Here is a 45,603-nt window from a genome sequence, read left to right on the forward strand (position 1 = left end):
AGTCGATACTCGCCCGCCGTCCCGAAGGCATCGGCCTCGCCCGCGCGGTGGGCCTCGGTGACGCGCTGCAGCCGCCCGCGATCGCAGCCGCATCCCTCTGGAACAGGGGCAGGCTCGTCCCCATGCCCAAGGGGCATGTGATGGGTGTGCCCGGCGACGCGCAGGCGCTCACCGGTGTCCTCTCCGACGAGGGCATGCGGCGGATCGCCCTCGACCTCGAACTGCCCCGTACCGAGATCGGCGAGGACACCGCACTCGGTGAGTACGTCGCCGCCCGGATGGGCCGCGAGGTCGTCGACCGGCTCGTCGAGCCGCTGCTCGGCGGGGTGTACGCGGGCGACGTCTACCGCACCTCGATGCGCTCCTCCGTTCCCGCGCTCTACGAGGCGGCCCGCAGCCACGACACCCTCACCGGCGCCGTGCGGTCGATCCAGCAGCGCACCCCGGCCAATCCCGCCCCCGTCTTCGCCGGCCTCGAAGGCGGCATCGGCACCCTCCCGGCCGCCGTCGCCGACGCGATCCGGGCGGCCGGCGGAGACATCCAGGTGCACCGGCCCGTCCATGAACTGCGGCGCACCCAGGCGGGCTGGCGGCTGCGTACCGACGACGGATTCCTCGAGGCCGACGCCGTCGTCCTCGCCGCCCCCGCCTGGGCCGCCTCCGCGCTGCTCGCCTCGGAGTCACCGGCCGCCTCCGCCGAACTGGCCGCCGTCGAGTACGCGTCGATGTCCCTGGTCACCCTCGCCTTCCGGCGCACCGAGGTGAACCTGCCGCAGGGCTCGGGCTTCCTGGTGCCGCCGGTCGACGGCCACACCATCAAGGCCTCCACCTTCTCCAGCCAGAAGTGGGCCTGGGCCGACCGCGACCCCGAACTCGTCCTGCTGCGCACCTCGATGGGCCGGTACGGCGACGAGGAGCATCTGCACCGCGAGGACACCGACCTGGTGGACGTGTCGCTGAGCGACCTGGGCGAGGCGACCGGGCTGAGCGCCAAGCCGGTGGCGTCCGCCGTCACCCGGTGGATAGGAGGCCTTCCGCAGTACCCGGTGGGTCACCGGGAGAGGGTCGCCCGGGTGCGTACGGCGGTCGCCGCACTGCCCGGACTGAGCGTCTGCGGAGCCGCGTACGACGGTGTCGGTATCCCCGCGTGCATCGCCGGTGCACAGCGCGCGGCCGACGAGATCTTGGCCACGCCCACCCTGGTGCGGGGCATCCCGAACGACTTGGGAGAATAGCCGCATGACTGCACCGGAAAAGGCTCCCAACGCGGGGAAGAAGGCGAAGGACCTCAACGAGGTCATCCGCTACACCCTGTGGTCCGTCTTCAAGCTGCGCGATGTTCTGCCCGAGGACCGCGCCGGTTACGCGGACGAGGTCCAGGAGCTCTTCGACAAGCTCGCCGCCAGGGACATCACCGTCCGTGGCACCTACGACGTCTCGGGGCTGCGCGCCGACGCCGACGTCATGATCTGGTGGCACGCCGAGACCGCCGACGAGCTGCAGGAGGCGTACAACCTCTTCCGCCGTACCAAGCTGGGCCGCGCGCTGGAGCCGGTCTGGTCGAACATGGCGCTGCACCGCCCCGCCGAGTTCAACAAGTCGCACGTGCCGGCCTTCCTGGCCGACGAGACGCCCCGCGACTATGTGAGCGTCTACCCCTTCGTGCGCTCCTACGACTGGTACCTGCTGCCCGACGAGGACCGCCGCCGCATGCTCAAGGACCACGGCATGATGGCCCGCGGCTACCCGGACGTGCGCGCCAACACCGTCGCCTCGTTCTCGCTCGGCGACTACGAGTGGCTGCTGGCCTTCGAGGCCGACGAGCTCTACCGCATCGTCGACCTCATGCGTCATCTGCGGGCGTCCGAGGCGCGTATGCACGTACGCGAGGAAGTCCCCTTCTACACCGGGCGCAGGAAGTCCGTCGCAGACCTGGTGGCGGGCCTGGCCTAGGCCGGACCCACCACCCACAACCCGGAAGATCAGACGGCGGAATCCAGCGGGGGCACTAGCCCTGCAGCGCCCGCCCGTCCAATGCCACCGGGTTCGGCTCCGGGTGCGGCGCGCACGCAGCGCGCCGCACCGGCGTCCGTCCGCTCAGCAGATAGTCCTCCATGTAGGTGTTCACGCAGCTGTTGGCGCCGCCGCCGATACCGTGCGTTCCCGCGCCCCGCTCCGTGATCAGTACGGAGCCCCGCAGCCTGCGCTGCAGTTCCAGCGCCCCCGGATAGGGAGTCGCCGCATCGCGCTCGGCGGCCAGGATCAGCGTCGGGGGCAGAGCGCCGCGTGCGGTGCGTACGTCCACCGGCTCCTCGTGCGGCGCCGGCCAGTAGGCGCACGGCAGGTTCATCCAGGCGTTGTCCCAGGTCTCGAACGGTGCCCGGCGCGCGAGCGCGCTGTTGTCGCGGTCCCAGGTCCGCCAGTTCCTCGGCCAGGCGGTGTCGTTGCACTCCACCGCCGTGTAGACGGCGTTGCCGTTCTCGCTGTCCCGGGCGGCCTGCGGGTCGGGGGCGGCCTGTTCGATCAGCGGCTTCGGGTTGCCCTTCAGATATGCGGTGAGGGCCGAGGCACGCTCGGGCCAGTAGCCGTCGTAGTAACCGGCCTGCAGGAACGCCGCCTGGAGCTGGCCGGGACCGACGGTCCCGCCGGCCGGCTCGTGGGCGAGACGGGCCCGGACCTTGTCGTAACTGACCAGCACCTTCTCGGGAGTTGAGCCCAGGTGGTACGTCTTGTCGTGCTTGGCGACCCAGCGGCGGAAGTCCTCCCAGCGGCGCTCGAAGGCGAGCGACTGGTCGAGGTTGTTGTCGTACCAGATCTGCTTCGGGTCGGGGTTGACCGCCGAGTCGAAGACCATGCGGCGCACATGCGAGGGGAAGAGCGTCGCGTACACCGCGCCGAAGTAGGTGCCGTACGAGGCACCCATGAAGGTCAGCTTCTTCTCGCCGAGCGCGGCCCGGAGCACGTCCAGGTCGCGGGCGTTGTTGAGCGAGGTGTAGTGGCGCAGGGCCGCGCCCGCGTTGCGCGCGCAGCCCTGCGCGTACGCCTTCGCCTGGGCGATGCGCTGCCGCTTGTAGGCCTCGGAGGGGAACGCGGGGGCCGTGGTCGGGGCCTTGGCGAACTCGGCGGGGGAGACGCAGGAGAGCGGGGCCGAGCGGCCGACGCCGCGCGGGGCGTAGCCCACCATGTCGTAGGCCTCCGCGATGCGCTTCCACTCCGGGAGGTCGGCGACCATCGGGAAGTACATGGAGGAGGCGCCGGGGCCGCCCGGGTTGAAGACCAACGCGCCCTGGCGGTCGGCCTTTTTGCCGGTGGCCGTACCCCGGCTGACCGTCAGCCGGATCTGCTTTCCGTCGGGCTTCGCGTAGTCGAGCGGGACCTTCACGGTGCCGCACTGTGCGGGGCCCGACACCGACTCGACGGCGGCGCACTTCCCGAAGGCGATACCGGTGGCCGTGGCGCGGCGGGCTGCGACCGCGGTGCCCCTGGCCTCGGCCGAGGCGGTGTCGGCGCTGCCGGCGGGAGCTGCGGTCAGGCCGGACAAGGCCGACAGGATCAAGCCCCCGGCGGTTCCGTACAGCGCTACTGCTCTCATCGCGATCCCTTCGTGACTGCGTACATGCAGAACAAAAGGGATGATTCGTGCGGTAGTTGAGGAAGTAAAGCACCGCCTGCCGGTGTCGGTGTCAATGACTCCTATGCGCGGTGCGGCCGCTGCCGAGGGCCGCTCGCAGCGCCGGATCGTCGACGGCGCGCAGGCCCCGTACGGCCACCGAGGTGAGGTAGTCGGGCTCCTGCTCGCCGAGGGTGACCAGCAGGCGCTGCCCTTCGGCGGAGGCCCAGCGGGTGTACGGGTGGATCTCGATGCGGGCGATGGCCAGGCAGCCCAGGGTCAGCACCAGCGGCAGCGAGAACCAGGCGGCGATCGGGCCGCGGCCCGTCTGGCTCTGGTCGTTCAGCAGCAGGGCGGCGGCGGCCATCGCGAGGACCAGCAGGGACGCGGAGCGCACCGCGCGGATGCCCGATGCCACACCCGTACGGGCTGATTCGGGGACGGCGAGACCGGCCAGGACCAGCTGGTCGGCGAGCGCGCACACGGCATCGGCGGCGGCTGCGGCCGTGCGTATCGCGGCGGTACGGGCCTGCCCCGCGGGGCCTATCGCCCGCAGCACGCTGCACTCCAGGTCGTCCTGGCCCTCCGGGTCGACGACGGTGGCCCAGCCCGTGTGCGCCAGCAGCAGCCGGCGCCGGCGGTGCATGGAGATCAGCGTCAGATCGGTGACCCGGAACGGGCCGCCGGCGAGGAACGCGGCCTCGTAGAGCGTGAGGGAGTGGCCGTCGCCGTCCGCCGACTCGGGCGCGGGGCGGGCGGCTTCGACCGCGGCGAGGCAGAGCCGACCGCACGAGATTCCTGCGGCAGCCCATGCGACCAGCAGAAAGATGACCCAGAACATGTCGGCTTTCTACGCGAGTCGTATGCCGGAGCGCCATGGGTTGTTCACGATGTGGACCCTGCGTCATGGGTTCGTCGCGTTCGGCGATGCGCCGTTCGTCGCGGAGGGGTTCGGGCGGGAGGCGGGCGGCGGCAGCGGGAAGTCGGGCGAGGAGGTGACGGGCGGCACGGGCGACGGGGTGGCGCCCGGGGTGGGCGGCGGCGGACCGGTGGGGCTTGCGGTCGCTGTGGCCGCGGCGGAGGTGGCGAGAGCCTGGAAGTCGACGAAGCCGGTGGCCTCCAGGACCTTCATATGGTCCAGGACCGTCGTGTTCGCGTCGTCCGCGAGCGCACGGACCAGGGAGTTACGGGTGTTGGCCCTGATCTGGGCGACCAGCGCGAAGACCTTGCCGTGCGCCTGGCGCACGATGGTGGCGAAGTCCTTCTCGTACGTCGTCGTGTCGCGGTCCCCGGTCAGCGTCGTGAGGAACCCCTGCTGCTGGGCGTTGGGCTGGGTCGGCAGCTCCATGCCCAGCTGGGCCGCGACCTCGCGCACCCGGGCGTCGAGGAAGGCGTGGCCGTCGACCAGGTGCTGGCCCGCGGTCCTGATCGCGGGCGTGGGAGCACGCTCGATCGCCTGCTGCCCGGCCGGGCCCTCCCACAGGCCGGCGAGTCTGACGCGTACGACGAAGTCCCGGTCGGCAGCCGAAAGCGGACCCCAACGGGTGTTCACGGTACCGGCGTTGAGATTGGCGACGCCGGTGCCCGAACGGTCCGCGTACGACCAGATCGGAAACAGCAGGGCGCTGATCGTCGCCGTGAGGGCGACGACGACCAGCGTGGTGCCGGTGATGGAACGCATGGTGCCTCCTGGTGCGGCACCGCACGGTAATGCGCGATTCGATGATCCCGTGGGCAGTTCGGTGAAGTCCCAGGCAGGAAGCGGCTACGAACTGCTGCTCCCACAGCTGGAACTGGAACTCGATCCGCAGCTGGAGCCCGAACCGCCCCCGCAGCTCGACCCGGAACTTCCGCAACTGGAACCGCTGCTGCAGCTCGATCCGGAACCGCCGCCGCAACTGGAACCCCCGCCCCCGCTGCTGCTCCCGCAGCCCGAACCGCCCGAGCCCGGAGCGCCGCACCACACCGCTGCGGTGACGGCCGGGTCGTAGAACGAACTGGAGGAGGAAGAGGAGCTGGAAGCCGACGTGGTGCGGCCCCTCCTGCCCGGCCCGCTCCCCATCCGCGCGGCCGCGATCAGCTGGGCCTGCAGCAGCGGATCGGGTAGTGCCCGGAGCCCGTGCAGAGCGACCCGTACGGCGGCGGAGGGATCCAGCGCATGCGTCCTGCCGTACGCCGCCAGCGCATCCTTGCCGCCGCCCGTGACGCGGCGCCTGGCGCGGGAGGCGAACACCATGCCGACGACGATTCCGCCGAACACGGCGGGCACGACCTTGATGATGAAGGGCACCCCGATCTCGCCGTCCGACGTGAAGAAGGTCGCGAAGGTCAGCAGCATCGCCAGCGGGAAACCCAGGAAGCAGACGACGGCCTGCACTCCGCCCCAGACCGCCCACCCCCGGCCCGCACCCGGCTCCGCCATCAGCCCGCGGGCCGCGAGCCCGTCGCCGATCTCCTGCACGGCCGGGCTGCGCATCACCGCGAACCGCAGCAGATGCAGCGCCCCGCTGGGCGCCTCGGCGAGCGCCGCCAGCACGGCGCGCTCCACCGGCTCCCGCGCGGACGGACGTGCCACGGCGACGATCCCGGGACCGCCCACCGTGATCCGGCCGTCCTCGGCCAGGGCCGCGAGCGCGGAGTCGGTGACCCGGGCGGGACCGCCCGAGAGGAAGGCCGCTTCCATCGCGTCATGGACGGTGGCCGCGGATCCGGCGACGCGGCCGCGCGAGCGGGTGACGCCGGTGATGAGTGCGGCGGACGAGGCGCCGATCACCAGGTAGTAGAGGAGAACGAAACCGTTCATCGGGTCACCTTCCCACCAGTGCGGTACGGGCTGCCCGCACCAGGCGGGTCCGGCGGGTCGGCGGGCGCGGAGCGGCCCGGTCCTGCCACCACCGGGTGAGCGCCTGCCGTGCGGCCGGGTCGGCGGGCCGTCCCGCGATCAGCAGATGCTCGGCGAAGTCCAGCGCGTCGCGCCGGTAACCACCGGACATCGGGCGGCACTTGGCGTACGAGAGGAACGCGGAACGGTATCCGCTGCCCAGGATCTCAGGCAGCTCGGGCGCCACCTTGGCGATCACGTCGGCGCGCTTGGCGGCGAGAGCGTGGCTCTGGACGCGCAGCCTGCGGGTGTCGAACCCCTCGGGGGCCGGTGTGCCCGCGACGAGCGAGGAGAGCAGCGAGGCCTGCGCCAGGCCGACCCGCATCCGGACGGAGTCACCCGCGCCGCTGCCCGCCGTACTGGACCCGCCGCCGGTCTGCGCCGCCTCGTGTCCGGGCTCCTCGGCGCGGGGCGCCGGGGACCGCACCGCCAACACCTCGCGTATCGCGGCCAGTTCGGCCCCGAGCTCGGCGGCGGCCGGGAAGTCGTCGTCCCGCTCCAGGAGCGCGCCCGGCGGGTCCACCCGGGAGCGGAGTTCCGCCAGGACGTTCAGGACGGGCTCGGTGACCGGGTGGGCGTGGGTGTCGTGCCAGACGCCGTCCTTCTCCACACCGCCCGCCACATGGACGTAGGCGATGGCCTCCAGAGGGAGCTCGGCCAGGGCCTTCGCCGGGTCCTCGCCCCTGTTGACGTGGTTGGTGTGGAGGTTGGCCACGTCGATCAGCAGCCGGACCCCCGTGCGCGCCACGAGCTCCGCCAGGAACTGGCCCTCGGTGAGCTCCTCGCCCGGCCAGGCGATCAGCGCGGCGATGTTCTCCAGAGCGAGGGGGACGGGCAGCGAGTCCTGGGCGATACGGACGTTCTCGCACAGCACGTCGAGGGCGTCCCAGGTGCGCGGGACGGGGAGCAGGTGGCCGGCCTCCAGAGCGGGGGACGCCGTCAGCGCCCCTCCCGCCCGTACGAACGCGATGTGCTCCGTGACCAGCGGCGTCCCCAGGAACTCCGCCCGCGCCGCCAGATCCGCGAGGCGCCCCGCGTCCGGCCGCTCCGCCCCGCCGATGCCCAGCGAGACGCCGTGCGGGACGACCGTCACGCCCCGGTCGCGCAGCCGCTGCAGGGAGGCGGGGAGATGGCCGGGGCAGATGTTCTCCGCCACGACCTCGACCCAGTCGATGCCGGGCAGCTCCTCCACCGCCTCCGCGATCTCAGGACGCCAGCCGATGCCGATACCCAGGTGATGCCGCATGCTCTCCCCCTCCTTCACACCTTCACCGCGTGCTGTGGTGCAGGGGTCATGACCCTCACGCGCGGTGGTGAACCCCGCAGGAGAGACGTTCAGAGCTTCATTTGAGGTTCCGCGGCGTCCGCAGTGCCGGATGTTCGGAGACGACCGTGCAGGATCCCGGCGCGATCTCGGTGAATCCGGCATCGCGGACCACCGGCAGGCCGCTCTCCGTGAGCTCCTTCCACCGCTCCGCCGTGGCCGTACGCACCGACAGCGGGAAGCCCGCCGCACGCCACTGCTCGCGCTCCTCCGGCGACAGCTCCCACCACGCCAGCTGCGCCCCGTGCCCGGCCTGCGCCATCGCCTTGCCCGCCGACATCTCCACATCGGGGCTCATCCACAGAACGGGCCCGGAGAGGTCGGGTGCGGCAGGCTCCTCAGGATCGTCCAGGTCCGTGCCGCTGACCTGGAGCTTCGCCAGCTCCTTCGGCCAGCCGTCCAGCGGCACCGGCGGGAAGACCCGTACCTCGGCCGCCTTGCCCGTCACCGTGATCCCGGGGAGCGCCGACGCCTTGCGCCACTCCGCCCCGCGCGCCCGCCGTACGACCTTGCGGATCCGGGCGTCCTGCCAGTCCCGCATGACCTCGGCCCACTCGCCCTCGCCGAGGGACCGCTCGTCGGAGAGGATCACCAGCACGGCCCGCGCCGCCGTCTCCAAGGCGTCCGTGCGGGCGGGCGGTTCGGCCTTCTCGATGTGCACCACGAGAGGGAGGACGAACTGCGGGGCCTCGTCACGGGACGTCGGCTCAGGCACAAAAGGACTGTCGTTGCTGCTCACACACACCAGTTTGCCAGTCCGTCATGCGCAGCTCCTTGGCGGAGCCACTGGCTCCGGGTGAGGATGCTCCGCATGAAGAGCGATCTTTTCTCCACGGACAACATGGCGCAGCAGGCCGTCGCCCCCGGCATGACCCTGCAGAACGCCAAGTCGATCAAGTACGCGATCAACGGCGAGATGCTCGCCCGCCAGGGCTCGATGATCGCCTACCGCGGCAATCTCCAGTTCGAGCGGAAGGGCCAGGGGATAGGCGGCATGCTCAAGCGCGCCGTCACCGGCGAGGGCCTGGCGCTCATGGCGGTCACCGGACAGGGCGAGGCCTGGTTCGCGCAGGAGGCGGCGAACTGCTTCATCGTCGATGTCGAGCCGGGCGACGCGCTCACCATCAACGGCCGCAACGTCCTGTGCTTCGACTCCACGCTCTCCTACGAGATCAAGACGGTGAAGGGCTCCGGCATAGCCGGCGGCGGCCTCTTCAACAGCGTCTTCACGGGCCACGGCAAGCTCGGCCTGATCTGCGAGGGCAACCCCATCGTCATCCCCGTCTCGCCCCAGGCCCCGGTGTACGTCGACACCGACGCGGTCGTCGGCTGGACCGCGCACCTCTCCACCTCCCTGCACCGCTCGCAGTCCATCGGCTCGATGATCCGCGGCGGCTCGGGCGAGGCCGTGCAGCTGATGCTGCAGGGCGAGGGATTCGTGATCGTACGGCCGAGCGAGGCCACCCCGCAGAAGGCCCAACAGCACTGAAACTGCGAGGAGTCGGCCGTCGCTACGGCCTCGCCGGACCCTGGGTGCTGCGCGGGGTCGATCTCGATCTGCCCGCGCACACCGTGGTACGCGTCGAAGGGGTCAACGGCAGCGGCAAGTCCACGCTGCTGCGGCTGCTCGCCGGGATCGACACCCCGACCGAGGGCAGCGTCACAGGGCGCCCGCGCACCGCGTACGTCCCCGAACGCTTCCCGGCCGCGCTGCCGTTCACCGCGGCCGGATACCTGGTCCACCTCGGCCGGATCCACGGCCTGGGCAGGAACGCCGCACGGTCGGGGGCAGCCGAGTGGCTGGAGCGGTTCGGGATCACGGAGTACGCCCGTACGCCGCTCAGCCGCCTCTCCAAAGGCACCAGCCAGAAGATCGCCGTCGCTCAAGCCCTCCTCGCAGCACCGGAGTTGCTCATCCTGGACGAGGCATGGACCGGCCTGGACACGGCCGCCCGCGCCACCCTGGACGGCGCGGTCGCCGAGGGCGTCGCGCAGGGTGCCACCGCGGTCTTCGTCGACCACGACCCGCGCCGGCTCGCGGACGCGGTCGACGTGGCCCACCGGGTGGAGGGCAGCGCGCTGGTCCCGGTTCTGTTCGTACGGGAAGACGGCGGACCCCGGGTGCGCATCGAAGCCGCGGGCCCGCCCGGAGCCGTACTCCCGGCGCACCTGCCCGGATCGCCCGAGTGCGAGCCAGGCCCCGACGCCACCACCCTGACCGTCGCGGCCGTCCACTCCGACGCCCTGCTGAAGGCGCTGCTCACGGCGCGCCCGCCCTGGCACATCCGCGGCCTGGCCCCCTGCGTGCGGGAGGACCGGTGACCGCACTCCTCCGCTACCAGTCCGCTCTCCTGCTGCGCTCCCAGCGCTGGCTCCCGCCGGTCCTGCTGTACGGGATCTTCCTCGCGGTCGGCGCCCAGGGCGGCGACCCGGTGCTCGACTCGCTCGGCGTCGCGGCCGCGGCCCTGCTCCCCGTCACCGCCTGGCTGGTCCGTATCTGTGCCACCCAGGAACCCCCGGCCGCCCGGCACTGCGCCGCTGCCGCGACGAGCCCCGCGCGGGTCCATCTCGCCTGCCTCGGCGCCGCGTCGGGGTGGGCGGCGGTGCTCGCGGTCGCGGGGACCGTGGTGGTCGCCGCGATGAGCGACGCGACGAGCACCGACCACCAGCGGGCCGTCCCGATGCTGCCCGCCGCCTCCGCGGGTCTCCTCGCGGCCCTGGTGTGCGCCCTCGTCGGAGCGGCGGTGGGCGCCCTGTGCACCTGGCCGGTGCTGCGCTCCACCGGCTGGTCGGTCACGGCCACGGCGCTGGCCGCGCTCCTGGTCCTGGTGACGACCGGGTCGCCCGCCCACAGCGCGGTGTACGGCCTGGTCAGCGGCTCGCGCACCGGCACCGTGCAGCTGCCTCTGCTGTCCCTGGCCGCGTCGGCCGCGATCGCGGCCGCAGTGGCGGCGCTGGTCTGCCGGCTCACCTCGCGGCGCGGCTGACTACTCTCGTGCGTATGAAGGAGACCGAGGAGCAGGCCGTGGCGATGGCCGAGTGCGTGCTGTGCCGCAAGCCGACCGAATACCCGGAGTCGACCCGCGGCATCACGCTCTGCCCCGTCTGTGAATGGCGGGAGGCCGAGCGCACGGCCTGTTCCGGCTAGGTCCTCTCAGCCTCTCAGCCGCGCATCAGATCCGAGACCTTCACGAACCGGTAGCCGCGCTTGCGCAGTTCGGGCACGATCCGCCGCAGTGCCGCGTCCGTGGCGGGAGCAGCGCTCTCGGTGCAGTGCATCACCACCAGCGATCCCGGCCGTACGCCCGAGAGCACCTGATCGGCCACCGCGTCCGCGTTCTGGGCGAAGGGGTCGCCGCTGACGACGTCCCACTGCACCGCCGTCAGGTGCAGGGGCGCCAGGGCGCGCAAGGCGGCCTTGTCGTAACAGCCGCCGGGGAAGCGGAAGTACGGGACCGTGTGCCCGACCCCCGCCCTGCGGAAAGCGGCGGTCGCCCGTGCCGCGTCGGAGCGCATCTCGTGGGCGCCGAGCTCGGGGAGGCCGTAGCAGGGGGACGTGAAGGCGTAGTGGCTGTACGAGTGGTTGGCGACCTCGAAGAGCGGGTCGGCGCCGATCGAGCGCGCCTGGGCCGGGTACTCGTCGGCCCAGCGGCCCGTCATGAAGAGCGTCGCCGGGACCTTCAGCCGCCGCAGATCGGCGATGAGCCGGGGATTGTCGAAGTGCTCTCCCGCGGCCGCCCTGGGTCCCTCGCTCGCGGTCATGTCCGCGTCGAAGCTCAGTGCGACGATCTTGCCCCGGGTGCGCGAGCCGTGCGCGAAGACGGGGGTCAGGCCGCCGGGTCCCGGCGCCATCGACGGCGGCTTCCGCACGGTTCGTACGGAAGGAGCGGGGGAGGGACGGGCCGGCGCGGAGGAGGCGGCCGCCGGTCCGGCCGGTGCGGGCTTGCCGGCGCGGGGCTGCGGGTCGGCGGTGCCGCAGCCGGCGAGCACGGCACCGAGGGCGCCGAGAACAGCGACGGCGGTCAGCCGTCGGGCGAGAGTGATCACGCACGGAAGCTATCGGAGCGACGGGCGGGGTCGGGGCATCCCGGGCTACGGTATTGTCGTAATTACGGCATTTGTGAACCCGAAAGGGAGCCATGGAAACCGACGCCCTCACCTCAGCGCTGCTGCAGGAACTGCGCGCGCCCCAGCCGTATCCGGTCGTCTCGCTGAGCATGCCCACCCACCGCCGCGAACCCGACAACGCCCAGGACGGCGTGCGGCTGCGCAATCTGGTGGCGGAGGCCGTGCACCGGCTGGAGGCCGACGCATCGGTCCCGCGGAAGGCGCGGATCGACATCAAGGCACAGCTGGACCGGGCCGTCGCGGACCTGGACCTGAGGCATGCGCAGGACGGTCTTGTCATCTTCGTACGCCCCGACGAGCACCAACTCTGGTCGCTGCCGCGCCCGGTGCCCGAGCGCATCGTGCTCAGCGACACCTATCTCACGCGCAACCTGGTCGCCGCGAAGGCGCAGTCCAGGCCGTACTGGGTACTGGCCGTCGCAGCCGACCGCGCGACGCTCTGGGACGGCTCGGGCGAGAGCCTGCGCGAGCACACCGCGGACGGATTCCCCCAGGAGCCCGAGGAGATCCAGAACGACGTGCAGCGCGAGGAGCGCCAGGGCGACACCCCCAGCACTTTCAGGGACGAGACGACCCGGCAGTACCTGCGCAGCGTCGACACCGCACTGGGCCACCTGCTGGCCGCACATCCGCGCCCGGTGTACGTGGTCGGCCTGGCCCCCGCCCTCGGCGCCTTCGAAGAGGCCTCGGGGTCGGGCCGCAAGCTCGCGGGGAAGCTGCTCAAGGGCGGCCTCACCCATGGCCCCGCCACCGAACTGCACACCCAACTGAAGCCGCTGGTCGAGGAGTTCGAGAAGAAGTCGGCCGGCGAAGTCGCCCGTCGGCTCGACGAGGCGCGCGGGCGGCGCACCTTCGCCGCCGGTCTCGACGAGGTGTGGGAAGCGGTGCGCGAAGGCCGCGTCGCGCTGGTGGCCGTCGAGGACAACTTCCAGCAGACGGTACGGCTGGAGGACGGCCACCTCGCTCCGGCCGACGCGGACGGTGCGCAGAGCGCCGACCACGAGGTCCGTGAGGACATCGTCGACGAACTGGTCGAGGCGGCCCTGGACAGCGGCGCCGAGGTGGTCTTCCTCCCCGACGACGCGCTCGCCGCCCACGACCGTATCGCCGCCGAACTGCGCTACTGAGCGAGCAGCAGCCTGCGGCTCTCCTTGACATCGAAATCGGCCTTCGGGTACTGGGGGTCGAGGGCTTCGAGGTGTTCGAGGAGCAGCTTGCTGATCGCCCAGTTCCGGTACCACTTGCGGTCGGACGGCACCAGGAACCAGGGCGCGGCGTCCGTCGAGCACCGCTCAAGAGCGATCTCGTACGCCTCCTGGTAGGCGGGCCACAGGGCGCGCTCCTCGATGTCGCCCGGGTTGAACTTCCAGTGCTTGTCCGGGTTGTCGAGCCGCTCGATCAGCCGTCGCTGCTGCTGCTCGTAACTGATGTGCAGGAAGATCTTGACCACGGTCACGCCGTCCTCGGCGAGGGACTGCTCGAAGCGGTTGATCTGCCCGTACCTGCGGCCCAGTTGGCTGCCCGGCACCAGCTCGCGCACCCGCGCGATCAGCACGTCCTCGTAGTGCGAGCGGTCGAAGATGCCGATCTCGCCCGGCTGCGGAAGCGCCTTGACGATGCGCCACAGGAACGGGTGGTTGAGCTCCTCGGCCGTCGGCTTCTTGAAGGCCTTGATCCGGCAGCCGGACGGATTGAAGAGGCCGATGACGTGCTTGACGACCCCTCCCTTGCCGCTGGTGTCCATGCCCTGGAGCACCAGCAGCACGCGCCTGCGGTCGCCGCCCGTCGAGGCCGCGTACAGCCGCTCCTGGAGATCGGCGAGCCGTTCACCCATCAGAGTGGTCCCGGCAAGACCGTCGGCCTTCTTCTGCGGGCCCGCAGGGAGGGCTTCCGGATCGTACGAGGAGAGATCGACCTCGGAGCCGGGCGGGATGCGCAGCAGCTCGCGCAGGTCCTGAGCCTTCTTCGGGGCCTGCTTCTTGGAACCCTTCTTGGCCACTGCGCATCCCTTTCAGCCGACGGTTAACACCATGGTCCGGTGACGGCGAAGGTCGTGCCAGGGGTGTAGCAGTTCACGAACATCGTCCGGCCGTCCGGAGCGAAGGTGACCCCGGCGAACTCGCCCCACTCGGGGGCTTCCGGTGTCCCGATGTTCTGCCTGCCGCGCGCCATCGGATAGACCGTCCCCTTCCGGTCCAGGCCGAAGACGTGCTGCGCCCCTCCGCCGTCCTCGCAGACCATCAGGCCGCCGCTCGGGGCGAGCGTGATGTTGTCGGGGGACTCCCCGGGCAGCTGCACATCCGTGTCGGGCCCGAAGATCACGACCAGGGTCAGGCGCCGCTTCTTCGGCTCGTACCGCCAGACCTGGCCGAAGTGGTCGCCCGCGGCGCCGTCCTTGGAGATGGCGAAGCTGGAGACGAAGTACACGCAGGAACCGCCCCAGTAGCAGCCCTCCAGCTTCTGCGCGTGCGTGATGCCCTTCGGCCCGAAGTCCTGCAGCCGGATGGGGGTTTCCTTCGCGAGCGGATCCGGTACGGGCACCCACTCCACGCCCCCGAAGCTCGTCCCGGTCTCCTGCACGGCGGAGAGATCGGGCACCCCCGGCACCCGCATCGCCTCCAGCGTGCCGCCCGCGCGCAGCGAACCGATGCCGCCCTGCGGCTTGTTGGGGTGGAAGCGGTAGAAGAGACCGAAGGGCTTGATGAACGCGTCCTCGGTCTCGTAGACCGTGCCGTGGTCCGGGTCGATGGCGATCGCCTCGTGCGCGAAGCGGCCCATCGCGGTCAGCGGGACGGCGCCGGTGCGCTGCGGGTCGGCGGGGTCCGTCTCGAAGATGAAGCCGTGGTCCTTGGTGTAGCCGTTGGTGCCGGCCTTGTCCTCGGTCTCCTCGCAGGTCAGCCAGGTGTGCCAAGGGGTGGGCCCGCCCGCGCAGTTGACGGCCGTACCGGCGATGGCGACCCGCTCGGACAGCACGTTGTTGCGGCCGTCCACCTCCAGGGCCGTACAGCCGCCCAGACCGTTCGGGTCGTAGGTGATCCCCGGGATCGCCGGCACCCGGTGCTTGGCGGTGACGCGGTTCTCGTGATTGCGGACCAGGAACGTGCGGCCGCGCCGGCCGGGCAGGGCGGCCATTCCGTCGTGGTTGGAGGGAACGATGCCCTCGCCGGAGCGGAGCTGGTCGCCCTCGCGGGAGAGGACCTTGTAGTGGAAGCCCCGGGGGAGATCGAGCAGGCCGGCGGGGTCGGGGACGAGCGGGCCGTAGCCGGATCTGCCGGACGGCTGGGCCGCCGCCGTCCCTTCGAAGAGCGCCGAGAGAGTCCCGGAAAAGGCGATACCGGCGCCGAGGGCGCCGGTACGGGTCAGAACGTGACGACGTGTCGCATCGGTCATGGGGCAGCTCCCTGTTGGCGGACAGGTGGTGCGTGACCCGCATGTGTTTAGCACGTAAGTACTGACACGTGAACCATGCGAGTCACGCGGCCCCGGATGACGGGTGGGTCAGGCGAGCTTCGCCGTGAGCGTGATCGTCGTACCCGAAAGGGCCTGGCTCACCGGGCAGTTGGCCTTGGCGTCCTCGGCCGCGGCCTGGAAACCGGCCTCGTCGAGACCCGGGATCTGGCCCTCGACCGTGATGTGGATGCCGGTGATCCCGGTGCCCGGCTGGAAGGTGACCTCGGCCTGGGTGGTCAGCTGGGTCGGCGGGGTGCCGGCCTTGGTCAGACCGTTGGACAGCGCCATGGAGAAGCAGCTGGAGTGAGCGGCCGCGATGAGCTCCTCCGGGCTGGTCTTGCCATTGGCCTGCTCGGCGCGGGCCGGCCAGGAGACCGGGTACTCGCCGATGCCGGAGGAGTCGAAGGTGACGACGCCCGAGCCCTCGAGGAGCGTGCCGTCCCAGACCGTGTGCGCCTGACGCGTGGTGGCCATGATGAATCCCAATCTGTTGGCTGGTGGTCCCAAACCTACTGGGCCACCAGACCCTTCGCGTCGCGTGCCAGCGCCGTGAGACGGGAGATCGCCCGGAAGTACTTCTTGCGGTAGCCGCCGTTCAGCATTTCTTCGCTGAACAGACGGTCGAAGGGCAGACCGGAGGCGAGCACCGGTATCTCGCGGTCGTAGAGCCGGTCGGCGAGGACCACCAGGCGCAGCGCCGTGGACTGGTCGGGCACCGGTGCCACATCGGTGAGACAGACCGCGCTGACCGACGCGGTGAGCGCGCCGTAACGGCTCGGGTGGATCTTGGCGAGATGCGCGAGCAGCGCGGGGAAGTCGTCGAGGGACGCTCCCTCGGTGGCGTACGCCGCCTTCGTGACCTGCTCGTCGCTGTACGGGGCGGGAGCCTCGGGCAGACCCCGGTGCCGGTAGTCGTCGCCGTCGATGCGCAGCGGGCGGAAGTGGGCGGAGAGTCCCTGGATCTCGCGGAGGAAGTCCGCGGAGGCGAAACGGCCCTCGCCGAGCTTGCCGGGCAGGGTGTTGGAGGTCGCGGCCAGGGCGACGCCCGCCTCGACCAGCCTGCGCAGCAGGGAGGAGACCAGGACGGTGTCGCCCGGGTCGTCGAGCTCGAACTCGTCGATGCAGAGCAGCCGGTGGCCGCTGAGGGTCTGGACCGTCTGCTGGAAGCCGAGCGCGCCGACCAGGTTCGTCAGCTCCACGAAGGTCCCGAAGGCCTTGAGCTCGCGGGGCGCCGGGGTGGCGTGCCAGACCGAGGCGAGGAGGTGGGTCTTGCCGACGCCGTACCCGCCGTCGAGGTAGACACCGCGCGGTCCGGTGGGCGCGGCGGGCTTTTTCGTACCCCCGAACCAGCGCTTCTTCGCGGAGCCCGCTCCGGTCGCCGTGGCACCGCCGAGACCGGCGGCGAACGCGCTGAGGACGGCGACCGCCTCGGTCTGGGTGGGCTGATCGGGGTCGGGGTTGTACGTATCGAAGCGCACCGAGTCGAAGCGCGGCGGCGGCACCATCTCCGCGACCAGACTGCTCGCGGGGACGTGCGGCTCTAGGGCGCACAGGGACTGGGGGACCACTTCAGCTATGGACGACGACACAGTTCTTAACTCTATGCGCCGTGCCACACTGCCTGGCATGCGACGCCTGCTCCCTGTGACCGACCAGACACCCCCAGAGTCCCCGGAGGGCCGCGACTGGAGCCTGGACGAACTGGCCGATGCCTACGCATACCCGGAGGCCATCCCGGGAGCGGGTGCCCCCTGGCTGCGGGCCAACATGGTCTCCTCGCTGGACGGTGCGGCCCAGCACGACGGCCGCTCGCAGCCCATCTCCTCCGCCACGGACATGAAGATCTTCGGCACCCTGAGGGCGCTGGCGGACACGGTGGTGGTGGGTGCGGAAACGGTTCGCCTGGAGGGCTACCGTCCCGCCCGCGCCCGTGAGGCCTTCGCCGCGCGCAGGGCGGCGGCCGGTCAGGGACCCGCACCCGCGATCGCCGTGGTGAGCGCGAGCCTGGAGCTGGACTTCGACCTCCCGCTCTTTGCCGCGCCCCTCGTCCCGACCCTGGTCCTCACGGGGGCCTCGGCGCCCGAGGACCGCGTACGGGCGGCCGAGAAGGCGGGCGCCGAGGTCGTGATCGCGGGTGACGGGGCGGGTGTGGATCCGGCCCGGGCCGTACGGGAGCTGGGCGAGCGCGGGCACGGGCGGCTGCTCACGGAGGGCGGGCCGCGGATGCTGGGCCAGTTCGTGGCGGCGGGGGTCCTCGACGAGCTCTGTCTGACCCTCTCGCCGACCCTCACCGCGGGCGACGCGCAGCGGATCGCGGGGGGCCCCGCACTGGCCGTGCCGGAACGCTTCTCCCTGGTGTCCCTGCTGGAGGAGGCCGGGTTCCTGTTCAGCCGCTACCGTCGTGTCTGACAAGCGGCGGAATTTGCCGTTCCGGTTAGCTCCGGATGGGCACACTTACCTTGTTCAGACCCCGTGCACGCACGGGGAAGGATGGTTTCAGCAGAAGGGCTCCAGCGGTGTTCACGAGCGTATTGATGATCGAGAAGCCCCTCACCTCCGAAGACGTGGAGTTCGTCACGACGCTGCACGGCGACGAACAGGTCTCCTTCGTTGTGCTGATGCAGCCGCGCGGCGACCAGGCGGACGTACTGCTGCGAGCCATCGACGACGTGGCCATGGGCGAACTGGACGACGCCGCCCGTGAGGGCGACGTACTCGAAGGAGCGGACGCCAGGCTTCCCGCAGAGCAGGCCCTGCAGCACTCCCTGCAGGCGCTGCGGGACGCCGGCGCCGCGGCGGAGGGGCAGGTCGTCGAGGAGCACCCCCTCGACCTGCTGACGACGGTCGTCACCGAGAAGAGTGCCGACGAGGTCATCGTGCTGACCGAGCCGCACTACGTCGAGGAGTTCTTCCACCGGGACTGGGCCTCGCGCGCCCGTCACAAGGTCGGCGTACCGGTGCTCAAGCTCTTCGCGCACAGCGAATAGGCTGGGCCGCCTCACTTACGTCCGTACACCTTGGGGAGAAACGCACATGGCACCCGGTATTCCTGCCGCCATGGACCGACCGCACTTCATCGGCATCGGCGGCGCCGGAATGTCGGGCATCGCGAAGATCCTCGCGCAGCGCGGCGCCAAGGTCGCGGGCAGCGACTCCCGGGAGTCGGGCACGGCGGACGCCCTGCGCGCGCTGGGCGCGACGGTGCACATCGGCCACGACGCGGCGCACCTGGCGGACGACTCCACCTCGGTCGTCGTCTCCAGCGCGATCCGCGCCGACAACCCCGAGCTGGTGCGCGCGGCCGAGCTCGGCATCCCGGTCGTCCACCGCTCGGACGCGCTCGCCTCCCTGATGACGGGCCTGCGCTCGATCGCGGTGGCCGGCACCCACGGCAAGACGACGACCACCTCGATGCTGGCCGTCGCCCTGACCGAGCTGGGCCTCGACCCCTCGTACGCGATCGGCGGCGACCTGGCGGGACCCGGCACCAACGCACGCCACGGCGAAGGGGAGATCTTCGTCGCCGAGGCGGACGAGAGCGACCGGAGCTTCCAGAAGTACGACCCCGAGGTCGCCATCGTCCTCAACGTCGAGCTCGACCACCACGCCAACTACGCCTCGATGGACGAGATCTACGACTCCTTCGAGACCTTCGTCGGCAAGGTCGTCCCCGGCGGCACCCTGGTCATCTCCGCCGACCAGCCGGGCGCGGTCGAGCTGACGAGCCGTATCCGCGACCTCTCCACCCTCAAGGTCGTCACGTACGGATCCGCCCCGACGGCCGACGTACGCGTCCAGAAGGTCACCCCCCGCGGCCTGACCAGCGAGGTCACCGTCGTCCTCGGCGGCAAGTACCTCACCTTCACCGTCTCGGTCCCCGGCAGCCACTACGCCCACAACGCGGTCGCCGCCCTCGCCGCCGGCATCGCGCTCGGCCTGCCCGCGCACAACCTGGCCTCCGCGCTCGGCAAGTACACCGGCGTCAAGCGCCGCCTGCAGCTCAAGGGCGAGGAGGCGGGCGTCCAGGTCATCGACTCGTACGCCCACCACCCCACCGAGATGACCGCCGATCTGGAAGCCATGCGCGGCGCGGCCACCGACGCGCGCCTCCTGGTGGTCTTCCAGCCCCACCTCTTCTCCCGCACCCAGGAGCTCGGCACCGAGATGGGCCAGGCCCTGGCCCTCGCGGACGCCTCGGTGGTCCTCGACATCTATCCGGCCCGCGAGGACCCGATTCCCGGCATCACCAGCACCCTGATCATCGACGCGGCGAAGGCGGCGGGCGCCGACGTGACCGCCGTACACGACAAGGGGACGGTCCCGGACGTCGTGGCGGGAATGGCGAAGCCGGGTGACCTCGTTCTCACCATGGGCGCGGGCGACGTCACGGACCTGGGTCCGGCCATCCTCGCCCGCCTTTCGAACTGAGGGGACCACCATGTCGTACGACATCGACAAGCCCGACGAGCAGTGGCGCGAGGAGCTGAGCCCGGCGGAGTACGCGGTACTGCGCCAGGCCGGCACCGAGCCCGCCTTCGTCGGCGAGTACACCGACACCAAGACGACCGGCGTCTACTCCTGCCGGGCGTGCAACTCCGAGCTCTTCCGCTCGGACACCAAGTTCGAGTCGCACTGCGGCTGGCCGTCCTTCTACGACCCGAAGGACACGGAGGCGGTCGAGCTGATCTCCGACACCTCCCACGGCATGACCCGCACCGAGGTGCGCTGCGCGCGCTGCGGATCGCACCTGGGCCATGTCTTCGAGGGCGAGGGGTACGCCACCCCGACGGACCAGCGGTACTGCATCAACTCCATCTCGCTGCGGCTGACGCCCGACGAGAAGTGAGGCGTGAGCCCGGTCGCGGGGGGGGGGGGGGGGGCGGCCCCCCCCCCCCCCGCGACCAGGGCGCTTACCGGGTTGAGCGCTTGCTCGTGGCGCCCCCGTTGATCACGAACTGCGATCCGGGTTCCACCAGGATGTTCCCGTCCCGCGAATCGGTGATCGTCACGTTCGAGAGGGTCGCGCTGCCGCGCGCGCCGCCCATGGCGAGGATGCCGGAGCCGTTGTCGGACTTGGAGATCGTGACATTGCTGATCTTCACGTCCGGGACGGTGCCGCCACCGGTCTTGAACTGGATTCCGTCGTACGTCGAGTCCTGGATGTCGGTGTCGCGGATCGTGACACCGGTGATGTCCGGGCCCTGGGCGAACAGCGTGATGGCGCCGAACTCCTGGTCCTCGTTCCAGAACGCGCCGCCCGTGCGGTACAGGCCGTTGTTCGCGATCAGTGTCTGCCCGGAGAAGGGCAGCGGGTCGTGGTCGGTCGCGAGCATGATGCCCGGGTAGTTCATGGTGTCGTACACGAGGTTGTTCTCGATCTTGTTGCCGTAACCCCCGTACACCGCGATGCCGTTGGCGCGCCACGGCAGCTGGATCGTGTTGTTGCGGAAGGCGTTGTCGTGGCCGATGTCCACCGACGTGTCCTTCACGTACTTGTTGGCCCACACCGCGAGCGAGTCGTCACCGGTGTTGCGGAACGAGGAGTTGAACACCGTGGAGTTGCGCGTGCCGTTGGAGAAGTTGATGCCGTCCGCATAGGTGTTGCGGATCCGCATGCCAGTGAACTCCACGCCGTCGCCCGGACCCCACAGCGCCTGGATGTTGTCGTAGTCGCGGCCGACCCAGGTGGCCACGTTGGCGTGCTCGATCCACACGTTCGTGATCTTGGTGTCCTTGCCGAAGCGGCCGTTGAGGCCGACGCCGCCCTCCTGGTTGCCGTCGCCGCCCCGGATGGTGCCCGAGCCGAAGATGGCGATGTCGGAGATCTGGGTGTTGTTGTCGATGTCGAAGCCGAAGTTGCCCTCGTGCGGGTGATTGATGCCGCCCGCGTCCTGCGGCGGGATCAGCGAGTAGAGCTGCGAGTGCCACATGCCCGCACCGCGGATCGTGACGTTCGAGATGCCCACCTGGTTGTACTGGCCCCTGTTCAGCGGGTCGTCGGTGAGGATCTTCTGCTCCTGGCGCCACTGGCCTGCCGGGATCCACACGCAGGTGATGTCGCCGTTCTGGTCGGCGGTCACCGCACGCTGGATCGCGCCGCTGTCGTCGATGCCGTCGTTCGGGATCGCGCCGTACTCGGTGATCGAGGTGCAGGAAGCCGGCTTGCTCGCCGCCGGTGCGACCTGCTCCAGGTCGATCAGGTCGACGATGTAGAACGCCGCGTCGTCACCGGCGTCGCGCTGCAGCCGGAACTTGGTGCCCTGCGGGTAGGTCTGGGCGAGCAGCGCGTGCGACTCGTCGAAGAGCCGCCGTGCGTCGCCGCCCGGGGTGTTCGTCAGCCCCTCGGGCTGGTCGGTGTTGCCGTACAGCCAGCTGTTCTTGGAGGAGAGGGTCACCTTCTGCACGAACGTCCCGTTGGCGTAGAGGCTGAGTGTGGCCTCCCTGCCTCCGCCGCTCGGTGCGTCCGGGATGGAGTTGCGCACGACGATGGAGTTGGAGGCACTGGTCGAGGTGAACTCGACGTACTGACCGGTGGAGTTGAGACGCACCGACTTGCGGCCCGAGGACTCGGTGGCGAAGTTGGTGTGGCCGAAGGTCCGCAAGGCGTCGCTCTCCAGGAGGGTGCCCTGGTACGTGCCGTCCTCCGCCTCGTACTCGACGTACGGCACCGCCGCTCCGCGCCCGACGACGACGGAACGCGCGAACACGTTGTTCTGCTCGTTCGTCTCGGCGACGACGCCGGTGGCGTCGGCGGTCGCGGTGAGGGTGGCTCCGCCGCTGGTCGCCGTCCAGCTGCCGGTGATGTCGACGGTGGCCGTCTCACCTGCGGCGATCGCCGGAGTGGTGCCGTTCAGCGTGGTGTCGCCGACGGTCAGCCGGGTGACCGATCCGGCGCTGACGGCGCTGGTGCCGCGGTTGTGCACCTTCACCGCGAAGGTGACCTTCGAGCCGACGGCCGGGCTGGCGGGGTTGGACGTGATGCCGGTGGCCTCCAGGTCGGGGCCCGGCGTCTGGCCGACGGTCAGCTTCGTGTCCGCGGTGCGGCTGTTGTTGCTGTTGTCCTGCTCGGGAATCGTGTCCGTCGGGTCGACCACCGCGGACACCGTGTAGCTGCCCTGCGCCCGCTTGCCGACGGCTACCGGAACGGTTGCCGACGCGCCTGCGGCGAGCGCGGCCACCGGGGCGCTGCCCGCGACCGTGCCGTCCAGGCTGACGTTGACCGTGGTCGCGGCCGAGGCCGCCGAGCCGGTGTTGCGCACGGTGGTGTTCACCGTGACCGCGTCGCTCTCCGAAGGCTGTTCGGGACTCCAGGCGAGTGCGCCGACGGTCAGGTCAGGGCTGGGTGCGGCGGTTCCCATGACCTGGAACTCCGCGACCTGCCCGCCGTAACCGGAGCTGTTTCCGTAGAACTTCAGCTGTACGTCGGCGAGTCTGCCGGTGACGGGGATGGTCACGCTGTTCTGGTCGGCGCCGGGGTCGAAGGTGTAGTCGGCCCGCGCCTTGAGCGAGGTGAAGACCCCGGCGGACTGCTCACGGCCGAGCACCTCGACGCTCTGCGTACGCGCCGACCAGGCCGGATCGGGGTTGAGCTTGACCACGACCGAGTCCACATCGGCGTTGGCTCCCAGCTTCACCGTGAGTGTCGACGGATTGCCGCTCGACTCCCAGTAGGTGCTGGTGCTGCCGTCGTTGGCGTTCGTGGCGACATAGTTCTGTATCGATGAGGATGCCTCGACCGGCTTGTTCAGTGCGAGGTTCTTCGCTTCCGCCGCCGCGTGCACCGCGGACTCGGCGGCCGTGGCGGTCACGGGCAGGAGCGCCAGGGTCGTCAGTCCGGCGCTGAGCGCGACGGCGATCATCCGCCGGCTCTTCCGTCTCCATCTCATGGGGGTCCTCTCGGTGCGTGGGGGCGCCGGGCACCTGCATGTCACGTACATGACATGCCTGGTCATGCGTGGTCGCACCCTCCTGCCGGGGTGCAGGAGCGCGGGGCGCAGGGGTGCCGGCCTTGAGGCGCCGACAGCCCGCACGAGGCCGGGGAGGGCCTCGCGGCGCGGGGTGGCGGCGCGGTTTTACTCAAGCATTGCCACCAGATGAGCGCAAGGTGTCGAGCAGATCTCGCAATTTATTGACAGCTGGTGGAAACGACCAGCGGGGTGCGGAGTTGGAGCCCGCTCGGCCACTGGCGATCCGTCGGTGAACCTCCCCTTGCGGCACGGGCGGGTCGTCGGCCTGCGGGTGCTGAGCAGGACCCGGCAACCTTTCCGGCCGCAGCAGCGACTGCGGCTTGGAACGGCACGATCCGGCATTCAATGACGAATTGCGAGGCGAAGATGCGACGAGCAGTCGTAGTGAGACTCAGCGCGGTCGTGGCCGCCGCGGCCCTTGCGGCCGCGGCCGGCGTGACACTGTCGATGCCTGAGGCGTCGGCGGCGGTTTCGGGCGCCACCGGGTACGCGTCCCAGAACGGCGGGACCACCGGAGGGGCGGGCGGGACGACGGTCAAGGCCACCACGGGGACCCAGATCCACCAGGCACTGTGCAGTCGGGCCTCCAGCAGTACCCCCATCACCATCCAGGTCGAGGGGACCATCAACCACGGCAACACCACCAAGGTGTCGGGCGACAGCTGCAACACCGCCGCCGACAGGATCGAGCTCAAACAGATCAGCAACGTCACGCTCGTCGGCGTCGGCAGCGGGGCCGTCTTCGATCAACTGGGCATCCACATACGCGAGTCGAGCAACATCATCATCCAGAACGTCACCGTCAAGAACGTCAAGAAATCGGGCTCGCCCATCTCCAACGGCGGCGACGCCATCGGCATGGAGTCGGACGTGCGCAACGTCTGGGTCGACCACACGAGCCTGGAGGCGTCGGGCGGCGAGTCGGAGGGGTACGACGGCCTCTTCGACATGAAGGACAACACCCAGTACGTGACCCTGTCCTACAGCACCCTGCGCAACTCCGGCCGCGGCGGCCTCATCGGCTCCAGCGAGACCGAGCTGTCGAACAGCTTCATCACGTTCCACCACAACCTGTACTCGAACATCGACTCGCGCACGCCCCTCCTGCGCGGCGGCACGGCCCACATGTACAACAACTACTACGTGAGCCTGAACGAGTCCGGCATCAACTCCCGTGCCGGAGCCCACGCCAAGGTCGACAACAACTACTTCCAGGACTCCAAGGACGTCCTGGGCACCTTCTACACCGACGCGGCCGGGTACTGGCAGGTCGGCGGCAACATCTTCGACAACGTGACCTGGTCCGCCCCCGGCAGCGAGAACAACCCGGCGGGCCCCGACCCGAAGTCCAACACCACGGTCAGCATTCCGTACGCGTTCCCTCTCGACCCGGCGAGCTGCGTGCCCGCCGTCGTGGGCCGCACGGCGGGTGCCGGCAAGGGGCTGCTGGTGTCGGACGGCAGTTGCACGGCCCAGTCGCCGACCCCGACCCCGACGTCCACCTCCACGCCGACCTCGACTCCGACCCCGACACCGTCCGCCAGCGCGTCCACTCCCAGCGGGACCAACCTCAGCATCGGGGCCGGCGCCGACGGCTCCAGCAAGGCCACGGGGACGAGCTACGGCAACGTACGTGACGGCGACCTGAGCACCTACTGGTCACCGGCGGGCTCGACCGGATCCATCTCCATCAAGTGGGGCTCCGCCACCACGGTCTCGCGGGTCAACGTCCGGGAGACCTCGGCCGCCGCAGGCGCCATCGGTTCCTGGCGGGTGCTCAACGGCACCACCGGCGCCGTGCTCGCCTCCGGCAGCGGGGCGGGCGTCATCACCTTCCCCCCGGTCTCGCTGAGCAAGATCACCTTTGAGATCGCCGGGTCGACCGGCACCCCGCAGGTCGCCGAGTTCGAGACGTACGCCGGATAGCACCAAGCCCCTTCTGCCGGGCCCGCTCCTCCTCGGGCCCGGCAGAAGGGGCGAGGGCGGCGGACGCCTCATAGGCTCGGCAGGGAGACCACCGTGCCGGGAGGCGACCATGTCATTGCAGGTGAAGCCGGGGACGTCCTGGGCCGAGGTGTACGCCAGGTGCGTCGCCGCCGCCCCCGAGGCCTTCCAGGCCGACCGGCTGAACAACCTGGAGCGTGGCGAGTGGCTCGCCACCGGCACCCCCGGTGAACACACCACCCCCGTCGACGGCAGCCCGATCCCCGGCCCGCCCCGCGTCGGCGCCGAGGACGCGGCCGCCGCGGTCGCCTGGGCCTGCGCCGAGCACCGCGCCTGGCAGCGGGTCGATCTCGACGAGCGGCGGGCGCGGGTGAGCGCCGCCGTGGACGCGCTCGAAGCGCACCGCGAACTGCTGGCGCTGCTGCTCGTCTGGGAGATCGGCAAGCCCTGGCGGCTCGCCCTCGCCGACGTGGACCGGTGCCTGGACGGGGTGCGCTGGTACGTGGGGGAGATCGAGCGGCAGATGCAGCCCGGCGGCGTACGGCGGCGGCCCCTGGACGGCCCCGTCTCCAACATCGCCAGCTGGAACTACCCCATGAGCGTCCAGGTCCACGCCGAACTGGTCCAGTTGCTGGCAGGCAACGCCGTGATCGCCAAGACCCCGAGCCAGGGCGGATTCCACTGTCTGACCCTCGCCCACGCGCTGATGCGCCGCTGCGACCTGCCGGTCACTCTGATCTCCGGCGTCGGCTCGCAGATCGGCAGCTCCCTCATCCGTGGCGAGGGCCTGGGCGCGCTCGCCTTCGTCGGCGGGCGCAGCAACGGACGCAAGGCCGCCGCCGAGCTCGCCGACACCGGCAGACGCCACATGATCGAGCAGGAGGGCCTCAACGCCTGGGGCATCTGGGACTTCTCGCAGTGGGACGTACTCGGCAAGCAGCTGCGCAAGGGGTACGAGTACGGGAAGCAGCGGTGCACCGCGTATCCGCGCTTCGTCGTCCAGCGGCAGCTCTTCCCGCAGTTCCTGGAGACCTATCTTTCGGTCGCCGGCGATCTGCGGTTCGGGCACCCGCTGGCCGTCGAGCACCCGGACGACGACCTGCCGGAACTCGACTTCGGACCCGTGATCCACGCCGCCAAGGCCGCCGAGCTCGCCCGCTACTACGACGAGGCGCTGCAGGGCGGGGCGATCCCGCTGCATCGGAGTCAGCCTGCGGACGGACGCTTCATCGACGGCCAGGACACCGCTGCATACGCCGCCCCGGCCGCCGTGCTCGCGCCTCCCGCGAACTGGGCGCTGCGCCACCGGGAGCCCTTCGGGCCGCTGGACTCGGTGGTGATCGTGGACTCCGAGAGCGAGCTCCTCGCGGAGATGAACGCGAGCAACGGCGCGCTCGTGGCCAGCCTGGCCACCGACGACGCGGCCTTCGCCGAGCGCGTCGCCCCCGAGGTCCGCGCCTTCAAGGTCGGCGTGAACGCGCCTCGCAGCCGCGGCGACCGCGAGGAGCCCTTCGGCGGTGTGGGTGCCTCCTGGAAGGGGGCGTTCGTCGGTGGCGACCTGCTGGTGCAGGCGGTGACGCAGCCCGCGGACGAGGGCGTGCACGAGCTGCTGTACGGAAACTTCCCGGACTACAGCCAGTACCCGCCCCGCTGAGCGCCGGCCCGCGCGCGACTACTCGACGACGAGCTCGACCTCGATGTTGCCGCGGGTCGCCTTGGAGTACGGGCAGTACGCGTGGGTCGCCTCGACCAGCTCGCGGCCGGTGGCGGCCTCGATCGTGTCGGGGAGCTCGACGCGCATCACGACCGCGAGCCCGAAGCCGGTGTCGTCCTTGCCGATGGAGACCTCGGCGGTCACCGAGACGTCCTTGGTGTCGACCTTCATCTGGCGGCCGACGGCGCTCATGGCGCTGGCGAAACAGGCCGCGTACCCGGCGGCGAAGAGCTGCTCGGGGTTGGTGCCCTGACCGTTGCCGCCCAGGGCCGGGGGCATGGCGAGCGTGAGGTCGATCTGGCCGTCGGAGCTCACGGCGCGGCCCTCGCGGCCGTTGGCGGTGGCGACAGCGGTGTACAGCGCGTCCATGGGGGTCCTTCTTCCGGTTGGTCGGAGCTTAAGCATTGCATGCAATTAAGTTGTGCACAACTCAATCGTGCGTGAAGAGCTACGCTGTCCTCATGACGTCACCCCTGTCCGCCGTCCCCGACGCCGAGCTGCTCCGCCTCGACCACCAGGTCTGTTTCTCGCTGCACGCCGCCTCACGCGCGTTCGGCGGTGTCTATCGCGACGCCCTGAAGGACCTCGGCCTCACCTACCCCCAGTACCTGGTGATGCTGGTGCTCTGGGAGCGCGGCCCGCAGCCCGTCAAAGCCATCGGCGAGCAGCTGCGGCTCGACTCGGGGACGCTCTCGCCGCTGCTCAAGCGGCTGGAGACGGCCGGGTTCCTGCGGCGCGAACGCAACGCCGCCGACGAGAGGTCGGTGACCGTCGAACTGACCGACTCCGGAACTGAGTTGAAAGAGAAGGCGCTGCCCGTACCGCGCCGGATCCTCGCCGCCACCGGCCTGGAGGTCGAGGAGATCTTCGCGCTCCAAGCCCTGCTCGGCCGGCTCACGGGCGCTCTGGACCAGGCTCGCTGAGGAGCCCGGCGCTCCGCGGCGGCGCGGCAGCCGTCGCACCCGCTCCGGCACCGGCCCGCTGCGGCAGCCACAGACTCCCCGCCGCCAGCAGTGAGGTCGCAGCCGACCCGGTGAGCACCGGTACGTTGCCCACCCACGCGGCCAGCGCGCCGCCCGCCAGCGCGCCCGCCGGGACCGTGCCCATCAGGGCGGCCTGGACGAAACCGGCGACGCGCCCCTGCATGTGGGGCGGGGCGATCAGCTGCTGGGTGGTGGTCATGGAGATGGACCAGACCGTGCCGGTCAGCCCGAAGAAGAGCTGATAGGCGATCAGCGCCGGGTAGGCCAGACCCAGCGACGCGGCAGGGATCAGGAAGATGGCGGCGGCCGCGAGCAGGGCACAGATCTGTGTCGCCCTGAAGAGCCCGATGGTCGCGGCGAAGCGGCCTGCCAGCAGCACGCCGAGCACCGTCGCGACGCTGAAGGTGGCGTAGACGGTCCCCAACTGCCAGGCGGGCAGAGCGAGATCGCGGGTCGCGTACACGACGAAGAGGGCGTCGGCCGCCCCGCTCCCCACATTGAAACCGGCACCCGCGAGCACCTGCGGGCAGGCACAGGAGGAGCACGGCTTCCACGGCGTACGCGATCGAGCCCGCGAGCAGCGCGGGGGCGGCCCCCGCGAAACCGACCAGCACACCGCCCAGCGCCGGGCCGCCGATCTGGCCCGCTGTACGGGCGCCGGTCAGCGCGGAGTTGGCGGTCAGGAGCTGCTCGCCCTGCACGACCCGGGGCAGTGCCGCCTGCAATGCCACGGCGAGGGTGGAGGTGAGGGCGCCGGACGCGGTGGCCACCGCGTACAGCTGGACCCAGCTGAGCTCGTCCATGGCGCCGGCGAGCGGCACCGACCCGACGACCAGGACCTGCAGGACCGTGACCAGCGCGGCCAGCGAACGCAGCCGGGCCCGGTCGACGAGCACACCGACGAAGGGGCTCAGGACCGCCCCGGGAAGATAATTCAGCGCCATCAGCGCCGCAGCCCCGAAGGGGCCCGCGTCCAGCCGGTCCACGGCCAGCAGTGCGAGCGCCAGAGCCGTGACCTGGCGGCCGATGGAGCTGGCCGCCTGCTCGCCGCAGAGCAGCAGGAAGGCGCGGTGGCGGCGCAGCGGCCGTGCCGGGGAACCCACCGCGCTCAGATCGCCGCGCAGGGCACGGGCCACTGACGCAGGCGCGGCGGCAGGGACACCGCCCAGCCGCCGGTGAGGAGGACCAGCCGCTCGGCCGCGAGGACGGAGGCCGCCTTGCGGTGCGTGGCGCTCAGATCGTCCAGCGGTGTCGGCTCCGCGAGGGTGCGGAAGGCGGCCAGCAGTGCCGGATGGCTCAGCGTGAAGCGTGCGGAGGCCGTGGACTCCCTGCGGTCCATGACGGTCACGAAGTCGGGGCCGCGCCGGTGGTAGAGCAGCCCGTACGCATGGCGGGAGCGCCAGTCGTTCAGCGCGGGCGGCTCGTCGGACTGCGGGGCGGGCGGCGGGAGATGGAGCAGCGGCGCGGTGTCCCGTACGGCGTCGGGAACCCAGTCCACGGTGAGCGCATGGCTCTGGCACTCGCGGAGGAACTGGACCGCGGTCGCCGTCTCGCGGCCGCCCCCGGCGAGCGCGAGCGGCCGGTGCACCCGCACCCGGCGGCCGGTGATCGTGTGCGGCACGGCGGCCGGGAGGGCCGGGGTCATCCGGCGACCTCCTCGAACGCAGCCTGATCCAGGGCCGGTTCGGTCAGGCGTACCGGCTCGTTGCGGGTGGGCAGCGAGACGTAGGAGCGGGTGTCGAAGTACAACAGCCCCAGTTCGAGAGCTTGTTGGAGCCAGGCGCCGAGGTCCCCGGCACTCACCGCATGTCCGTCGCCGGTCAGCAGCCGCAGCAGTGCGGGCTCCGTGCGGCCCGCCTCCAGATGGCGCAGCGCCGCCGCCTCCCAGCCGGTCAGCAGATGGGTGCGGTGCGGTCGGCCGTGGCGCCGGTCGTGCACCAGCAGGTCAACGCCGTCGCCCTCCGCCTCCTCGATGAGCAGGCTCGACGTGGCGTGCCCGGCGTGCCACGCGCGTACGGCCTCCAGCAGCCGCTCCTCCACCGCACCGCCGATCCCCGCGGGCGGAGTGTCGAAGAGATAGACCAGATCGGCCAGTTCGGCCTCGGGGAGGTCGTAGACATGGCCGTACATCTCGGCGGGGCGCCGCTCCTCGAAGCCCAGGGCGGGGTTGGCGAAATGAGGGCTGAAGCGCTCCAGCTGGATACGGGAGGCGCCGGCCGGCGGCTGCAGATGGACGAGCGCGGGCAGCTGGTCGATGACGGAGGTGTAGTCCTCGGCGCTCTCGCCGGGAAAGCCGTAGAGGTAGTTCCAGCTGCAGGTGAGCGAGTGGTTGGCGCAGTCCCGCAGGGTGCGGACGTTGCGGCTGCCGGTGACGCCCTTGTCCATGAGATCCAGCGCCCTGTTGCTGAGGCTCTCGATGCCCGGCTGGATGTGCACGGCTCCGGCCCGGGCCAGCAGGGCCAGCTGGTCCGAGGAGAGATTGGACTTGACCTCGTAGTGCATCCGCAGATCCCAGCCGCTGTCGGCGGCGAGCGGCAGGAAGTCCTTGAAGTAGCTCATGTCGATGATGTTGTCGACGGCGACGATGTCCAGGAGGCGGTGGCGTCGTACCAGCTGGTCGATCTCCGCCCACAGCTGCTCGCCGGGCTTGGCGCGAAACGCCATGGCCGAACCGTTGAGACCGCAGAAAGTGCAGTGGTGCTTCTCGCCCCACCAGCAGCCGCGCGCACCCTCCACCACGAGCTTGGGGTGGACGAACTCCGCCACCGGGGACGCGTCCAGCGCCGACTGCCAGAGGTCGTAGTCGGGTGCGGGGATGTCCCCGGGTGCCACGGTGCGCCGGGATTCCTCGTTGGCCCGTGAGACGGTGCCGTCCCACCAGCACAGCCCGGGTACGTTCTCTGGGCGGGTGCCGGCGGCCAGATGGCCGAGGAGGGCGGGGAAGGCGTACTCGCCCTCGCCGCGCACCACTTGGTCGACGAAGGGGTGGTTGCGGTGCAGTGCGTGGCCCATCGGGCCGTCGCAGTTGCTGCCGCCGAAGACGACGGTGAGCGAGGGGCGGCGCCGCTTGAGCTCCGCGGCGAGCGCGAGCGAGGACACGTTCTGCATGAACGTGCTGGTGAACCCCACGACGTCCGGGTCGTCCGCGAGGATCTCCGCCGCGCACTGCCGGACAAAGTCCTCCGCGTGGGCGCGCATCGCGGACGCCTTGTCGATGGCGGTGCCGCGGCGGCGGGCGTACGCGTCGAGGGCGGCGACGCCCCAGGCGGGGTCCTCGTACAGGACGCCGGAGAAGACCCAGTCCCCGAGCCCGTCGAAGATGGCATCGCTGCCCACCGCGACATGGTCGCCCGGGCGCAGCAGCCCCTGGGAGCGTTCGAGCAGGAACTCCGCCCAGCGCAGCGCACCGTGGAACTCGCGCACCTCGTCCTGCGGCCTGGTGCGGGCGACCAGCGCGTGCAGCAGGCCGATCTGCAGCGAGGGGAGCTCGACCGTCTGCCACGGCATGCTCACCAGATGGATACGGAGCCCGCGTCCGGCCGTCGCGGACGGCCGCCGGGGTGCGGCCGGCGGCCGCCCGCGCCCGTTCAGAGCGCCGGCTGCTTGTTGATGGTGTACTGCTCGCGGTTCTGGGACGTCTCGTCGCGGACCGCCACCTTGTTCAGCTCCAGGCCGAGCTGCTCCATGCCGTTGATCTCGCTCTCGTCCTTCATACGCGCACTCCTTACGGGGTCGGTGTCTCGGGTCGAAGTCCGCTGACCGTAAGGGGTGTTGCGTGTGGGGCACAAGAGTCGGAATCAGGTCACGGGGCGCTCCCCGCAGGGGCTCACCCGAGCTGCTCGACGGTCAGCGGATCGAAGGTGATGCGGGTCCCCGAGCCATCCTCGGACCAGCGGATCTCGACCGCGTTCGGTGTCGCGGACACCTCGCTGACGGCGTCCGCGAGGGGCGCCGGGTCCGTGGTCGCGGTGAGTGTGGCCAGGGATGCGTAGAGCGCGGTGCCCTCCGCGTCGCCCGTCAGCCGCGGCAGCTCCGCCCAGCGGGTGAAGGCCGTCCCCTGGGGTGCGCGTATCGCGTCCTGCGCGCTCCACCCGTGGAGGGGGTGAAGGGCCGAGATCAGCTCCTCCTCCGGGCCGGTCGCCCAGCCTGTCTGCTCCGCGCGGGCGCCGGGCGGGGCGCCGGTCACCCGGTGCACCCGTACCTCGTACCGGCCTCGTACGACCGTGACGCTCTCCACCCGCAGACCGGGCTCGGTCGGCGGACCCGCGGGGAAGACCGGGGTGTGCCAGGAGGCGGCCCAGCCCCAGCCTTCGCCGTGGCCCGCGCCGAGCGGGTGGATGCGGCGGCGGGTGGAGCGGACGCCGGCGATCTCGACGGCGAAGTGGTTGTCGGCGGCGTTCACCGCCGAGGTGGGTCCGGTGCGCGTGGAGTACGCCTGGCGGCCGTAGTGCGGGTCGCTCTGGGACGCGAACTCGCCCTCGTGCGGGCGCACATGGTCGCTGCCGTGATTGTGCAGCCGTACGATCCCGTCCTCCTGCGTGGACTGGATCAGCAGACCGGGCGCGGGTACGGAAAGGACCCGGTCGGGGCCTTCGCTCGGCGCTGCCTCCTCGGTCGCCGTCCAGTACGGGTGGTCCGCCGGGGCGAGCAGCGCGACGAACGCCTTGGACGCCCAGTACGGCGACCCGGGCCCCGAGTAGGTCTGGAGCGTGGCGTCGTGCGGCCCGTGCCAGCCCAGCGAGAGCAGGCCGTCGTCGCCGGTCGCGCCCCGGTCCAGGAAGTAGCGCAGGCTTCCGCTCGCCACCCGGCGCGAGGCTCCCGGTGTGAGCGGGGTGTGCCCCGTCAGGGCGCCCAGGCTCACCGCGCTGGAGGCCGCGAAGCGGTAGCTGAGCGAGCGGCCGAAGTGGATCGGGGCTCCGTCGGCGCCGAAGAGCAGCGAGAAGCTCTCCAGGTGTTCGCGCAGGCGCGCGCCGAAGTGGGCCGAGAGCTCGGAGTCCTCGGACAGATGCGCGTGCAGCACCGGATAGAGGTGCAGCGCCCAGCCGTTGTAGTGGTCGAAGGCGCGGCCGTCGCCGTCCGCGTACCAGCCCTGACCGCGGTACCAGGACTCCATCAGGTCCAGGGCGCGCTCCTGGGCGCGGACCGTTTCGGCGTCGCCCCGGCCGACCGACTCCAGGAATCCGGCCACGGTGTACGGGAAGAGGTACCAGTTGTTGGGGGCGGGCGTGTGCCGCAGCGAGCCCCGCAGCCACTCCTCGGCGCGGTCCTGGGCGCCGGAGTCCAGCTTGTCCCAGAGCCAGGGGCGGGTCAGGCGCAGCCCGAGTGCGACGGACGCCGACTCGACCATCGGCTGGCCGAATACCGTGTGGTCCTGGATGAGCGGCCAGGACTCGGCGTCGTCGCGGCCCGGGGTACGGGTTCCGGCCACCAGGCCTCGCGCATAGCGGTCCAGCCAGCCGTGCGGGTCCTTGCCCTCGCTGCCCGCGACGCGGAACGCGGCCGCCAGGAACGTACGGGCAAAGCCCTCGAGCCCGTCCGAGCGCACCCCGGAGCCCGACGGCCGTCCCGGCAGGTCGAGCAGGGCGCCCTCGGGGGTGGCCCACTTCCAGGCGGCGTGCAGCAGTCCGTCGGCCGCCGCCTCCCAGTGGGCGCGGGTCAGGCCGGTGTGCGGGCTCGACTCGTGGTCGTACGGGGGGAGTTGCAGGGTGGTGCTCATGCGAGGGAGGCCCGCCTTTCGTTGCGTACGGGATGGGCGAAGCCGTCGCCCGCGGCCCACCGGGCGACCTCGCCGACGGCGAGATCGGCCAGTCTGCGCCACTCGTTGCCCTGGGAGCCGGCGAGATGCGGGGTGATCAGCGCGTTCTCGCACTCCCACAGCGGGTCCGACGGCGGGAGCGGCTCGGGGTCGGTGACGTCGAGGATCGCCCTGATGCGGTTCTGCTGGAGGGCGTCGAGGAGGGCGTGGCGGTCGACGACCGGGCCGCGCGCGGTGTTGATGAGGGTGGCGTCCGGGCGCATCAGCGCGAGCAGTTCACCGCTGACGAGACCCTCCGTCTCCGGCAGCAGCGGGGTGTGGACGCTCACGATGTCGCTCTGCGCGAAGAGTTCGGGCAGCGAGGCGGCCTCGGCACCGAGCGCCGCAGCCTGCTCGGGGGTGACGAAGGGGTCGTACAGCAGGATCCGCAGGTCGTACGGCTGGAGCAGGTCGATGACCCTGCGGCCGATGAGCGAGGCGGAGAGGATGCCCACCGTGCGGCGGTAGTTGCCGACCTCTGCGGGGGTCTGCAGGAAGTTGTCACGGCGGCGGGCGGTCCGGAAATCGCGGGTGCGCTCCAGGACGCGCTTTCCCGCGAGCAGGATCATCGCGATGGTGTACTCGGCCACCGGGACGGCGTTGGCAGCCGCGGCCGAGGAGACCTCGATGCCGCGCTCCCAGCAGGCTTCGGTGACATGGCCGCGCACCGAACCCGCGGTGTGGACGACGGCCCGCAGCCGGGGCGCGGCGGCCAGCACGGCCTCGTCCAGGGGCGGGCAGCCCCAGCCGGTGATCAGGATCTCCGTGCCGGCGAGCACGGCGCGGGCCCGGTCGGTGGAGAGGTCGTCCAGTACCGGCAGGGGTGCGAGCTCGCAGATCTCACCTAGCGCGGCCAGGGACTCGGAGTCGAGCACCGCGGCCGCCGCCTGCTTCGACATGGCAACGGCGGCGCGCGGACGGGAAGTTGGTGCGTCTGACATGAATCTCCTGTGACGTCTTTCCGCTGGTCGTTACTTGACGGAGCCTGCCGTGAGGCCCGCCTTCCAGAAGCGCTGCAGCAGGATGAAGGCGAGGACCAGCGGCAGGACCGCGAGGAGCGATCCCATGATCACGACCGTGTAGTAGTCGGGCTCGGTGGTGGCCGAACTGTTCCAGGTGTAGAGGCCGAGACTGACCGGATACAGCTTCTGGTTCGACAGCATCACCATCGGCAGGAAGAAGTTGTTCCAGATCGCGGTGAGCTGGAAGAGGAAGACCGTGACGAGGCCGGGCCCCATCATCCGCAGGGAGACCCGCAGGTAGGTCTTCAGCTCGCCCGCGCCGTCCATCCGCGCGGCCTCCAGCACCTCGTTGGGCACGTATCCCTGGCTGAACATCCGGCCGAGATAGACACCGAAGGGGTTGAAGAGGACGGGGATGAAGACCGACCAGAAGGTGTTGACCAGGCCGGTCCTGGACGCCATCAGATACAGCGGCAGCGCCAGGACGGTCTGCGGGACCATCACTGCGGCGAGCACCAGGCCGAAGAGCTTCTCCTTGTGCTGGAAGCGGTACTTGTCGAAGGCGTACCCGCAGGCGATGGAGACCATCGCGCCGATCCCCGCGCCGAGGACCGCGTACAGCAGGCTGTTGCCGTACCAGCGGGTGTAGATCCCGTCGTCCATCGAGAAGAGGTTGCGCAGGTTCTTCAGGAAGGAGAAGTCGTGCAGCGAGAAGATGCTGCCGCCCGACAGCGCGTCCTGCTTCTTGCCCGCGGCCAGCACCAGCCAGAGCGCCGGCAGCAGCGTATAGAGGACGGACAGGCCGACGACGACCTTGACGGTGGTGCGGCCGAGCAGGCGGGGGCGCAGGGCTGCGGCGGTTTCGACAGTGCTCATCGGGCGTTCTCCTCGGAGGAGTCGGCGCGGTTGGTCCAGCGGGTGACTCCGTACGACAGGGCGATGGTGACCACGAGCAGCACGACGGAGGCGGCGGCCGCCATGCCGTAGTTGTTGCGCGTGAAGGCGGCGTCGTAGATGTACATGCTGGGCGAGTACCGCTGGCTGATCATCGGCGTGGCCAGGCTGAGCAGTTTGGGCTCGGTGAACAGCTGCAGCGCCCAGATCAGCGTGAAGATCGCGACCATCACGATCGACGGGCGCACCAGCGGCGTTTTGACCTGGAGGGCGGAGCGCAGCGGGCCCGCGCCGTCGACCACCGAGGCCTCGATGACCTCGCGCGGGACGGCCTGCAGGGCGGCGTAGAAGACAACCATGTTGTAGCCGAGGTTGGACCAGAGCGAGATGTTCACGATCGAGGGCAGCACGGTGTGGATGCCCAGGAAGTTGATCGTGATGTCGCCCTTGGCGAAGAGGTCGATGATCGGGCTGAGGCCGGGCGTGTAGAGGTAGAGCCAGATCAGCGCGGCGATGATGCCGGGCACCGCGTGCGGCAGGAACAGGGCGAGCTGGGCCCAGGCGCGCATGCGTACGACGCCCGAGTCGAGCAGCAGCGCCAGTGCGAGGGCGCCGACCACCATCAGCGGGATGTAGATCAGGCAGTACAGCGCGACGGTGCCGAGCCCGCCGAGGAAGGTCGGGTCGGTGAGGACGGCCGCGTAACTGCGCAGCCCCACGAAGACCGTGCGTTCGGGGCCGAAGCCGAGCCCCGGCTCGTCCTGGCTGAAGAAGCTCAGCCAGATCGCCGTGCCGACCGGTATCAGGAAGACCGTCACCAGGAGGGCGAAGAAGGGGGTCATCAGGACGGATGCGGCGCCCAGTTCACGGCGGCGGGCGCCCTTGCGCGTGGAGCGGTGGAGGGCGGCCGCCGCGGCCGGCCGGTCGGCGGGCGCGGTGGTGGTGGAAGCTGTCGTGGTGGTCATGGCGTGGTGTCACCTGCCTCTCTGAGGTGCGGGGATGCCGGGGTCACTTGCTGTGCTCGGTCACCGAGAGGCCGAGCGCCCTGAGGTCCGGCATGGTGCCCCGCTGGGCGGCGCGCAGCGACTCGGTCAGCGTGCCCTGGCCGCCGCTGACCCGGGCGAATCCGTCCTGCAGCACGGAGTTGGTGGCGGACATCCGCGGTCCCCACACCCAGCCGTCGCGGATCTTGTGGGCCTCCTCGTCGAAGAGGGTGTAGATGTCCTGGCCGCTGTAGTACGTACGGTCGAAGGCCTTGCGTCCGGGGGTTACGAGCTCGGGCACGGCCGGGTACTGGCTGCTGGCGCCGCTGGTGAGCCGGGCGCGCAGCGCGTTCGGGCTCGCGACCTGCCACTCGATGAACTCCATCGCGGCTTCCGGGTGTTGGCAGTCCTTGGTGATCGCGAAGGTGGAGCCGCCCTGGGTGCCGAGCGCCGGATGGGCGGTGTCCCACTGGGGGAGCGGGGCGATCTTCCACTTGCCCGTCTGACCGGGCTGCGCCCGCATCTGGGCCCCGGCCTCCCAGGAGCCGGTGAGCCGTACCAGGAACTTGCCGTTCGTGATCTGGGCGTCGCCCTGCTTGGTGTTGAGCGGGTTCATGAAGACCAGGTCCTGGTCGTAAAGACGCTGCCAGTACGCGGCCGCCCTGCGGCTCGGCTCATCGGCCATCGAGACGTTCCACGCCCCGCCGGAGGTGTCGAACCACTGGCCGCCCGCCTGCCAGGCGAACGCCGCCATCGACGAGGCGCCGTCGGTGGGGAAGAGGGCGAGCTTCCGCCCTGCCCCCTTCTTCCGTACGGTCTTCGCCGTCTCCTCGAACTCGTCCCAGGTGCGCGGTATCCGCAGGCCGAGCTCCTCGAAGAGATCGGTGCGGTAGTGCATGACCATCGGCTCGACGTCGAGCGGGACGCTGAAGATGCGCCGGTCGAAGGTGGTCAGACCCAGCGCCTGCGGCAGCAGCTTGGCGCGCAGGCCGTCACTGACGAGCGAGGTGATGTCGCGGGCGACACCGTCGATCGCGAAGGTCGGCACCTGCGGGTACTCGATGGTGGCGACGTCCGGGGCGTTTCCGGCGCGGGCCGCGTTGCTCAGCTTGGCGTAGCCGCCCTGATCGCCGGACGGTATCTGCTGGTACACGACCTGGATGCTGTCGTGGGTCTTGTTGAACTCGTCCACCACTTCCTTGCTGCCGCGCAGCGCGGACCAGAAGGTGATGGTGGTGGTCCTGCTCCTGCTCGTACTGCTGCTCGCTCGCTCGGCTCCGCTGCTGCAGGCGTTCAGGACACCTGTCATGGGCAGAGCTGCGACTGCGGCGAGCACGGATCGACGGCTCTGTCGGCCGGGCATGGGCGCCTCCCGCGGCTCCTGGTCGGGACACGGGAATACTGATCGCCTGACCGGTCGTGGTCAATAGATCGATCAGAAGAAACCCAAAGCGGTCAAACGCTCACTCGGGGAGGGTGGTTGGGGCCTGCGCCGATCCCCGCACCTTCAGCTCGGGCAGCAGCTCGACCCTGCGCACCGCTCCGGCCCCGGCGGTGAGCGGCTGGTCGAGGCGGTGCAGCAGCAGCTCGGCCGCTGCCCGCCCGACCTCCGCCTTGGGCGGGGCCACTGCCGTCAGCGGCGTCCCGCCGAGCCCCGCCACCATGTCGTCGTACGCGACCACCGAGCAGTCCTGCGGCACCCGCACCCCCTCGTCACCGATCTGCTGTACGAGCATCAGCGCATCCACGTCCCCGTGCAGCACCGCCGCCGTGGCCCCCCGCTCCCGCAGCAGCGCGGCCAGACCCGGCTGCGCACCGCGCTCCGCGGCGGGCTCGGGCCCCGAGTCGGGCGCGCTCAGCATCACGGCCCAGTCCTCGACCTCCGGCCGGTCCGCGGCGATCCGCGCGAAGGACGCACGGATCGCGCGCGCGGTCGGGCTGTCGTCCCTGGCGGCCAGCACGATCCGGCGGTGCCCCAGCGCGATCAGGTGCTCAAGAGCCAGGTGCGTGCCGTACCAGTGGTCCGAGCACACCGAGTCCAGCGCATGCAGCACACTGCCCGGTACCGGCCGCCGCTCCATCAGCACGACCGGCACCTTCACCTGCGCCAGCCACCCGTAATCCGCCTGCTCGACGTCGGCACTGCGCCACCGCGGGGCGATCAGCAGACCGCGCGCGCCGTCCGCCAACACTCGCTCCACGATGGTCTGTTCGGCCCCCGTCGCCCGGGGCGCGATATGCAGGGCGGTACGCATCCCGGCCGCCTCCAGCACGCTCCGCGCACCGTGCAGCGTCTCATTGAGATACGAATGCCGCTCGGGCACGACCAGCGCGATCGCATCACCGTCGGCGGGAGCCCGACCAGGCGACGAGGCCTCCTCGACCGGCGCCATGGACCGGGCCACCCCATGGCCGCGCCGCAGCTTCCCCTCCCGTGCCAGCTCCTCGACGTCCCGCCGGAGCGTGACCACCGAGACCGCCAACTCGGCCGCCAGATCGGTCACTTTGACCGATCCGCGCGACTGCACCGCCGACAGTATCCGCCGACGCCTGAGCTCGACCGGCTCCCGCATACTGAGGCCCCCTTGCCGCACAGTGTTCGTTTGAACGCTTCGGCCGCAGCATAACGATCGCCGACCGCCCGGGGCGTCAGTTCCGCAGAACCGGCTTCCGCGCGACGACGACGGTGGCGTACCACTCCTCGGAAGCGACCACCCCGGCGAGCAGCCCACAGCCCGCGACGACGCCGAGAGCCTCCTCCGCCTGCCGTTCGCTGATCTCGAACAGCAGATGCCCGCCCGGCGCCAGCCACCCGGGCGCCTCCGCGGCCACCCGGCGCAGCACATCGAGCCCGTCGACGCCCCCGTCCAGGGCCACCCGCGCCTCATGCACCCGGGCCTCCGCAGGCAGCAGCCCGACCTTCCCCGTCGGTACGTACGGCACATTGGCGATCAGCACATCGACCCGCCCCCGCAGCGCGACGGGCAGCGGCTCGAAGAGATCGCCCTCGTACGTGAACCCGCCGACGCCCGCCACATTGCGCCGCGCACACCGCACCGCGGCCGGGTCGATGTCGGCGGCGTGCAGTTCGGCCCCGCCCACCGCGGCGACCAGGGCGGCGCCCAGCGCACCCGACCCGCAGCACAGATCGACGACGACCGCCCGCGACGGGGCGAGCGAGACGGCGTGCCTCACAAGGAATTCCGTACGGCGTCGCGGGACGAAGACCCCCGCGTCGACGGCATAGCGCCGGCCGTCGAACTCCGCCCAGCCCAGGACGTGTTCAAGGGGATGGCCGTCGATACGGCGCTCCACCATGGCGGCGAGCTCCGCCGGATCGGCCGCGGTGGCCAGGAGCAGCTCCGCCTCGTCCTCGGCGAATACACAGCCGGCGGCACGGAGCCTGAGGACGATGGCGGGGAGATCCAGCGCGGAAGAGGAAGAGGAAGAGGAAGAGGAGGCGGAAGACGGGGAGGACGGAAGTGCCGACATGAGAGAACCTTTCGCGATGCCGAAGGGCGCTCTCGCGGTCACCTGTGTCCGGGCGTCCGAAACGTCAGGCGAACCGTACAGCCGTGGAGGGAGAGCACCCAGCCTGTTCCAGCGTTGATGTGTCTCACCTCCTCGGTCGGTCCACGGTCGTGGAGACGGCCACGGTACCCGACGCCCGCCCGCGACCCGCCGGCCCATGGCCCGTCAGCCCGCGGCCCCGGCCCCCCACCGCCCCCGCCCGCCGCCGAAGCGCTGGGCGAACCGCCCGAAAGCCCCCGGCCGGCTCCAGACCCGGAATTCCTCCGCGGTACGGCCCCCCGCCCGCTCCAGCCCGCGCTCCACCGCGGCGACATCCTCGGCGGACAGAGCCCGTACGGCCGGCAGCAGCACCTCCTCCAGCAGTGCCGTCCGCGTCTCGTCCCAGGCCGCACCCGCCCCGGAGTGCCCGCTCCAGGCGGCGAAGCACCCGGCGACGTACGCGGGATGGGTGCGCAACCGGTCGCGCACCGCCTCGTCACGCGCCGTCCGCCCGTACGCCGCGATCAGGTCCTTGTCCCCGCTGTGCGTCAGCGCGAACAGCTCACCGTCCGGCGGATCGTCGGCGAGCAGCCGCCGCACCAGGGCCCGCAGGGTTCGCTCCAGTACGAGGGACTCCACCGGTTCGGCGGCCGACCGCAGGCGCACCACCCGCCCGGTCCAGCCATCAGGGGCGGTCCCCTCACTCAACTGCCCAGCAAAATCCAACAGTTGAAGCGCCGCACGCATCCGGGCGTCGAGCTCCCCGGTGAAGCGCCGCAACAGATCACGGGCAAGCGCGGGGACGTCCCCGTCGTCCAGCGCCCCCTCCAGAGCAGCCCGTACGAGCACGGTCCAGGTCCCCGCGGTGCGATGCGCGTCCGACCCCGTCTCGTCCAGCACCAGCCGCGCCTCGCCCGCGCCCGGCAGCACCCCGTCCCACACCAGCAGCACCGCGGTCCGCATCACCAGCGGCTCGGCGAACGGCGAGATGCCCGAGGCCCGCAGCACCGAACGCAGCGTCGACACCCGGTCCCCGTTCCCCACCCGCGAGGCCTCCGCACACATCCGCAGATGCGGCAGCGCCTGCATCCCGGTGAAGGGCAGCGCGGTGAGCTCCAGCATCCTGGCCGCCGCCGGAGGATCCTCCGCGGCAAGCCCGTCCAGCCGTTCCAGGAGCGCGGCCCGCAGCTCGAACTGCTCCTCCAGACCGGTCCGTACGGTCGCCGTGTACACCCCACCGGGATCGCCGAGCAGCGCATCGGCAAGCTTCCCCGCAAGCCCGGGCAGCAGATCGCCGCAGTCCACCCCCACCGTGTCCGCGACCCGCAACAGCTCCAGCGGCCGCTCCGCCCCGGCCGCACGCTCCACACCGTCACGGACCGCAGGACCCAGATCCGCCGCGAGCCGCTCCCGCAGACCTTCGCCGAGCGCCGACCGGCGTACGGGACAGAGCCCGCCCGCCCCCGGCACCCGCACCGCCCGGTCCAGCAGCAGCGCCGCCAGCGGCTCGGTCACCGCGACCGGCACCCTGCCGTCGAGCGACGCGAAGAGCCGCCCGAGCGCCGCAGCCTCCTCGGCCGTACGGTCCTCGGCGGGAGCACACACCGTGGCAACGAGCCGCTCCAGCTGCTCCGCCTCCAGTACGTCGATCCGCCCCCGGACCCAACTGGCGCCCGCCGCACGGCCGATGGCAGGCAGTGCGATCCCCGCACCGAGCGCGACAGCCGCCAGCGGCCCGGCCTCGAAAGGCCCGTCGGACACGGCATCCGCGGCCTTGAACAGCTCCGGAGCCCGCCCCAGCCACACCCGCGCCGCGGTGTGCGCCCACGCGTCCGCGGTCCCGTCGACCGGCCCCGCCCGCCCGGTGCAGTGGTGCACCCGGAACCGGTGGTCGTGCCCTCTCATCTCCTGCGCGTCGTCCGGCAGCACCCCGATAATCTGCTGCCCTGCCTGCTGCGGCCGCCGCGTGTACGTGGTGAAGGTCAGCCGGTGCGCGCTCTCGCGCGGCAACACCGTGCTGCCCAGGGCCACCCACTGCGCCACATCCGCGCTGCGCCGCTCCACCAGCACGACCTGCGGCGCCGCAGGGTCCTCGCAGAGCCGTCGCAGATCACCGAAGAAGCCCGCCAGCCACGCCCCGCGCGCAGCGGCGAAGGCGGCCAGACCGTCCCGGTCGAACAGCCCCGAAGGCGCCAGCTTCTCCAGCGGCGCGGGCACCTCGCCCTCCGGAGTACGCACGGCCCACTGCGAGGAATCCCAGGCGGTGATGGGCAGCGCCCCGCCGGGCAGCCGTGCCCCCGCCGGGAGATGCACGGCGTGGGCATGAAAGGCACCGGTCCCCGTACAGACGGCACGGGCCAGCAGCCGCCCGCCGTCGGACAGCACGCTATGACTCAACACCTGCGGAAAATCGGCAAGTTGGGCCGCACTCGGCCGGGCAGGGGCATCACGGGGCGGCTCGTACCCGATCAGCTGCTCGACCTCCGCCAGCAGCGACTGCGGGAGCCCGGGCGACACCGCGGTGAACCGGGAGCCTGCCCCGTCGCCGTCGGGCCCGGGCAGGGCAGAGGTGTAGTGGAGCTGCGCCAGGCTCATGCCCCGGCCCCTTTCCTGGCCGTACCGGAAGCTGCCCGCACCGACCGGGCAGCGGCGGAACCCGGACCGTGCCCGAACCGCAGCCCCATCCCAGCAGACCCGAGCCCGCCGCGAGATGCTTTCCCCCAATGTCTGACGTGCCGAAACAGGACCGATGGTGAAGACGATGAAACTGCGCTGTGCCGTACTCGACGACTTCCAGAACGTCGCCACCACCATGGCCGACTGGACCCCGCTCGCCGAGCAGGTCGAGGTGGTCACCTTCCCGGACCACTTCCCCTCCGAAGACGAACTGGCCACCGCACTCACCGACTTCGACATCGTGATCACCCTCCGCGAACGCGTCGCCTTCCCCGCATCCCTGCTGGCCCGACTGCCGCGCCTGAAGCTGCTGATCGCCACGGGAATGCGCAACACGGTGATCGACTACGCGGCGACCAGGGCCCACGGCATCACGGTGTGCGGCACGGAGAGCACCGGCACCCCACCGGTGGAACACACCTGGGCCCTCCTCCTCGCCCTCGCCCGCTCGATCGTCCCCGAGTCCACCGCTCTGCGCACCGCGGGCCCCTGGCAGAGCACGATCGGTGCGGACCTCGCGGGACAGCGGCTCGGCATCCTCGGCCTGGGCCGGATCGGCAGCAAGGTGGCAAAGGTCGCCCTGGCCTTCGGCATGAACGTCACGGCCTGGAGCCAGAACCTCACCGAGGAGCGAGCGGAAGAAGCAGGCGCGATCCTGGCCGCGTCCCTGTCCGACGCCCTCGCGACCAGCGACTTCGTCACGATCCACCTGGCCCTGAGCGACCGCACCCGAGGCCTAGTCGGACCCGCCGAGCTCGCACTCCTCAAACCGACCGCCTACCTGATCAACACCTCACGCGCCGCGATCGTCGACCAGACCGCACTCGCCGAGACCCTCCGCGCCGGCCGCATCGCAGGAGCGGCCCTGGACGTGTACGACACCGAACCGCTCCCCGCCGACCACGAACTCCGCACCGTCCCGCGCCTCCTCGCGACCCCGCACCTCGGCTATGTCTCCCGGCAGAACTACCGCACCTACTACACGCAGGCCGTGGAGAACATCGAGGCGTACCTGAAGGGCGCCCCCACCCGCTGCCTCCCCTAACCTCCGAACCGCTTCCGATACGCGGACGGGCTGAGCCCGGTCTCCCGCCGCATCAGCGCCCGCAGATTGGCCCCGCTCCCCAGCCCACTGCGCGCCGCGACGACATCGAGCCGCCCCTCGCCCCGCTCGATGAGCCGGCAGGCGAGCGCGACCCGCTCCCCGGTGAGCCAGGCCAGCGGCGTAGTACCCAACTGCGCCCGGAAACGCCGGTGCAAGGTGGCCGGACTCACGGCGGCCCGAGCGGCGACATCGGCCACGGTCAACGCCTCCCCGAGCCGCTCCAGGGCCCAGGCGAGCACCGGCGCCAGCGACTCGTCCGGCACCTCGGGCACAGGACGCTCCACGAACTGCCGCTGCCCGCCGTCCCGGTACGCGGCGAACACCAGCCGCCGGCTCACCGAATTGGCGACCTCCGCACCATGATCACGCCGCACCAGATGCAACCCGAGATCGAGCGCGGCGGAACTCCCCGCAGCGGTGAGGATGTCCCCGTCGTCGACAAAGAGAACATCGGCTTCGAGCCGTACGCCAGGAAACCGAACCCGGAACGAATCGGCCCACTGCCAGTGCGTGGCGGCCCGCCGCCCCTCCAGCACCCCGGCTTCGGCCAGCGTGAAGGCCCCACTGCAGAACCCGACGAGCCGCGCCCCTCGCGCATGCGCCCGCCGCACGGCGTCGAGAACGGCGGGCCTGCGAGGAACATCGGTGTCCGGCCGGTTGGGCACGATCAAGGTGTCGGCGAGGTCGACCGCTTCGAGCCCCGCGACCCCGGTCAAGGTGAAGAACCCGTCCCGCATGAGCGTGCGCGGCTCGGGCGAACAGAGCCGGAAGTCGTACAGCTCCCGCCCCAGCTCAGGCCGACGCAGCCCGAAGACCTCGGTCGCGCAGCCAAGCTCAAAGGGATTGGAGTTCTCGTCGACGATCACGACGACGCGATGCAGTTGCGAGGATCCTTGCGGCATATGCGATGTCTAGCACTCGTGACCCGGCCGCACCCGGACCAGGATCGATTCATGCCCATGCATCCGATCGCTCTCCACGAAGCCCTGACCGCCTTCGACGCTCTGTGGAGCCCCCGCATCGTCAGCCGCGTCAACGACTACGACGTACGCATCGCCAAGGTCGAAGGCGAACATGTCTGGCACGTCCACGACCACACCGACGAGTTCTTCCTCGTACTGGACGGAGAACTGCACATCGCCCTGCGCGAGCCGTCGGGCGAGCGCACGGTGACACTCGCCAAGGGCTCGGTCTTCACGGTCCCCAAGGGCACGGAGCACAAGCCGTACGCGCCCACGGGCGCAGCGATCCTGATGCTCGAACCCACAGGCACCCTGACGGTCGGCGACCGTCATGAGGAGGTCCCGGCGCACGTGGATGTGACGACAGGGCACCGAGTTGACGCGGAACCGCAGAGTCCGTAGTGTCCTCCGAGTTGCCACGGAACCTCACCGGTTCCGGGGCGGCCATCCCGCCGCGAAAGCGGCAACCAAACTCAGCACGACACCCCACCGGGGACAATTTCGGCATGCCGGAATTGATAACCGGGACTCGATTATGAGTCACCGGGGAAAACCGCTAGAGTTTGAGACGTCGGAACGGCCCAACAGCCGGAAAGACAACCCAAGTTCGACTGGGAATCAGGCCCGAAAGGATCTGATAGAGTCGGAAACGCAAGACCGAAGGGAAGCGCCCGGAGGAAAGCCCGAGAGGGTGAGTACAAAGGAAGCGTCCGTTC

42 protein-coding genes and 1 pseudogene (1 of these 43 cut by a window edge) are annotated in these 45,603 nt (G+C 70.9%); 16 read left to right on the plus strand and 27 right to left on the minus strand.

What is annotated here, in order from left to right; translation table 11 throughout:
• Both hemG and hemQ read left to right on the plus strand, forming a co-directional pair.
• Window positions 1–1,235, plus strand: partial view of a protoporphyrinogen oxidase gene (gene hemG / locus AB0H78_RS24160; RefSeq protein WP_363236610.1) — the 3' portion only. Its footprint begins 190 nt before the window's first position; the window shows 1,235 of its 1,425 coding nt (coding positions 191–1,425); its start codon lies beyond the left edge, outside the window; it ends in the stop codon at window positions 1,233–1,235.
• 4 nt (window positions 1,236–1,239) lie between these two features.
• Window positions 1,240–1,953, plus strand: coding sequence for a hydrogen peroxide-dependent heme synthase (gene hemQ, locus AB0H78_RS24165; protein ID WP_363236611.1), 714 nt, complete (start codon window positions 1,240–1,242; stop codon window positions 1,951–1,953).
• Window positions 1,954–2,008: 55 nt separating this feature from the next.
• On the opposite strand, the gene AB0H78_RS24170 is transcribed toward hemQ, so the two are convergent.
• From AB0H78_RS24170 to AB0H78_RS24195, 6 genes are all read right to left on the minus strand, one after another.
• Window positions 2,009–3,592, minus strand: a complete 1,584-nt coding sequence (locus AB0H78_RS24170; protein ID WP_363236612.1) for an alpha/beta hydrolase — start codon at window positions 3,590–3,592, stop codon at window positions 2,009–2,011.
• Window positions 3,593–3,683: 91 nt separating this feature from the next.
• On the minus strand, window positions 3,684–4,451 hold the full coding sequence (locus AB0H78_RS24175) for a TIGR04222 domain-containing membrane protein (RefSeq protein WP_363236613.1): 768 nt from the start codon (window positions 4,449–4,451) through the stop codon (window positions 3,684–3,686).
• Between the two features lie 63 nt (window positions 4,452–4,514).
• Window positions 4,515–5,291 carry a DUF4142 domain-containing protein gene (locus tag AB0H78_RS24180; protein WP_363236614.1) on the minus strand — a complete coding sequence of 259 codons (777 nt, stop codon included), beginning with the start codon at window positions 5,289–5,291 and terminating at the stop codon, window positions 4,515–4,517.
• A gap of 84 nt (window positions 5,292–5,375) precedes the next feature.
• Window positions 5,376–6,413 carry a TIGR04222 domain-containing membrane protein gene (locus AB0H78_RS24185; RefSeq protein ID WP_363236615.1) on the minus strand — a complete coding sequence of 346 codons (1,038 nt, stop codon included), beginning with the start codon at window positions 6,411–6,413 and terminating at the stop codon, window positions 5,376–5,378.
• A gap of 4 nt (window positions 6,414–6,417) precedes the next feature.
• Window positions 6,418–7,737 (minus strand): DUF692 domain-containing protein, encoded by a 1,320-nt coding sequence (locus tag AB0H78_RS24190; protein WP_363236616.1) that lies wholly within the window; start codon window positions 7,735–7,737, stop codon window positions 6,418–6,420.
• Between the two features lie 97 nt (window positions 7,738–7,834).
• The gene (locus AB0H78_RS24195; protein WP_363236617.1) at window positions 7,835–8,530 is read right to left on the minus strand and encodes an aminoacyl-tRNA hydrolase; all 696 of its coding nucleotides are present in this window, start codon (window positions 8,528–8,530) and stop codon (window positions 7,835–7,837) included.
• A gap of 96 nt (window positions 8,531–8,626) precedes the next feature.
• Between AB0H78_RS24195 and AB0H78_RS24200 the strand changes: the two genes are divergently transcribed.
• From AB0H78_RS24200 to AB0H78_RS24215, 4 genes are read left to right on the plus strand one after another with little or no spacing between them, the layout of a single operon-like run.
• Entirely contained in the window at window positions 8,627–9,304 is a 678-nt protein-coding gene (locus tag AB0H78_RS24200; RefSeq protein ID WP_363236618.1) for an AIM24 family protein, read from the plus strand.
• Between the two features lie 44 nt (window positions 9,305–9,348).
• On the plus strand, window positions 9,349–10,137 hold the full coding sequence (locus tag AB0H78_RS24205; protein WP_363236619.1) for an ATP-binding cassette domain-containing protein: 789 nt from the start codon (window positions 9,349–9,351) through the stop codon (window positions 10,135–10,137).
• Window positions 10,134–10,802: an ABC transporter gene (locus tag AB0H78_RS24210; RefSeq protein ID WP_363236620.1), complete on the plus strand. Its 669-nt coding sequence runs from the start codon at window positions 10,134–10,136 to the stop codon at window positions 10,800–10,802. Before AB0H78_RS24205 ends, AB0H78_RS24210 begins: the two co-directional genes overlap by 4 nt.
• Before the next feature lie 14 nt (window positions 10,803–10,816).
• Complete coding sequence (locus AB0H78_RS24215; protein ID WP_363236621.1) at window positions 10,817–10,963, plus strand: hypothetical protein; 147 nt, start codon at window positions 10,817–10,819, stop codon at window positions 10,961–10,963.
• Between the two features lie 14 nt (window positions 10,964–10,977).
• On the opposite strand, the gene AB0H78_RS24220 is transcribed toward AB0H78_RS24215, so the two are convergent.
• Window positions 10,978–11,862: a polysaccharide deacetylase family protein gene (locus tag AB0H78_RS24220; protein WP_363236622.1), complete on the minus strand. Its 885-nt coding sequence runs from the start codon at window positions 11,860–11,862 to the stop codon at window positions 10,978–10,980.
• Between the two features lie 92 nt (window positions 11,863–11,954).
• Between AB0H78_RS24220 and AB0H78_RS24225 the strand changes: the two genes are divergently transcribed.
• Window positions 11,955–13,070, plus strand: a complete 1,116-nt coding sequence (locus AB0H78_RS24225) for a chemotaxis protein (protein ID WP_363236623.1) — start codon at window positions 11,955–11,957, stop codon at window positions 13,068–13,070.
• Here AB0H78_RS24225 and AB0H78_RS24230 read toward each other — a convergent pair.
• The 4 genes from AB0H78_RS24230 to zapE all read right to left on the minus strand — a co-directional run bounded on the left by AB0H78_RS24230 (window position 13,064) and on the right by zapE (window position 17,021).
• Window positions 13,064–13,942, minus strand: coding sequence for a PPK2 family polyphosphate kinase (locus AB0H78_RS24230; RefSeq protein WP_363236624.1), 879 nt, complete (start codon window positions 13,940–13,942; stop codon window positions 13,064–13,066). The genes AB0H78_RS24225 and AB0H78_RS24230 overlap by 7 nt on opposite strands.
• 23 nt (window positions 13,943–13,965) lie before the next feature.
• Window positions 13,966–15,333, minus strand: a complete 1,368-nt coding sequence (locus AB0H78_RS24235) for an alkaline phosphatase PhoX (protein WP_363236625.1) — start codon at window positions 15,331–15,333, stop codon at window positions 13,966–13,968.
• A gap of 108 nt (window positions 15,334–15,441) precedes the next feature.
• A complete protein-coding gene (locus AB0H78_RS24240; RefSeq protein WP_363236626.1) occupies window positions 15,442–15,867 on the minus strand; it encodes an OsmC family protein in 426 nt (141 codons plus the stop codon).
• Between the two features lie 35 nt (window positions 15,868–15,902).
• Window positions 15,903–17,021, minus strand: coding sequence for a cell division protein ZapE (gene zapE, locus AB0H78_RS24245; RefSeq protein ID WP_363236627.1), 1,119 nt, complete (start codon window positions 17,019–17,021; stop codon window positions 15,903–15,905).
• Here zapE and AB0H78_RS24250 point away from each other — a divergent pair.
• From AB0H78_RS24250 to msrB, 4 genes are all read left to right on the plus strand, one after another.
• On the plus strand, window positions 17,020–17,802 hold the full coding sequence (locus AB0H78_RS24250) for a pyrimidine reductase family protein (RefSeq protein WP_363236628.1): 783 nt from the start codon (window positions 17,020–17,022) through the stop codon (window positions 17,800–17,802). The two genes, zapE and AB0H78_RS24250, sit on opposite strands and share 2 nt — an antisense overlap.
• Window positions 17,803–17,909: 107 nt before the next feature.
• Complete coding sequence (locus AB0H78_RS24255; protein ID WP_363236629.1) at window positions 17,910–18,380, plus strand: indole-3-glycerol phosphate synthase; 471 nt, start codon at window positions 17,910–17,912, stop codon at window positions 18,378–18,380.
• Window positions 18,381–18,426: 46 nt separating this feature from the next.
• Window positions 18,427–19,821, plus strand: coding sequence for a UDP-N-acetylmuramate--L-alanine ligase (murC, locus tag AB0H78_RS24260; protein WP_363236630.1), 1,395 nt, complete (start codon window positions 18,427–18,429; stop codon window positions 19,819–19,821).
• 10 nt (window positions 19,822–19,831) lie between these two features.
• Window positions 19,832–20,239: a peptide-methionine (R)-S-oxide reductase MsrB gene (msrB, locus tag AB0H78_RS24265; protein ID WP_363236631.1), complete on the plus strand. Its 408-nt coding sequence runs from the start codon at window positions 19,832–19,834 to the stop codon at window positions 20,237–20,239.
• Between the two features lie 64 nt (window positions 20,240–20,303).
• On the opposite strand, the gene AB0H78_RS24270 is transcribed toward msrB, so the two are convergent.
• On the minus strand, window positions 20,304–23,279 hold the full coding sequence (locus AB0H78_RS24270) for a CARDB domain-containing protein (RefSeq protein WP_363236632.1): 2,976 nt from the start codon (window positions 23,277–23,279) through the stop codon (window positions 20,304–20,306).
• Between the two features lie 447 nt (window positions 23,280–23,726).
• On the opposite strand from AB0H78_RS24270, the gene AB0H78_RS24275 reads away from it, so the two are divergent.
• Window positions 23,727–25,286 (plus strand): polysaccharide lyase family 1 protein, encoded by a 1,560-nt coding sequence (locus tag AB0H78_RS24275; RefSeq protein ID WP_363236633.1) that lies wholly within the window; start codon window positions 23,727–23,729, stop codon window positions 25,284–25,286.
• Window positions 25,287–25,395: 109 nt separating this feature from the next.
• On the plus strand, window positions 25,396–26,958 hold the full coding sequence (locus AB0H78_RS24280) for an aldehyde dehydrogenase family protein (RefSeq protein ID WP_363236634.1): 1,563 nt from the start codon (window positions 25,396–25,398) through the stop codon (window positions 26,956–26,958).
• An 18-nt stretch (window positions 26,959–26,976) separates the two neighbouring features.
• Here AB0H78_RS24280 and AB0H78_RS24285 read toward each other — a convergent pair whose 3' ends face one another.
• The gene (locus tag AB0H78_RS24285) at window positions 26,977–27,387 is read right to left on the minus strand and encodes an organic hydroperoxide resistance protein (protein ID WP_329124402.1); all 411 of its coding nucleotides are present in this window, start codon (window positions 27,385–27,387) and stop codon (window positions 26,977–26,979) included.
• Between the two features lie 92 nt (window positions 27,388–27,479).
• On the opposite strand from AB0H78_RS24285, the gene AB0H78_RS24290 reads away from it, so the two are divergent.
• Entirely contained in the window at window positions 27,480–27,941 is a 462-nt protein-coding gene (locus AB0H78_RS24290; protein WP_363236635.1) for a MarR family transcriptional regulator, read from the plus strand.
• Here the strand turns inward: AB0H78_RS24290 and AB0H78_RS24295 are convergent.
• The 13 genes and pseudogenes from AB0H78_RS24295 to AB0H78_RS24355 form a co-directional block, all read right to left on the minus strand.
• The gene (locus AB0H78_RS24295) at window positions 27,913–28,497 is read right to left on the minus strand and encodes a hypothetical protein (RefSeq protein WP_363236636.1); all 585 of its coding nucleotides are present in this window, start codon (window positions 28,495–28,497) and stop codon (window positions 27,913–27,915) included. The two genes, AB0H78_RS24290 and AB0H78_RS24295, sit on opposite strands and share 29 nt — an antisense overlap.
• Before the next feature lie 91 nt (window positions 28,498–28,588).
• Window positions 28,589–29,137 (minus strand): annotated as a pseudogene (locus AB0H78_RS24300) (MFS transporter); the annotation flags it as partial.
• Window positions 29,110–29,646 carry a DUF5825 family protein gene (locus AB0H78_RS24305; RefSeq protein ID WP_363236637.1) on the minus strand — a complete coding sequence of 179 codons (537 nt, stop codon included), beginning with the start codon at window positions 29,644–29,646 and terminating at the stop codon, window positions 29,110–29,112. The gene AB0H78_RS24305 and the pseudogene AB0H78_RS24300, both read right to left, overlap by 28 nt.
• Window positions 29,643–31,514, minus strand: a complete 1,872-nt coding sequence (locus tag AB0H78_RS24310) for a RiPP maturation radical SAM C-methyltransferase (protein WP_363236638.1) — start codon at window positions 31,512–31,514, stop codon at window positions 29,643–29,645. The genes AB0H78_RS24305 and AB0H78_RS24310 overlap by 4 nt, the downstream gene beginning before the upstream one ends.
• 74 nt (window positions 31,515–31,588) lie before the next feature.
• On the minus strand, window positions 31,589–31,714 hold the full coding sequence (locus AB0H78_RS24315) for a hypothetical protein (protein WP_363236639.1): 126 nt from the start codon (window positions 31,712–31,714) through the stop codon (window positions 31,589–31,591).
• Window positions 31,715–31,827: 113 nt separating this feature from the next.
• Window positions 31,828–33,717: a DUF2264 domain-containing protein gene (locus AB0H78_RS24320; RefSeq protein ID WP_363236640.1), complete on the minus strand. Its 1,890-nt coding sequence runs from the start codon at window positions 33,715–33,717 to the stop codon at window positions 31,828–31,830.
• Window positions 33,714–34,736: a hydroxyacid dehydrogenase gene (locus AB0H78_RS24325; protein WP_363236641.1), complete on the minus strand. Its 1,023-nt coding sequence runs from the start codon at window positions 34,734–34,736 to the stop codon at window positions 33,714–33,716. The genes AB0H78_RS24320 and AB0H78_RS24325 overlap by 4 nt, the downstream gene beginning before the upstream one ends.
• Window positions 34,737–34,766: 30 nt before the next feature.
• The gene (locus tag AB0H78_RS24330; protein ID WP_363236642.1) at window positions 34,767–35,633 is read right to left on the minus strand and encodes a carbohydrate ABC transporter permease; all 867 of its coding nucleotides are present in this window, start codon (window positions 35,631–35,633) and stop codon (window positions 34,767–34,769) included.
• The gene (locus tag AB0H78_RS24335; protein ID WP_363236643.1) at window positions 35,630–36,616 is read right to left on the minus strand and encodes a sugar ABC transporter permease; all 987 of its coding nucleotides are present in this window, start codon (window positions 36,614–36,616) and stop codon (window positions 35,630–35,632) included. Before AB0H78_RS24335 ends, AB0H78_RS24330 begins: the two co-directional genes overlap by 4 nt.
• 43 nt (window positions 36,617–36,659) lie before the next feature.
• The gene (locus AB0H78_RS24340; protein ID WP_363236644.1) at window positions 36,660–37,997 is read right to left on the minus strand and encodes a sugar ABC transporter substrate-binding protein; all 1,338 of its coding nucleotides are present in this window, start codon (window positions 37,995–37,997) and stop codon (window positions 36,660–36,662) included.
• A 100-nt stretch (window positions 37,998–38,097) separates the two neighbouring features.
• Window positions 38,098–39,207 (minus strand): substrate-binding domain-containing protein, encoded by a 1,110-nt coding sequence (locus tag AB0H78_RS24345; RefSeq protein WP_363236645.1) that lies wholly within the window; start codon window positions 39,205–39,207, stop codon window positions 38,098–38,100.
• Window positions 39,208–39,283: 76 nt separating this feature from the next.
• A complete protein-coding gene (locus AB0H78_RS24350) occupies window positions 39,284–40,126 on the minus strand; it encodes a putative protein N(5)-glutamine methyltransferase (protein WP_363236646.1) in 843 nt (280 codons plus the stop codon).
• A 204-nt stretch (window positions 40,127–40,330) separates the two neighbouring features.
• Window positions 40,331–42,739, minus strand: coding sequence for a GTPase-associated protein 1-related protein (locus AB0H78_RS24355; RefSeq protein ID WP_363236648.1), 2,409 nt, complete (start codon window positions 42,737–42,739; stop codon window positions 40,331–40,333).
• A 166-nt stretch (window positions 42,740–42,905) separates the two neighbouring features.
• Here AB0H78_RS24355 and AB0H78_RS24360 point away from each other — a divergent pair, with 166 nt between their 5' ends.
• Window positions 42,906–43,865 carry a D-2-hydroxyacid dehydrogenase family protein gene (locus AB0H78_RS24360; RefSeq protein ID WP_363236669.1) on the plus strand — a complete coding sequence of 320 codons (960 nt, stop codon included), beginning with the start codon at window positions 42,906–42,908 and terminating at the stop codon, window positions 43,863–43,865.
• Here AB0H78_RS24360 and AB0H78_RS24365 read toward each other — a convergent pair.
• Window positions 43,862–44,827: a helix-turn-helix domain-containing protein gene (locus AB0H78_RS24365; RefSeq protein ID WP_363236649.1), complete on the minus strand. Its 966-nt coding sequence runs from the start codon at window positions 44,825–44,827 to the stop codon at window positions 43,862–43,864. The genes AB0H78_RS24360 and AB0H78_RS24365 overlap by 4 nt on opposite strands.
• 51 nt (window positions 44,828–44,878) lie before the next feature.
• On the opposite strand from AB0H78_RS24365, the gene AB0H78_RS24370 reads away from it, so the two are divergent.
• Window positions 44,879–45,289 (plus strand): cupin domain-containing protein, encoded by a 411-nt coding sequence (locus tag AB0H78_RS24370; RefSeq protein ID WP_363236650.1) that lies wholly within the window; start codon window positions 44,879–44,881, stop codon window positions 45,287–45,289.
• The last annotated feature ends 314 nt before the right edge of the window (window positions 45,290–45,603 follow it).

It is taken from the genome of Streptomyces sp. NPDC050738 (assembly GCF_040654175.1).
Classification (GTDB): Bacteria; Actinomycetota; Actinomycetes; order Streptomycetales; family Streptomycetaceae; genus Streptomyces.

Excerpts from the sequence above, each read along its gene's own strand:
- AB0H78_RS24225 (WP_363236623.1), top strand. The coding sequence starts at position 11,955 with ATGGAAACCGACGCCCTCACCTCAGCGCTGCTGCAGGAACTGCGCGCG.
- AB0H78_RS24315 (WP_363236639.1), bottom strand. The coding sequence starts at position 31,714 with ATGAAGGACGAGAGCGAGATCAACGGCATGGAGCAGCTCGGCCTGGAG.
- AB0H78_RS24365 (WP_363236649.1), bottom strand. The coding sequence starts at position 44,827 with ATGCCGCAAGGATCCTCGCAACTGCATCGCGTCGTCGTGATCGTCGAC.
- AB0H78_RS24235 (WP_363236625.1), bottom strand. The coding sequence starts at position 15,333 with ATGACCGATGCGACACGTCGTCACGTTCTGACCCGTACCGGCGCCCTC.
- AB0H78_RS24355 (WP_363236648.1), bottom strand. The coding sequence starts at position 42,739 with ATGAGCCTGGCGCAGCTCCACTACACCTCTGCCCTGCCCGGGCCCGAC.
- AB0H78_RS24360 (WP_363236669.1), top strand. The coding sequence starts at position 42,906 with ATGAAACTGCGCTGTGCCGTACTCGACGACTTCCAGAACGTCGCCACC.
- AB0H78_RS24175 (WP_363236613.1), bottom strand. The coding sequence starts at position 4,451 with ATGTTCTGGGTCATCTTTCTGCTGGTCGCATGGGCTGCCGCAGGAATC.
- AB0H78_RS24185 (WP_363236615.1), bottom strand. The coding sequence starts at position 6,413 with ATGAACGGTTTCGTTCTCCTCTACTACCTGGTGATCGGCGCCTCGTCC.
- AB0H78_RS24170 (WP_363236612.1), bottom strand. The coding sequence starts at position 3,592 with ATGAGAGCAGTAGCGCTGTACGGAACCGCCGGGGGCTTGATCCTGTCG.
- AB0H78_RS24190 (WP_363236616.1), bottom strand. The coding sequence starts at position 7,737 with ATGCGGCATCACCTGGGTATCGGCATCGGCTGGCGTCCTGAGATCGCG.
- AB0H78_RS24330 (WP_363236642.1), bottom strand. The coding sequence starts at position 35,633 with ATGAGCACTGTCGAAACCGCCGCAGCCCTGCGCCCCCGCCTGCTCGGC.
- AB0H78_RS24200 (WP_363236618.1), top strand. The coding sequence starts at position 8,627 with ATGAAGAGCGATCTTTTCTCCACGGACAACATGGCGCAGCAGGCCGTC.
- AB0H78_RS24250 (WP_363236628.1), top strand. The coding sequence starts at position 17,020 with ATGCGACGCCTGCTCCCTGTGACCGACCAGACACCCCCAGAGTCCCCG.
- msrB (WP_363236631.1), top strand. The coding sequence starts at position 19,832 with ATGTCGTACGACATCGACAAGCCCGACGAGCAGTGGCGCGAGGAGCTG.
- AB0H78_RS24345 (WP_363236645.1), bottom strand. The coding sequence starts at position 39,207 with ATGCGGGAGCCGGTCGAGCTCAGGCGTCGGCGGATACTGTCGGCGGTG.
- AB0H78_RS24340 (WP_363236644.1), bottom strand. The coding sequence starts at position 37,997 with ATGCCCGGCCGACAGAGCCGTCGATCCGTGCTCGCCGCAGTCGCAGCT.
- AB0H78_RS24275 (WP_363236633.1), top strand. The coding sequence starts at position 23,727 with ATGCGACGAGCAGTCGTAGTGAGACTCAGCGCGGTCGTGGCCGCCGCG.
- zapE (WP_363236627.1), bottom strand. The coding sequence starts at position 17,021 with ATGCCAGGCAGTGTGGCACGGCGCATAGAGTTAAGAACTGTGTCGTCG.
- AB0H78_RS24290 (WP_363236635.1), top strand. The coding sequence starts at position 27,480 with ATGACGTCACCCCTGTCCGCCGTCCCCGACGCCGAGCTGCTCCGCCTC.
- AB0H78_RS24270 (WP_363236632.1), bottom strand. The coding sequence starts at position 23,279 with ATGAGATGGAGACGGAAGAGCCGGCGGATGATCGCCGTCGCGCTCAGC.
- AB0H78_RS24285 (WP_329124402.1), bottom strand. The coding sequence starts at position 27,387 with ATGGACGCGCTGTACACCGCTGTCGCCACCGCCAACGGCCGCGAGGGC.
- AB0H78_RS24370 (WP_363236650.1), top strand. The coding sequence starts at position 44,879 with ATGCCCATGCATCCGATCGCTCTCCACGAAGCCCTGACCGCCTTCGAC.
- AB0H78_RS24305 (WP_363236637.1), bottom strand. The coding sequence starts at position 29,646 with ATGACCCCGGCCCTCCCGGCCGCCGTGCCGCACACGATCACCGGCCGC.
- AB0H78_RS24325 (WP_363236641.1), bottom strand. The coding sequence starts at position 34,736 with ATGTCAGACGCACCAACTTCCCGTCCGCGCGCCGCCGTTGCCATGTCG.
- AB0H78_RS24350 (WP_363236646.1), bottom strand. The coding sequence starts at position 40,126 with ATGTCGGCACTTCCGTCCTCCCCGTCTTCCGCCTCCTCTTCCTCTTCC.
- AB0H78_RS24280 (WP_363236634.1), top strand. The coding sequence starts at position 25,396 with ATGTCATTGCAGGTGAAGCCGGGGACGTCCTGGGCCGAGGTGTACGCC.
- AB0H78_RS24240 (WP_363236626.1), bottom strand. The coding sequence starts at position 15,867 with ATGGCCACCACGCGTCAGGCGCACACGGTCTGGGACGGCACGCTCCTC.
- AB0H78_RS24215 (WP_363236621.1), top strand. The coding sequence starts at position 10,817 with ATGAAGGAGACCGAGGAGCAGGCCGTGGCGATGGCCGAGTGCGTGCTG.
- hemQ (WP_363236611.1), top strand. The coding sequence starts at position 1,240 with ATGACTGCACCGGAAAAGGCTCCCAACGCGGGGAAGAAGGCGAAGGAC.
- AB0H78_RS24335 (WP_363236643.1), bottom strand. The coding sequence starts at position 36,616 with ATGACCACCACGACAGCTTCCACCACCACCGCGCCCGCCGACCGGCCG.
- murC (WP_363236630.1), top strand. The coding sequence starts at position 18,427 with ATGGCACCCGGTATTCCTGCCGCCATGGACCGACCGCACTTCATCGGC.
- AB0H78_RS24320 (WP_363236640.1), bottom strand. The coding sequence starts at position 33,717 with ATGAGCACCACCCTGCAACTCCCCCCGTACGACCACGAGTCGAGCCCG.
- AB0H78_RS24180 (WP_363236614.1), bottom strand. The coding sequence starts at position 5,291 with ATGCGTTCCATCACCGGCACCACGCTGGTCGTCGTCGCCCTCACGGCG.